This window comes from Micromonospora sp. NPDC049679 (assembly GCF_040659735.1).
Lineage (GTDB): Bacteria > Actinomycetota > Actinomycetes > Mycobacteriales > Micromonosporaceae > Micromonospora_I.
The window spans coordinates 56,930-112,424 of sequence record NZ_JBFANZ010000014.1; the positions used below are offsets into that span (position 1 = coordinate 56,930).

Here is a 55,495-nt window from a genome sequence, read left to right on the forward strand (position 1 = left end):
CCCATCGCACGAAGTCCCCGCCCAGCGGGCTGCCTGACACCAGCACCGTCCAGCGGCCCCGTTGGCGTTCGCCGTCCATCTTGACCATGGCGACCAGGCCACGATCCCCGAGCTGGACCAGCAACTCCGCCAGGCACTCATCCCACCCCATGGCCGGCTATTCGATCACGGACGTGTCAGGGACGCGCAGTCCGCATCTGGTCCGCAAGAGGTCGGCGGATGGCGGGGGAGTGGTGTGAGATGTCGAGAGTTGTTTCCGCTGCTAGACCGCCAGATGCCCAGGCCGGCGGGACGGGCATCTTGATCTCGTAATGCGTAGGTCGACGGTTCGATTCCGTCAGGCGGCTCGGCAAGAAAAAGGCCCGGCGACCTGGGAAAACTCCCAAGGTCGCCGGGCCTCTTCGCATCCCCACCAAGATCAAGGGTGTACGGGAGGGCGTACTACGCCCCAGCTACGCCTCCGTGCGCTTCTTGAACAGCGCCGCGCCCATACCGTCCGTAGCCGCCCGCGCCATCTCCGACGCCACGTGCGAATAGCCGCGAGTCACCCGGATATCGCTGTGCCCGAGGATCTCCTGGACAACCTCCAGTCGCACGCCCTGAGCGAGCAGGTGCGTCGCCGCGGTGTGCCGGCCGTCGTGCACCCGGGCGTTGCGCACCCCGGCCGCCGCGAGCAGCGACTTCCAGTCGTCCGCATCGCCCCGACGGTGGTCATGCCGCGACCGAGGGGAGCAGCCAGGGGTGTTGGTTACTGCCCCACGGCGACGGTGAGGACTGGCGGTCCTTCCCATGGTCCTCTCGCGTTCCCTCGGATACTGCGCGTCGGCAAGCCGATTGCCTCCGGCCACCCCTCGACCCCGACCGGCTGCCAAGTCTTGGCATCCAGGCGGGGGATGGGGCAGAGCGGCACACACTGCTTTACAAAAGCCGTGAAATTGTCAAGTATGTGCACCATGATCAAGGTTGCCGCCGTGCAGCTCGAAGCGGTTCTCGCCGATGTGGACGCGAACCTGGCCGCGTGTGAGCGCCTCGCGACACGTGCGGGCGAAGCGGGCGCGAAGATCATCGCGCTGCCCGAATTCTTCCCCACCGGCATCGGCTTCGACGAGCGTCTCGCCAACACCGCGTTGCCGATCGACGGCGCGGCGACGGCGCTGCTGACCTCTCTGGCCGCGAAGTACGGGGCATTGGTCGGGGGCTCGTTCATGTGCGCGGATACGGACGGGCACGTCCGCAACAAGTATCTGCTCGCGGGCCCGGACGGCGTCATCGGTGCCCACGACAAGGACCTGCCGACGATGTGGGAGAACGCGTTCTACGTCGGGGGAGACGACGACGGCGTGCTCAACGCCGGTACGCACACGGTCGGCGCGGCGATGTGCTGGGAGCTCATGCGGACGCAGACCGCGCATCGCCTGCGCGAGCGGGTCGACGTGGTGATGGCGGGGTCGGGCTGGTGGTCTGTCCCACAATGGGCGCCGCGTTCGCTGTTCCGCCGGTGGGAGAGCGATAACGAGACCACGGCGCGGGCGGCGGCGGCAACCTTCGCGCGCCACGTCGGCGCGCCGGTGGTGCACGCCGCGCATGCCGGCGCCCTGGAATGCGCGATGCCGTGGATGCCAATGCGCTACCGAGGCCATTTCGAAGGCGCGACGCTCATCACCGACGCCGATGGCACGGTGCTCGCGGAGCGGAGTTGGCGTGACGGCGAGGGGGTCGTGTCCGCCGACGTCACCCTGGGACGCAAGCAGCCGGCGCTCGTTCCGCCGCGCGGTTTCTGGCTGCACCGCCGGGGCCCGATGGCGACGACGGCCTGGAACTATCAGCGCTGGCACGGGCGCCGCTGGTACCGGGACAACATTCGAGCCAGCTAACCGCGCTATCCGGGCACCTGCGGCAAGGGCGGAACTCGCCGAGGGTGCAGTCCGTACGCAGGTTCACGAGCCGCGCCAAGCGCAAGCCGGGCAGCCGACGCTAAGCGTCCGGTCCCCGGTCAGACCCGGCCACTCCTCAGACATCAGGTGACGGCAGATCCACCGTGTCCGGATGGCCGGGTTTACCGCAGGGGCAGTGGATCATTGCCGATCGGTGGGCCACCGGGGCTTGCGTTTGCCCCTAGAGTGGCCCCATCGATTCGATCTAGGAGGTTGCGGTGTCTGAGCTGCCACCAACCGCCCGCTCCTCAGCCTCCGAGGCGACGGGCGACGAGGTCCCCGCTACGGCGACGCCCCACCTGCTGGTCATGCCATCCACCGACGGGCTTCCGTCGATCGTATGGCCCGGCACGGAGGGCCAGCCCGCCTGGGCGATCCCGGTGACCGTCCCCAGTGGAACCCAGGGCTATGCGATCTTCCTGCCGATGGTGCCGGCGCAGCCGGCCGCCGACTCCACGCCGGGCCGACCGACCGATCCGCGGCCGACGTTGGCGGTCCGGTCCGATGCGACGGCAGCAGCTCCGGCCGGATCCGGGACGACACCGCCGGCGGAACCCGCCACCGCCACCGCCACCGCCACCGTGACGGCAGCGGCGAAGCCGACCGCGTCCGCGGTGACCGCGGCGACCGAAGCGCCAGCGCCGCAGGCGGCCGGCTCAACGGCCGAGGCGGACAAGTCACCCGCGTCAGACCCGGCCCCGGTGACAGCGCCTGCCGCCGCCGAGGTTCCATCCTCGTCGACGCCGCGGGGAGGGGTCCAGGCCGGGCCGGTGCCGCCGGCGGGATCATTGACGCTTCCCGGGCCACGACCGATGCCGCACCAGAGTGGTATCCCCGGCTTTCCGCCGCCGGGCCCGCCGTACCCCTTCCGACCGGTGCCCAGGCCACCGTCGTTCTTCGAGCGCGCCTGGCCCGGGCCGGCGGCCGTACGGAACTGGACCACTCCGGCGGCGATCCTCGCCGGGGCGCTGGGGCTGGCGTTCTTCGTGCCGCTGGGCCGGACCGGCATCGGCTGGTTCCTCGGCTGGCTGATCATGACCGTCGGTGTCGTCGCCGCCGTGCGACGCAGCGCCGCTGAGCTTCCTCGTGCCGAGCGGTGGGTCCGGGTCGGGTGGGCGGTGGCCGCGCTCGCGCTGCTCGCGGTGCTGGCCTTCCGCAACGCCTGGTGGCTGGTGACGTTCTGCGTCCTCGGGGCGTTGTGCTGTACGGCGTTGGCGATCGTGGGCGGCCGGCTCGTACGCTCAATTCTGTTCAGCCTGGTGGCCGTGCCGATGGCGGCGTTTCGGGGGCTGCCGTGGGTCCGCAAACACAGCCAGGCGCCAGTCAACCCCGGCCTGGTACGCCGCGTCGTGGGCTCAGTGGCCGCCACCGTGGTTGTGCTGGTCGTCTTCGGCGCGTTGCTCTCATCGGCCGACGCCGCCTTCTCGCTGATGCTCGGCGCGCTCGTCCCGGAGATCAGCATCAGCACCACGTTCCAGTGGCTCTTCCTGCTGGCCGTGGGTGGCCTGATCGCCGTCGCGGCCATCTACACGATCACCGCTCCGCCCGACCTGTCCGCAGTGGACAAGCCGGCCACCCGCAGTTTGGGTCTCGTTGAATGGGCACTGCCCATCACCGCCCTGACGGCACTCTTCGGGGGCTTCGTCGCCGTGCAGTTCACCGTGCTCTTCGGCGGGCAGCGGCACGTGCTGCGGAACGCCGGCCTGAGCTATGCGGAGTACGCCCGCAGCGGCTTCTGGCAACTCGTCATGGTCACCATGCTGACGGTGGCAGTGCTGGCCGGGGTGACCCGCTGGGCTCGGCGTGACCGGCCGGTCGAACGGGTGCTGCTGCGTATCCTGCTCGGCCTGCTCAGCGCACTCGGCATCGTCATCGTGGTGTCGGCGCTGTCCCGGATGTACACGTACCAGAAGGTGTACAGCTTCACCGGGGAGCGGATCTTCGTGATGGCGTTCGAGCTGCTGCTCGGTACCGTCTTCCTGATGATCATGGTCGCCGGAATTCGCTGGCGGGGCGGCTGGATCCCGCGCCTGACGGTGGGGCTCGCGGTGGCGATGCTGCTGAGCCTGGCGGTGATCAACCCCGAGGATTACGCGGCCCGCCGCAACATCGCCCGCTACGAGCAGGCCGGCAAGATCGACGCCTGGTACCTGCGGGCGCTCTCCGCCGACGCCACGCCGGCCCTCGCCGACCTGCCGGACCCGGTACGCCGATGCACCCTCAGCTGGACCGCCGACGACCTGGCCGAGTCCGACCCCTGGTACGCCTGGAACCTCGGGCGTGCCCGCGCCCGCGCGGTGCTCAAGCGGCTCGGGCCGGATGCGATCGGCAACCAGCGCGATTGCGTCGCCGCCGACCAGTTCGACCTGCCCAAGACCCGCCGTTAGGCGCGCTCGCGCAGCGGCCCGGTTCCCCTCGGGGACCGGGCCGCTCCGCGTCTGGGCGGAGCGACGCCGGGCGATTGATCGATACGGGAGAAGGTCACAACACCGGGCATCCACTCATCCTTGCCGCGCCGCCAACGTCCTCGCCGCGCTTCCAGCGGATGTTGGTTCGTGACTCCGGCGTAACGCCAATCGATTAGTCCACGTCCGTGCGTGCCGCCCGGTTACCGTGAGTGACACGTTGCGGCGGTGGAGGGCGTGGAGCGGCGAAAGCGGCCCGACTCGGAGGTGGACCGGATGGCCAGGTTCCTGATCAAGGCGAGTTACACGCAGGACGGGCTCAAAGGGCTCCTCAAGGAGGGCGGGACTGCCCGGAGGGACGCTGCCGCGAAGGTGGTCGGGAGCCTCGGGGGCAAGTTGGAGTCGTTCTATTTCAGCCTCGGTGAAGAGGATCTCTACCTCGTGTGCGAGCTGCCCGACGTGAAGGCCGTGATGGCGTTGACGATTCACGTCAACGCGGACGGCGGTAGCATCGCCAACTCGGTTGAGCTGCTGAGCTGCGAGGAGATCGACGCCGTGGTCAAGCAGAAGATCGATTTCGCCGGCCCCGGCAGCTGATCATTCCCGCGGACGCGCCGCCGGGACGTACGTCTCGCCGAACGAATGCGCCCGACGCGGCGTCGCCGGCTCGCCTCGCGAGCGCTCGCCACCGCACGATCGTCGGCTAGCCACGCACGGCGAACGCGGCAGCCGGGCGCCGCCGGGACGCGTCCTCCTCACCCGACACACGCGAGCGCGTCAAACTGGAGGCGCTCGCCGCCCGGCCCGGCGCCGACCTGGACGTCTTCGTGGCGCGGATCGGCGCGCTGCTCGCCGCCGGACGGTCGGTGATCGTCGTCGACCCGGTCATCGTCAACAAGGCGGACCACGAGCTCGTGCTCCGGATGGAGCCGACGCTGGACCTCGCCGCGAGCTTCTGCGCCCCAGCCTGCGGCAGGGACGAGGGCTGCGCCAGGTTTGCTGGCAGGTGACCCGGGTACGCGGCCGTCAGGAGCGCGACACGCTGGCGGGGGTGAGCATGGCGAACCATCTCAAGGTTCTGGCGCACCCGGCGCATCCGATGCTGGTGCGGTTCCGGCTCGGGCTCCGCCGGCTGGGAGGTGTCCGATGAGCGATCCGGGACAGCGGTCGGCGATGGACCGCGCAATCGATGTACTCGGCAACCTGCAGGGGCTTGGCACGCAACTCGGTCGGCTCATCGGCCGGCGCGCCCCGCACGACGTCGACATGGAGCCCAGTGACGGCGGCTGGCGGGTCACCGCGCGACTGCCGGGGGTGGCGCCGGAGGAGGTGGCGGTCGAGGTCGCCGGCGGGGAGCTCAGCATCCGGGCGCGCTCCGAGGCGGAGGTGAACGCCGACAACGGCATGCCCGGAACCGGCTCGGTCCAGCGCGGCTTCGAGTATCAGGTGCGGCTCCCGGCGGACGTCGACGCCGAGCGCGTGGACGCCGTGATGGATCACGGCCTGTTGACCGTGACGTTGCCGCGGGGGCCGGCGAGCCGCCGCTCCATCACGGTGGGCCGCCCGGCGTACGACAGCGCGAGGTCCGCCGCGGGTGTGGCGAACCGCCGCCGTACGACGGTCGACGACCACGACCCCCCGCACGCGACCATGACGCCCGGCCGGATCGACCCCGCAGCCGACCGGGAGATGCACCACCCGCACGCGGGCGAGGCCGACCTCCGCCGGCACGAGGGCGGCTCAACCGCCCGATGACCGGGCCACCGCAGGGGCTGGTGCCCGACGTCAGCCGGATCGCGGTGCTGCGCGCCAACGCGCTGGGCGATTTCCTCTTCGTGCTTCCCGCACTGGAGGCGCTGCGGGCCGCATACCCCTCGGCGGAGATGGTTCTCCTCGGCGCGCCCTGGCATGCCCGATGGCTCACCGGTCGTCCGTCCCCCGTGGACCGGGTGCTGGTCGTGCCCCCCGCGGAAGGCGTCCGTGCGGCAGTGGACGCCGAGCCGCCGGCGACGATGGACGGGTTCGTGTCCGCGGCCCGCGGGGAGGGCTTCGACCTCGCGCTGCAACTGCACGGCGGCGGCCGCCACAGCAACCCGCTGGTGTCGGCGCTCGGCGCGCGGCTCACCGCGGGCCTGCGCGCCACCGACGCGCCGCCGCTCGACCGGTGGATCCGGTACGTCTTCTACCAGCCCGAGGTGATCCGTTACCTGGAGGCAGTGGCGCTGGTCGGCGCGGTTCCGGTGACGTTGACGCCGACGCTCCCGGCGACCGACGGAGACCGGGCGGAGGCCCGTGCGGTGGCGGGTCTCCCGGTCCGTCCCCGCGTGGCGCTGCACCCGGGGGTGACGGATTCCCGGCGGCGCTGGCCGACGCACCGCTTCGCCGCGGTCGCCGACGCGCTCGCCGCGATGGGCTTCGAGGTGGTCCTCACCGGTACGGGGGAGGAGCGTGCCCTGGTCGAGCAGGTGTGTGCGGCGGCACACACCCCCGTCCGGCCGCTCGTCGACGCGCTGTCGCTCGGCGGGCTCGCCGGCCTCTACGCCGACTGCGCCGTGGTGGTCGCCAACGACACCGGCCCGTTGCACCTCGCCGCCGCCGTGGGCACGCCGACCGTGGGCATCTTCTGGATCGGCAACATGATCACGGTGGCGACGCCGCTGCGGGGCCGGCACCGGGCGCTCACCTCGTGGACCATCCACTGTCCCGTCTGCGGCGAGGACTGCACCCGTGACCTCTACGCCTGCCGCGCCGGCGACGGCTGCGCGCACCGCGACTCCTTCGTCGCCGATGTGCCCGTCGCCGAGGTGCTGGAAGCGGTCGAAGACCTAACGCGTTCCGGCGGCGCGCAGCCGTACCGGCTCGGGAAAGAGCCCGCGGATGTCGTCCGGTAGCGGCACCTGCACCTTGTAGAGCACCGCCGCCGGGCAGAGCACGAGCAACCGTTCGAGCGTCGCGGCGACACCGTCGCGTACCTCGTCGTCGGCGGCGCCGCGCAGGCCGGCCCGGGCCCGCACCCGCCGCAGCAACTCGGCCGCGTCGAAGCGTTGCGGTGTGGGGCCGTCGGCCTGCGCGTTCGGGGCCAGCGCCGGGGGCAGGGCGCCCGCGAGCAGCGCGGCCTCGCCGGAGGGCAGCCGTTCGGCGAGGGTACGCAGCACCGCCTGCTCCATCTGCCACACGGTGGTGCGGGGGGCGAACGTCGTGGTCATGGTGTCGCTCCTTCCGTCGCCGGCTCGGCGGCGAGCACCACCTGCCAGCACTCGATGCCGCGGTCGGTCACCGTGGTCGGCGTCTCCAGGTGGTAGGCGCCGCTGGGCACGATGCCGGCGCCGCCGTACCGACGCATGACGGCGAGCTGCGCCGTCGTGTCCTCGCCCTGATGGTTGGCGGGCACCCGGGACCAGAAGTCGAATCCGCCCGTGGCGACCAGCTTCGCCCGGTCGAACAGCACGCAGCCGCCGATCCAGGACACCTTGTACGCCCGCCACTCGCCCGGCGCCAGCCCCAACTTGCGGGTCACGTGCAGCAGGTTCGCCGCGGGGTGGATGCGGGCCCGCTCCCACTCCGGCGTGCCGGGGCGGACGTCCTCGGGCGCCGGCCGCCCCGCCCACTCCTCGTACCCGCCGTGCTGGTCCGGGCGCTCATCATCCAGATAGGACAAGCCGTGTACGGCATTGCCGACGAATCCGCAGCGCAGCTCCCGGATGGCGGTGAGCAACCGCTCGACGGTCCCCGGTTCGAGCCAGACGTCATCGTCGAGGAGGAGCACGAAGCGGGCGCTGGAACGGTCGAGCAGAGCGGCCCGGTGTTCGGCCAGCCCCCGACGCGGCAGATGCCGGGTGAGCAGCACCGGATGCCCGGTGTGCCGCAGCACCCGGGCCAGCGTCGCGGCGGCCGGATCCGCCCAGGCGGGGCCGTCGTCGGACTGGTCGCTGACCACGACGCCGAAACCGGCGGGTCCGCGCTGCGCGGCCAGCCCGGACAGGGTCGTGGCGAGCTCGGTCGGCCGGTTGCGGGTCGGGATGAGCACGTCGAGCAACCGGGGTGCCCGGAACGCCACCGGTTCCCCCGTCTCCAACGGCCGCGTCACGTCGGCCCCCTCGCGTGGTGCGCCGGGTCGCGTCCGGCGCCGTCGGCGCGGATGCGGTCGATGATCGCCGAGGTGGAGCGGTCGGGAACGTATCCGACGCTGCGCACCTCCCCGCCGAGTCGCCGCACCAGCGGCGCTTCCGGTACCAGCTCCGGCGGGTAGTCGCCGCCCTTGACGTAGACGTCGGGACGGATCGCGGTGATGAGGCTGGCCGGCGAGTCGTCCTCGAAGACCACCACTTGGTCGACGCAGGAGAGCGCGGCGAGCACCGCGACCCGGTCCTCGACCGGGTTCACCGGGCGGTCCGGGCCCTTGAGCCGGCGGACGCTCCCGTCCGAGTTGACCGCGACCACCAGCACGTCGCCGAGCGCCGCTGCCTCCTCCAGATAGCGGACGTGTCCCCGGTGCAGCACGTCGAAGCAGCCGTTGGTGAAGACGATCCGGGCTCCCCGCTCGCGCTGCCGGCGTACCCGCTGGGCCAGGCCGACGGCGTCGGTGACCGCCGGGTCGGCGGCCGTCAGCAGCGCGTTCCGGTCGCAGACGCAGGTCCCGGTGTCGGCGAGGGTCGCGGCGGCGGCGAGCTGCGCGACCTCGGCGGTGACCGGCAGCGGCGCCGCCGTGGTGAGTGCCAGGGTGAGCGCCGCCACGTACGCGTCGCCGGCCCCGACCGCGTGACTGGCCGGCGCGGGCACCGCGTGGCTGCGATGCGGCCTTCCCCCGCCGTCGCCGACCACGGCGCCGTCCACGTCGAGGGTCACCGCCACGACCGTCGCCCCACTGCGTTCGCGTAGCTCCTCCAGCGAGGACTCCGCGCTCCGCACCCGGTCCCCGGCCGGCCATGGGCGGTCGAGTAGCAGCGCGGCCTCGCCGAAACTGGGGGTGACGGCGGTCGGCGCCAGCCCACCCCAGCGGCGCAGGTCGTGGCCGTCGAGGGTCACCGTGCCGAAGAGGTCGCGATGCTCGACGAGCCACCGGCGGACCGGCTCGGGGAGGGCGCCCAGCCCGTAGTCGCAGACCACCAACGCCGGCCGGGGCGCAAGCTCCTCGGTTGCGCCCATCAGCGCGCCGAGCAGTCGCCGTACCGTCTCGTCCGGCAGTGGCCCCGCGTCGCCGCCGGAGTCCTCGCGCACCAGGATCTGGTCGGCGGCGAGCAGCCGCCGTTTCACCGGCGTCGCCCGCCCCGGCTGCGTCACCGTCCGGTTTACCACTTCCGCCCGTTCCAGGCAGTCGTGCAACTGGTCGCCCGCCGGGTCCGCGCCGACCGGGGCAACCAGCACGGCGTGGCCGCCGAGCGCGGCCACGTTCACGGCCGTGTTCGCCGCGCCCCCGCCGGCCGCCTGCCGCCGCAGAAGCGTGAGTACGGGGGCCGGCGCCTCCCGGCAGAGCCGTTCCGAGGTGGCGAAGCGCCACTCGTCGAGCATCGCGTCCCCGACGACGAGGACGTGCCGCCCCGACCAGTCGTCCACCATCGCGGCGAGTTGCCGCGGCCCGATTGACCACTGCGCCATGCCCGGCGGGTGCCCGCGTGCGGTCACCTCAAACGCCGCGCGGTTTGCCGCCGCAGCGGGCCGGGGATGAGAACCGGTAGGTATGTCCGGCGCCGCGTCGTCGCGGCGTCAGTGAGGAGATGGTGAAGATGGCAGCACTTGACGGCAAGCGGATCGCTTTTCTGGCCACGGACGGGGTGGAAGAGGTCGAGTACACGAAGCCGCGCGAAGCGGTGGAAAAGGCCGGTGGGCAGGCGGAGCTGATCTCGCTGAAGCCCGGCTCGATCCAGGCGTTCCAGCACCTGGACAAGTCGAACACGTACGAGGTGGACAAGGCGGTCGCCGACGCCGACCCGGCCGACTACGCCGCGCTGGTGCTTCCCGGCGGCGTGGCCAACCCCGATTTCCTGCGGGCGGACGCCGACGCGGTGCGCTTCGTCCGGGCGTTCTTCGACGCCGGTAAGCCGGTGGGCGCGATCTGCCACGGCCCGTGGACCCTGATCGAGGCGGGTGTGGTCGAGGGGCGGACCGTGACCTCCTGGCCCAGTCTGCGTACGGACCTGACCAACGCGGGTGCGACCTGGGTGGACGAGACGTGCCACGTCGACAACGGTCTGGTCACCAGCCGGAACCCGCAGGATCTGCCCGCCTTCTGCGCCACGATCGTGGAAGAGTTCGCGGAGGGCCGGCACTGACGCGTGCCGCCTGGCCGATCAAGGAGTACCGCGTCGATCAAGGGCGTATTCACATGATTGGAGATCAATCTGTGTGAATACGCCCTTGATCGTCGGGGGAGTCGGGCGGTGTGGACGCGATTTCGCATGCTCCGGATCACACCGTATTTCGAGTGTCACGAGTGACTGTCGGTGACAAACTGCTTGTATCAAACAAGTTCTTTCCGATGAGGTGCGCATGGATCGGCAGTCCGGATCAGACGACGAGTACGTCGTCATCGGACAGCTCATCGGCGAGTTCTACCGGCACAGCCACCGGCTCTATCAACGGTTGCCGTTCGACCCGGCGCTGGAGCGCGCCGCGTACACGCTGCTGGCCCGCCTCGTCCGGGCCGGGGCGGCCCGGCTCACCGTGCTCGCCGAGGGCCTCGCACTCGATCTGTCGACGGTGAGCCGGCAGGTCGCAGCCCTGGAGACGGCGGGACTGGTCTCGCGGACCCCCGATCCGGCGGATCGGCGGGCATGCGTCATCGCGGCGACCGAGACTGGACGTGAGGCATTCGCGCGTCACCGCCAGACCTGGGTCGGCGCCCTGCGGGAGCTGCTGGCTGACTGGACACCGGAGGAGCGCCGGGAGTTCACCCGGCTCTTCGCCCGGCTCAACAACTCGATCGCCGTTCCTTACGGGGGATCGGTTCCCGCGGGCAGTCGCCCAGGGGCAGAAGAGGAAGAGGCGAAATGACGACAACCGTGGCGGACGTCCAACCGAAGCTCAGCCATCGGCAGATTCTGGTGCTGATGGTCGGGCTGATGACCGGCATGCTGTTGGCCGCGCTCGACCAGACCATCGTGGGCACCGCGTTGCCGACGATCGTCGGCGAGCTGGGCGGCATCAACCACTACTCGTGGGTGGTGACCGCGTACCTGCTCGCGTCGACCGCGTCGACGCCGCTGTACGGCAAAATGGCCGACCTGTACGGACGCCGTCCGGTGTTCCTCTTCTCGATCGTCACGTTCCTGATCGGCTCACTGTTGGCCGGCATGTCGCAGGACATGCTCCAGTTGATCATCACGCGCGGCATCCAGGGGATCGGCGCCGGCGGTCTGATGACGCTGGCCTTCACGATCATCTCGGACGTCGTCTCGCCCCGCGAGCGCGGCCGCTACCAGGGCCTTTTCGGGGCGGTCTTCGGCCTGTCATCGGTGGCCGGCCCGCTCGTCGGCGGCTACTTCGCCGAGCACAACTGGCGCTGGATCTTCTACATCAACGTGCCGCTCGCGATCCTCGCCATCGTGGTCTGCTACCGGGTCATGCGGCTGATCCCGTTCCAGCGCCGGGAGCACGCGATCGACTGGATCGGCGCCGGGCTGCTGGTGGCCGGGGTGAGCTGCCTGCTGCTCGCGCTGAGCTGGGGCGGCAACGAGTACGCCTGGGGTTCGCCGACGATCATCGGGCTCTTCGTCGCCGGCGCGGTGCTCAGCGTCCTCTTCCTGCTGCAGGAGGGGCGGGTCGCCGAGCCGATCCTGCCGCTCGGTCTCTTCCGCAGCCCGACGTTCGCGTTGGCCAACCTCGCCGGCTTCGTGCTCGGTCTGGTCATGTTCGGGTCGATCATCTTCATCCCGCTCTACCTGCAGATCGTCAAGGGCGCCTCGCCCACCCGCAGCGGCATGCTGATGCTGCCCATGATGGCCGGCATCATCGTCACCTCGATCCTCTCCGGTCGGGCGATGAGCAAGATGGGGCGCTACAAGTGGTTCCCGGTCGCCGGCTCGGTGGTGCTCTTCGTCGGCATGCTGCTCTTCACCCAACTACAGGTGGACACCTCGCTCTGGATCGCGTTCATCTACATGGTGGTGATCGGTGTCGGCCTCGGCCTGTGCATGCAGTCGCTGATCCTCGCCGTGCAGAACGCCGTGTCGGTGAAGGATCTCGGCGCGGGCACCTCGGCGGCGACGTTCTTCCGGTCGCTGGGCGGCTCGTTCGGCGTCGCGATCCTCGGCACGGTGCTCTCGACGCGGCTCACCTCCACGCTCGCGGAGCGGATGCCCGCCGCGATCGCGCAGCTTCCGCCCGCGCAGGCCCAGCAGGTGGCGGCCGAGGGCGGCGCCAACATCTCGATCAACGAGCCGTCGCGCATCCTGGCGCTGCCCGCGCCGGTCCGCGACGCGATCCAGGCCGCCTTCGTGGACTCGCTGCACACGGTCTTCCTGGTCACGGGGCTGGTCGCGATCGTCGCGATCGTCGTCACCGTGGCACTGCCCGACCGTGAGCTGCGCGGCGGCCCCGCCGACCCGTCCGGGAAGTCGCTCGAAGACGAGTCCGGCGACGAGGCGGCCACCGACATGGAGGCCAAGGCGCAGACGATGATCTGACGCCGCCTACCGCGTTGATCATGGGCATACGCGCGACATACCGGGCGGTCGGATGGCGCGTATGCCCATGATCAACGGTTATTTGAGGAGCAGCTGCCCGGTGCTTTCGAAGGTGGCGAGATCGGCGAGGGTCTCCAGCACGGTGGGGGAGACCGGTGTCGGCAGCGCGTCGGGCGCGAAGAACCGCGCGTCCGTGGTCTCGTCGGTGACCCGGGTCAGCTCGCCATCCCAGTCGTCGATCCGGAAGGCGACCACGAAGAGCTGGTAGGTGTCGCCGTACATGTTGGTGACGGTGTAATCGGCGCCGGTGTAGAGCGCGAACGGGGTGACCTTCCCGGCCCGCAGGCCGGTCTCTTCCCGCACCTCCCGCGCGGCGCACTCCGAGATCGACTCGCCGAGCTCCATCGCGCCCGCCGGCATCGCCCAGTGGCCGTTGTCGCTTCGCTCGATCAAGAGCACCCGGCCGGCGTCGTCGCGGAGCACCCCGCGCGCCCCGGTGAACATCAGCGTGCGGTCACCGGCCAGCGCCCGCAGTTGACCGAGGTACGACTCTTCCCAACCGATGCTCGTCACGCCGATCACCTTAAAGCGCCCGCAACGGGACGGCCGCGCTATCGACGGACAACTCCCCGGTGGTCAGCCGCGGCTGCGGGGCGCTATCGGCCGCGTGGCTCTTTCACTCGTGTGACCTGGCCCACTACCTTGTTACCCATGCGTAGCACGATGATGGACGCCCCCCTGCAGGTATCCCGGATCCTTGCGCACGGCAGCACGGTGCACGCCGACGCCGAGGTGGTCACCTGGACCGGCGCGGAACCGCGCCGGATGACGTACGCCGAGGTCGGCGTCGCCGCGGCGCAGCTCGCGCACGCGCTCCGCGACGATCTCGGAGTCACCGGCGACCAGCGGGTCGCCACCTTCATGTGGAACAACGTCGAGCATCTGGTCGCCTACTTCGCGGTGCCGAGCATGGGCGCCGTCCTGCACACGCTCAACATCCGGCTCTTCCCCGACCAGATCGCCTACATCGCCAACCACGCCGAGGACCGCGTGGTGCTGGTCGACGCCACGCTCATCCCGCTGCTGGCCAAGGTGCTGCCCGAGATGACGACGGTGGAACACGTGGTCGTGGTGGGCGGCGGCGACCCGGCCCCGCTGCTGGCCGCCGGCGGCGGGCGGATCGCCGTACACAGTTGGGCCGAGCTGCTCTCCGACAAGCCGGAGCGGTTCGACTGGCCCGAGGTCGACGAGCGTGACGCCGCGGCGCTCTGCTACACCTCCGGGACCACCGGCAACCCCAAGGGCGTGGCCTACTCGCACCGGTCGATCTGGCTGCACTCGTTGCAGGTGTGCATGCCGGAGGGCTTCGGGCTCGGCCCGGCCGATCGCGAGCTGGCGATCGTGCCGATGTTCCACGCGATGTCGTGGGGGCTGCCGTACGCGGCGTTCATCTCCGGCGCGTCGCTGATCATGCCGGACCGCTTTCTCCAGGCCGCGCCCATCGCGGCGATGATGGCGACGGAGCGGCCCACGCTGGCCGCCGCGGTGCCGACGATCTGGAACGATCTCCTCGCCTACCTCGACGCCAACCCCACCGACACCTCGTCCGTCAAGGAGGCGATCGTCGGCGGCGCGGCGTGTCCGCCCGCGCTGATGCACGCCTTCGCCGAACGGCACAACATCCAGGTCATCCACGCCTGGGGGATGACCGAGATGTCGCCGCTCGGGTCGGTCTCCCGGCCGCCGGCCGGGGCGACCGGGGACGAGGCGTGGCGCTACCGCTACACGCAGGGGCGGGTGCCGGCCGGCGTCGGCGCGAGGATCGTCGGGCCGCTCGGCGAGGAGATGCCCGCCGACGGCGAGGCCGTCGGCGAGTTGGAGGTCCGCGGACCGTGGATCACCGGCCGGTACGTCGGTGAGGACGAGCCCGACCCGGAGAAGTTCCGCGACGGTTGGCTGCGTACGGGCGACGTCGGCACCCTCTCGGCCAATGGCTACCTGACCCTCACCGACCGGGCCAAGGACGTCATCAAGTCCGGCGGCGAGTGGATCTCCTCCGTCGAGCTGGAAAACGAGCTGATGGCGCATCCGGCGGTGCTGGAGGCGTGCGTGGTCGGCGTACCCGATGAACGGTGGGATGAGCGGCCACTGGCGACCGTGGTGGTCCGGGAAGGGGCCACGGTCACCGCCGACGAGCTGCGGGACTTCCTCGGGGAACGGGTCGCGAAGTGGCAGCTCCCCGAGCGGTGGGCGTTCATCGAGGCGGTGCCGAAGACGTCGGTCGGCAAGTTCGACAAGAAGCGGCTGCGGGCCAGCTACGCCGAGGGTGGTCTCGACGTCCGGCATTTCGCCGGCTGAACGACCGGACGTCATCGACGTCGGGTGGGCGGCGGGCAGGCATCAGCAACGGCCGATGATCCGCCGCCCGCGACGGCGTCGCCCGGATGGTGGAGCCCGGCAATCCGGGAACATCCGGCAGCGGATCACCGGTAGGTTTTGACCATGGCGATCCTCACCGAAGTGGACCTGGCCCTGCTCCAGGAAGCGCAGCTCGCACACATCGCGACCATCGAGCCGGACGGCACGCCGCACGTCACGCCCGTGTGGGTGGACACCGATGGCGAGAACATCGTGTTCAACACGGTCCGGGGCCGGAAGAAGTACAACAACATGGCGCGCAACCCCGTGGTGGCGCTCTCGGTCGCCGACAAGGCCGACGACATGCGGACCCTCTGGATCAAGGGGACGGTCGAGATGACCGAGGAGGGCGCCGACCAGCACATCAACAAGATGGCGAAGAAGTACCTGGGTCAGGAGACCTACCCGTACGCGCAGCCCGGCGAGGTGCGCGTGATCGTGAAGATCAAGCCCACCCAGAAGCTCGGCCGCGGCTGACCGCTCCCTGCATTTAGCGCGATCCTGCAGTTGTGGTGCCGCGCACGGCCGGTCTGTCCCGACCTGCCGCGCACCACAACTGCAAGATCGGCAAGGATGGTCAGGCGGACTTGCGCGCCGTCTTCTTGGCGGGCTCGGCGGCCTTCTTCGTCGCCTTGCTCGCCGGCTTCTTCTCGGTGGCCTTGGATGCGGCCTTCTTGGCCGGCGCCGCCTTCTTCTCCGCGGTCTTCTTCGGGGTCGCCTTCTTGGCGGGCGCCGCCTTCTCCGGCGCGGCCTTCTTCTCCGGCGCGGCCTTCTTCGCCGACTTCGCCGAGGAGATCGGCGTCGGCTCCTTCGCCCCCTCCGACGGCGCTTCGCCGCGCGCCGCCCGAGCCCGGTCGACCGAGGCGCGCAGCGCGGCCATCAGGTCCACCGCCGCCGCCGGTGCCTCCTCGACCTCCTCGGGCTGGACGATCTCCCGCCCCTCCACCTTGGCGTCGATCACCTCCTGCAGCGCCGTCCGGTAGTTGTCGCTGTACTCGTCCGGCTGGAACTCGCCGGCCATCGAGTCGATCAGCGAGCTCGCCATCGCCAACTCGGGCGGGCGCACCTGGATGTCCTCGTCGAGGAAGCCGAAGTCGGCGGTGCGCACCTCGTCGGGCCAGAGCATCGTGTTGAGCAGCAGCACCCCTTCGCGCACCCGCAGCGTGGCGAGCTGCTCCCGCTGCCGGAGCGCCACCTTGACGATCGCCACCCGGTCCGAGTCGGTGAGCGCGTCGCGCAGCAGCACGTACGGCTTGGTGGCGGCGCCCTCCGGCTCCAGGAAGTAGGCCTTGTTGTAGAGAATCGGGTCGACCTGCTCCGCGGGAACGAACTCCAGAACATCGATCGCGCGCGAGGTGGTCAGCGGCAGCTCGGCGAAGTCCTCGTCGGTCAGGATGACCATCTCGCCGCCGCCGATGTCGTAGCCCTTGGCGATGTCGTCGAAGCTGACCTCCTCGCCGCAGACCGAGCAGGTGCGCTTGTAGCGGATCCGCCCACCGTCCTCGCGGTGCACCTGGTGGAACCTGATGTCCTTCTCCTCCGTCGCGGAGTACAGCCGTACCGCGATGGACACCAGACCGAACGAGACGGCACCCTTCCAGATAGCCCGCATCCCCACTCCTTACCCAACCGGGTGGGGCAGGCCCACCGCGACCATCCGGAACCCCCGCCGAACTTCCTGGTCAGCCCGGTATTGACAGGGTCGCATTGAAACGAACCGGACGCGAGCACTTCGCTGTCGATCTACAGTGAGGGCGTGTCCGGCGTGCCGCTCAAGCCGATGCTCGCCACGACCGGTGAGCTGCCCGTTGGCGCCGGCTGGGGCTACGAGTTCAAGTGGGACGGCGTACGGGCCGTCGCCGACCTGGCCGGGGGCGCCGGCCGCTTCTACGCCCGCTCCGGCACCGAGATCACCGCCGCATATCCCGAGCTGGCGCCGCTCGCGGCGGGCGTGGACGACGCGCTGCTCGACGGCGAGATCGTGGTCCTCACCGACAAGGGGGTGCCGTCGTTCACCGCGCTCGCCGAGCGGATGCACGTCCGGGAACCGGGGCGGGCCGGCCGCCTGGCGGCGACGCTGCCGGTGACGTACATGATCTTTGATCTGCTGCGGCTCCGCGGCGCCGACCTCTCCGCGTGGTCCTACCGCGACCGACGCGCCGCGCTGGAGGAGCTCGGTCTCGCCGGGCCGCGATGGGCCGTGCCGCCGAGCTTCACCGACGGGGCGGCGACCTGGGCGACCGCCGAGGAGCACGGTCTGGAAGGGGTGGTCGCGAAGCGGCTGGATTCGGCCTACCGCGCCGGCCTGCGCACGCCGGACTGGGTGAAGGTCAAGCTGGAGCTGACCCGGGACTTCGTGATCGGCGGATGGCGTCCGGGTGCGCGCAAGATCGGCGGCCTGTTGGTGGGGGTGCCGACACCGGACGGCCGGCTGGTCTTCCGGGGCCGGGTCGGCGGGGGGATCGGGGCGGTGGCCGAACGGGAGCTGCTCGCGATCCTGGAGCCGTTACGCGTGCCCACCGCGCCGTTCGCGGTGCCGGTGCCGCGCGAGGATGCCCGGGGCGCGATCTGGGTAAGACCGGAAACCGTGATAGAGGTGAAGTACAGCCAGCGGACGCCGGACGGGCGACTCCGCTTCCCGCGTTTCCTACGGTTCCGTCCCGACCTGGCCCCCGAGGACGTGGACGATGCCGGCTGACAAGATCCGGGTGGAGGTCGAGGGCCGTGAGCTCGAGCTCTCCAACCTGGACAAGGTGCTCTACCCGGCGGTCGGCTTCACCAAGGGTGAGGTGATCGACTATTACAGCCGGATCGCGCCCGTTCTGCTGCCGCACATCCGCGACCGGGCGCTGACCCGCATCCGCTTCCCCAACGGCGTCGACGGTCAGTCGTTCTTCGAGAAGAACGCGCCGGCCAACACGCCCGACTGGGTGCGCCGGAAACGGCTTCCGGCGCCCGGCTCGACCAAGGATCGCGAGACGGTCGACTACGTCGTCGCCGACGACCTGCCGACGCTCGTCTGGCTCGCCAACCTCGCCGCGCTCGAACTGCACTCTCCGCAGTGGAAAATCGGCGCGGACCCCGACCTGCTCGTGGTCGATCTCGATCCCGGCGCCCCCGCCGGGTTGCCGGAGTGCTGCGCCGTCGCCGTGCTGATGCGTGACCGGCTGGCCGACGACGGGATCACGAGCTATCCGAAGACGTCGGGGAAGAAGGGCATGCAGCTCTGCGCCCCGGTGTCGGGGCGGCAGTCGGCCGAGGTCGTCGCCGGCTATGTGCGGCGGGTCGCCGAGGAGCTGGAGCGGAGCGCGCCCAAGTCGATCACGTCGAAGATGGCGAAGAAGCTGCGCCCCGGCAAGGTCTTCATCGACTGGAGTCAGAACAGCGCGGCGAAGACGACGGTCGCGCCGTACTCGCTGCGGGCGCAGCCGTTGCCCTCGGTGTCGACGCCGCTGACCTGGTCCGAGGTGGAGGCCGTCACGAAGGGGAAGAAGGGCGCGGTGCGCCAGTTCACCGCCGCCGAGGTGCTGGTCAGGGTCGACGAGCAGGGCGACCTGATGGCCGACCTGCTCGCCGGGGGCCCTGAGGTGCCCGCCTGACTCCGGCGGTCAGGCCAGGACGTCGTCCGCGTCCACGATCGTGTACGCGTAGCCCTGCTCCGCGAGGAAGCGCTGGCGGTGCGCCGCGTACTCGGTGTCGATGGTGTCGCGGGAGACGACCGTGTAGAAGTGCGCCTGCCGGCGGTCGGCCTTGGGGCGCAGCACCCGGCCCAGCCGTTGCGCCTCCTCCTGCCGCGATCCGAAGGTGCCGGAGACCTGGATCGCCACCGCCGCTTCGGGCAGGTCGATGGAGAAGTTGCCCACCTTGGAGATGACCAGGGTGGAGACTTCGCCGGAGCGGAACGCGTCGAAGAGACGTTCCCGCTCCTTGTTGGTGGTCGACCCCTGCACGATCGGGGCGTTGAGATATTCGCCGAGTTCGTGCAGCTGGTCGATGTAGCCGCCGATGACCAGCACCTGGTCGTTCTTGTGCTTGTTGACCAGCGACTTCACCACCGGCAGCTTGGTGCGGGCGGTCGCCGCCATCCGGTAGCGCTCCTCCGGCTCGGCGGTCGCGTACGTCATCCGCTCGGCATCGGTCAGCGTGACCCGTACCTCTGTGCACTCGGCGGGGGCGATCCAGCCCTGGGCCTCGATGTCCTTCCAGGGCGCGTCGTAGCGCTTCGGCCCGATCAGGGAGAAGACGTCACCCTCCCGCCCGTCCTCGCGCACGAGCGTCGCGGTCAGCCCGAGCCGGCGGCGCGCCTGCAGGTCGGCGGTGAAGCGGAAGATCGGCGCGGGGAGCAGGTGCACCTCGTCGTAGATGACCAGGCCCCAGTCGCGGGCGCCGAAGAGGTCGAGGTGGGTGAAGGTGCCGCCGCGCCGCGAGGTGAGCACCTGGTACGTGGCGATGGTGACCGGGCGGATCTCCTTGCGCTCGCCCGAGTACTCGCCGATCTCCTCCTCGGTCAGCGACGTGCGCGCGATCAACTCGCGCTTCCACTGCCGTCCCGCGACCGTGTTCGTCACCAGGATCAGCGTCGTGGCCTTGGCCTCGGCCATCGCCGCCGCGCCGACGAGCGTCTTGCCGGCGCCGCAGGGGAGCACCACCACGCCCGACCCGCCGGCCCAGAACTGGTCCACCGCCTCGCGCTGGTACGAGCGGAGTGTCCAGCCCGGTTTGCCGTCCTTGCCGGCTTCGGCCAGGTCGATCTCGTGCGCCTCGCCGTCGACGTAGCCCGCCAGGTCCTCGGCCGGCCAGCCCACCTTGAGCAGGCCCTGCTTGAGCCGGCCCCGCTCGGACGGGTGCACCACGATCGTGTCCTCGTCGACCCGGGCGCCGAACATCCCGGCCAGCTTCTTGCTCTTGGTCACCTCGGTCAGCACGGCACGGTCGAACGCGTGCAGGACCAGCCCGTGGGTGGGGTGGTTGACCAGTTGCAGCCGGCCGTAGCGATCCATCGTCTCGGCGACGTCGACGAGCAGCGCGTGGGGGACCGGGTAGCGGGAGTACTTCAGCAGCGCGTCCACCACGCCCTCGGCGTCGTGGCCGGCCGCCCGGGCGTTCCACAGCCCCAACGGGGTCAGCCGGTAGGTGTGCACGTGCTCCGGCGAGCGTTCCAGCTCGGCGAAGGGGGCGATCGACATCCGGCAGGCGTGCGCGTCCGGGTGGTCGATCTCCAGCAGCAGGGTCTTGTCGGACTGCACGATCAGCGGTCCACCGCTCACGGTCTGTTCCCCTTCTGTGGAAGACCCTCCAGTGTTGCACGGGAAATGACCGACGGCCGCTGCTCAGATCAGCGGGGTGACTGCCGAAAAGCAGGTAACGAACTGGAGAAAATCTCCGGCTCCCGCAACCGTATCGGCAGTTGCATGCGTCTAGGGAGACGATAGCTGCCTTGGGGAGGGCTCAATGGGTCACGGACGTGTCATCATGCGGCTCGCCGCCATCGCAGTCGTCACGCTGGTCGGCGCCGGTGCGTGTGCGTTCGATCCGCAACCTGACGCGACCGGGGCCGACCGGCCGCAGTTGGCGGGGGTTGCGGGCAACGAAACGGGGGCGAGCGGCGCGCCCGGGCCGAACCAGACGGAGACCCCAGCGCCGAGCGTCACCGAGAGCGCCGAGGTCGAAACGCCGAAGCCGACCGCCTCGGCCAGCCCGAGCGCCTCGGCCAGCCCGAGCGCCTCGGGCTCGACCAGGACTGCTGCCAAGACCCGGTCGGGGTGCCCGCAGGGCGAGAAGCAGCGGGACGTGGAAACCCACCTGGACAAACTGGGCGGGTTCGGCCCGGTCACCGTGGACGGCAAGCAGTCCGCAGCCGACTGCGTCGCGATCAAGAAGTTCCAGCAGCGGTACGGCATCCGCCCGGCCGAGGGCCGCGCCGGGGTCACCACGGCCGATGTGGCGCGGCGTCTGGCCGCGACCGACACCGGCAAGTGCAAGGCCGGCAAGGGCACGACGTTCTGCGTCGACCTGACCCTGCAGACCGTCTGGGCGATACGGGACGGCAGGGTGGTCATGCCGCCGACCGTCACCCGCACCGGCATGGCCGGCTTCCAGACGGCGACCGGCACCTACACGGTCAACGCCCGCAACCTGAAGGAATGGTCCCGCCCGTACAAGGTGTGGCTGCCGTACTGGCAGCACTTCACCCAGGGCATGGGCTTCCACGAGACGACGACCTACATCCACGACAAGTCGCTCGGCTCGCACGGCTGCGTCAACCTGCTGCCGCGGGACGTTCGCACGCTCTGGGAGTTGGGCAAGATCGGCACGCGCGTGCACGTCTTCGGCCGGCGCCCGGGCACCTGACCCGGCGGTCCCCCGGGTGGGTCCGCCGTGCCATTCCGGAGCGGAGCCGGGGTGACCCCCCTGTCACATGTGTCGATCTGGTGCGAGTCTGGAACTGTCGGTAGCCATCTGACGGGGAGGGGCTCATGACGGTCGACAGCGAGGCGAAGCACGCACGACCGCCGGTTCCGGCCGACACGGCCGACCCGGTGTCCCGGGCCACCATGATCTGCTACGCGTTCGTCGCCGCGCTGCTGCTCGGCTGGTTCCTCTTCGGCTGGCTGGTGCTCCGCCAGGGCTTCGTGGACTCCGTCGGTGAATCGCTCGGCACCGGGTTCGCGCTGCTGCTCGTCGTCGCGATCGTCGGCACGGTGCGGCGCAGCCGCCGCTGACCCGCGCTATTCATCGAGCACGGCGGCGGTGACCCGGTGCAGCGCGAAGGTGTGCAGCATCTCGGTCCGTTCGTCCTCCGCGCGCAGATAGCCGCCGCCGAGCGAGACGGGGCGGACCAGCCGCGAGATGGTGGCCCCGTGCGTGTCGACGTACCCGACCCAGACCAGGGCGCGGTCACGGACCGCCTGTTGCAGGACGGCGACCGCCTGGGTGTGTGCCTGCGCGACGCTGAGCGCGCCACCGGTCTGCCCGTTGGTGGCGCGCACAGTGACCGGCGCGCGCCGGGCGGCCCGCGCGGCCGCGTCGCCGCGCCGGATCTGCTCGACGACGCCGAGCAGTCGGGGGCCGGTCAACCTCGGTGCGGTCAGCGCGGCGGCCATCCGGGCGACGGCCGGGACCCGCGCCGGAGCCCGCCGCACCTTGGGCCGGGTCAGCATCGCGGCGCCGGTGGCGTCCTCGGCCACCGGGGCGTACCCGGCTTCCCGCAACGCGCCCAACATCCGCCCCACCTGGTACGGCGTGGCGAGCACCGTCGGCGCGAGCCGGCGCAGCGACAGCACCGCCAACCGCCGGTCGGCGAGCACCTCTGCCAGCAGCGCCTCGTCGTCGCTGCGCATGTACGCGCCGGTCGAACCGACCCGCAGCCCGCCGTGCTTGCGGGCCACGTCGTCGATCAGATACGTCAGCGCCTGCGGCACGGCGGTCCGGGACCGGCGACGGAAGAGGGTGTGCAGGTCGTCCGCGCCGTAGCCGGCGTCGAGGGCGCGGCGCACGCTCGCCCCGGTCACCCGGTAGACGCTGGCCCCGCCGGCCGATTCGGGCTCGGCCACGACCTCGAGTTCGGCGGCGAGCTCGGGCTCGGGCGGACCGGGCACCACGACGGTCAGGTCGGCCTGGAGGAGCACGTGATCCACCGGCGCGGGCAGCAGCCCGTCGAGGGTCTGCACCGTCGCCGACGGCTCGCCCGGTGACTGCGCGGCGCCCGGTCGCAGACCCAGCGGATCCTCGTCGGGCACTTCCCGCGCCGCCGCCGCGTCGGCGAGCAGCAGCCTGCCGTACGACGTCAGCGCGCCGAGCCCGGTCACGCCGAGCTGGGCCGCCTCGGTGAGCGCCTCGCGGTGCGCCGGTTCCCGCCCCTTGCCGCGCCGTGGGGCCCGCCACGCGAGCAGTCGCAGGATGTCCTCGGGAGCGGGGGCGGACCCCGGATCCAGCTCGGCGAGGACACCGAGCGGCTCACGTCGTGCCGGCGGCGCCCCGGCCCGCTCCACCTCGCCGGAGAGCACCGTGATCGGCCGGTCCCGCTCGTCGCGCTGGCCGATCAGACCCGGCTGCCGCGTCATCGCCAGCCACGCCCGCGCGAGCTGCTCCCAACGCTGCGCCAGCGAGCCGGCCCGCCACAGGTCGTACCCGCCGGTCGGCAGCACCTGCTGATCGATCGCGCCCCGGCTCCCCGCGCCGGGCAGTTCGTTCTCGCCGATGAGTGCCGCGGCGTACGCCACCTCGAGCAGCAGCGCGGCCGTGGGCTCGTCCACTCCGGTGGTGCGGGAGAGGCGGCGCAGGTCACGCACGCCGAGCCCGCCGGAACGCAGGACCGGGGCCGGCTCCGCGGCGAGCGCCTCCAGCAGCGTCTCGGTGTGCCGTACCGCCTCCATCGCCTGCCCCGCCCCGGCGGAGTCGACGCCCTTCGGCTCCCGGCCGGTGATCGCGACCGGCGGCGGGGTCGGCTGCAGCGGGCCCAGCGGCCCCGTGTCACGTCGGAGCAGCAGCCCGACCTCGCGGGGCAGCTCCACCGCGTCGGCCGGGGCGCCCAGCGGCGAAGCGCCGTCGGTGATCGAGACGAGCAGCCCGTTGTCCACGAGCCAACGCACCGGGGACTCGCCGCCGTCGGTGCCGCTGAGCGCCCCCGCGCTCACCGTGCCGACCGGCGGGCCCGCCGCGAGCCGGTCGAGGACGGCGCGGGCGGCCGGCGGCGCGGAGAGCAGGGTACGGCGCAGCCGCGCCGGGTCCGCGCAGATCGCCGCGGTCCGTTCGTCCAGCTCCGCGGCGGGTCGCCCCAGGCCCGCCGGGTACGGCGAGCAGACCTCGTCCACGCTCGCCACCACGTGCAGGGCGTTCTCCGCGCCGTACACCAGGAAGCGGGCGCGCAGGCGGTCGAGCGCGGCCCGGGCGGCGGCCGGATCGGCGCCCTGCGCGGCGGCGAGCACCGCCTCCACCGACGTCGTGCCCTCCCGGACGTCCCGGGTCAGTCGGGCGCCGTCGAGGATCTGCAGGGTGAACTGGTCCAGCCCGTCCAACGCGCGGGCGACCGAGACGCGCGACTGGGCGCGGATGGCCAGCGCTGAGAGGTCGGCCGGCACGGGCATGACCAGGTCAGGGCGGAGCCGCAGCAGCGCGCCCAGGGCTTCGTCGGGCAGCGACCTCAGGTGGTCGGCGAGTGTGGTGGCCATCGTCGTTCCACGCTATCCGGCCCGACGCCGTTCGCGGGCGCTGGATGCCGCGTCGGGCGTGGCACGATGATCGAGAACACAGCGTGGGCGGAGGAGGTTCGGCATGCGGCGACCCTTGGTGGTCGGATTCGACCTGGACATGACCCTGATCGACTCCCGTCCCGGGATCGCCGCCACCTACCGGGCGCTCACCGCGCAGACCGGCGTCCACGTCGACGCCGCCGCCGCGGTCGCCCGGCTCGGACCGCCGCTCCGCCACGAACTGCGGCGGTGGTTCCCGGCCGACCAGGTCGAGGCCGCGGTCGACGCCTACCGGGCGCTCTACCCGGCGTACGCGATCACGCCAACCGTGCCGCTGCCCGGCGCGGTCGCCGCGCTCGAGCTGATCCGCGCGCGTGGTGGCCGGATCGTGGTCGTCACCTCCAAGCTCGGCCGCCTGGCCCGGCTGCACCTGGACCACCTGGGTCTGGCGGTCGACGAGGTGGTGGGTGACCTCTTCGCCGAGCAGAAGGCGACGGCCCTGATCAGCAACGGCGTGGGGCTGTACGTGGGCGACCACGTCGCGGACATGGTCGCCGCCCGGACCGCGGGGCTGCCCGGCGTGGCCGTTCTCACCGGGCCGTGTTCCGCCGCCGAGCTGCGGTCGGCGGGCGCGGCCGCCGTGATCGATGATCTGACGGGATTCCCGGAGGCGCTTCCGCCACCGCTCCAGTTAGCCTTGTGACGTCATCCGTTTTAGTGAAGTCGAGGTCAGTGGTGCCGACGGGTCGAGTGAAGTGGTACGACGCGGGAAAGGGATACGGGTTCGTCACCAGCGACGAAGGTGGCGACGTATTCCTGCCCAAGGGAGCGCTGCCCGCCGGTGTCGCCGAACTCAAGGGTGGCCAGCGGATCGAGTTCGGCGTGGTGGACAGCCGCAAGGGCGCCCAGGCGCTCGGGGTGAAGCTGCTGGACGCCCCGCCTTCGATGGCGGAGCTGCGCCGCCGTCCGGCCGAGGAGTTGCACGGCCTGGTCGAGGACATGATCAAGGTGCTTGAGCTCAAGGTGCAGCCGGACCTGCGGCGGGGACGGTTCCCCGACAAGAAGACCGCGCAGACCGTGGCTCAGCTGGTCCACGCGGTCGCCCGCGAACTGGAGGTCTGAGGGGTCAGGCCGGCATCCGCGGCGCGGCGCAGCAGTGCGTCGACCGCGGCGAGTCCGTCCTGCCCGAGATCCGCGGTGAAGTCGTTGACGTAGAGCGCGATGTGCCGGTCGACCACGTCCGGCTCCATCTCCTGCGCATGCGCCAGCACGTACTCCCGGGTCGCCTCGGGGTTGGCCCATGCCTGCCGCACCGACGCCCGCACCCACTCCGCGGCGGCGGTGGGATCGACGACGCCGCGGCGGGCCAGGATCGCGCCGAGCGGGATCGGCAGCCCTGTGTCGCTCTCCCACCATTCGCCGAGATCGACCAGGGCGGTCAGTCCGAAGCGCGGATAGGTGAAGCGGGCCTCGTGGATCACGAGGCCGGCGTCGTACCTGCCGGCCGCGACGCCCGGCATGATCTCGTGGAACGGCACCACCTCGATGCGCGCCGGGGGCCGCTCCGCCGACCAGAGCCGGAAGAGCAGGTACGCGGTCGTGCGGTCGCCGGGAACGGCGACCGTCGCGCCGGTCAGGTCGGTGCGCCCGTTGGCGGTGAGCACCAGCGGTCCGCAGCCGCGCCCGAGCGCACCCCCGCAGGGCAGCAGGTGGTAGTCGTCGAGCAGCCACGGCAGAGCTGCGTAGCTCACCTTCACCAGGTCGTACGCGCCACGCTCGGCGGCCGTGTTGGTGATATCGACGTCGGCGTAGGTCACCTCGACGGGTGGGGCGCCCGGCACGAGCCCGTGCACCAGGGCGTGGAAGACGAACGTGTCATTGGGGCAGGGCGAGATCGCCAGCGAGAGCGCCACATCGTCCACCGTAGTCACCTGTCCGGTGCGTCCCCGTCGTCCGGGTCCCCTCGTGTGTCGCCGACCTCCCTGTCGGGGGTCTGCTCGAGCGCGGCGGCGGCGGCCGTCAGGGCCGTGAAGGCGTCGCGGATGCGCCAGGCGCCCCGGTCACGGGGGCCGATCGGGTTGGAGATCGTGCGCAACTCCGCGAACGGCACCCCGGCCCCGGCCGCCGCGCAGCCCACGCCGTACCCCTCCATGGCCTCGGCCACCGCGTCGGCGTGCCGGGTGGCCAGCGCCCGGGCGCTCCCGGCGCTGCCGGTGACCGTGCTGACCGTGAGCACCGTACCCACCGTGACGTGCGGCAGCGCGGCCCGCAGCGTGGCGAAGAGACCCGGATCGACCGGGGTGGAGATCCGACCGAAACCCAGTTCGTCGAGGGTGAGGAATCCGTCGGGAGATTCGGCGCCGAGGTCGGCGGCGATGCTGGCCGTGGCGAGCACGGTCGTCCCGACGGGGGCGCGACCGGCGAATCCGCCGCCGATCCCGGCGCTGACCACCCCGTGGTACGGGCGCCCCGCCGCCTCGGCGAACGCCAGCAGTCGGGCGGTGCCGGCGGCGGCCGCGGCCGGGCCCACCCCGACCGCCGCGACCGTCACCGCGCCGGTGGTGAGGCCGGCGCGGAGCGCTTCGGCCTCGGCCTCGACGGCCGTGACCAGCAGGAGGCCGCTCAACCCTTCGGCTCCGGGGACTCCTGGCGGGGCTCTTCCCCGCCTCCGACCGGTTCGCGCCCGACCGGGTCGGTGTCGACCGCCGACGATGGCCGGTAGATGTGGTAGCCCGGCGGGGCGAGCGGTGAGTCGTCGACCGGCGCTGTCGACTCGGTGGCGGGCGCGGACGGGGTCGGTCCGGCGGGCGGGGCGGTAGGAGACTGCGCGTCGGGGGACGTGCCGGCGTCGGAGGCGGCGCGACCGTTCAGACGTTCCCTGCGCAGCCCTGCCGCCGTTGTCAGGGCCGCCGCCGCGGCGACGAGGGCGAACGCGGCAGCGCCGCCGATCCCGACCCGGCCGTAGAACGGGATGAGCCCCAGCGCGCCCGCGGCGACGAACGCCAGCATGAGGATCGTCTCGGAATGGGCGAAGGCGGTCGCCCGCAGTCGCTCCTGCAGCCGTTCCTGGATGACGGCGTCGACGGCGAGTTTCGCCATGCCGCTGACGATCGCGGTGGTCAGACAGAGGAGCGCGACGGTGAGCAGGGAGTACGTGAACGTGGCGACCGCTGCCGTGGCGGCGACGACCACGAGGCCGGTGGCCTGCAGCGCGACGGGCTGATGGATCCGGAGCCGGGTGCCCGCGGCGGTCGCCAGAAACGTGCCGACCACGAAGGCCCCGCCGATGAGCCCCAGCGCCTTCTCGTCGCCCAACTCCCGGCCGAGGAAGTCCGTGGTGAGGTCGCTGGATTTGATCGCGAACGCCAGGAAGAGCAGAAGGAACCCGTAGAGGCCACGGAGGGTGGCGCTGCCGAGGAGGGTGGCGGTGACCAGCCGGCCGGAGAGGACTCGCTCGCGCTTCCCGCGGCGTACTCCGATGAGCTGGAGCAGCCGTGGCATCGTCTCCGGAGGGTCGGAGTCGGCGCGTGGTGGCAGCCGCAGCGCGATCACCACGCCGAGCAGGAAGATCACCGACGCGATCCGCAGCGGCCACTCCGGGCCCAGCACAAACGCCGCCAGCCCCAGCGGGACGACGAGCGCACCGGCGATCGTCCCGTAGACGCTGGCTCTCGCGCCCGCCTGGGAGAGTCCGAGCCCTTCCGGCAGCAGCCGGGGAACCGCCGCCGAGCGCCCCACGCCGTAGGCGCGGGAGAGCGCGAGCACGCCGAACGCCGCGGGATAGAGCCCGAAACCGTGGACGTAGTCGGAGAGCAGCCAGGCCAGGAACGCCCGGCCGAGCATCGTGGCCGCGAGCGCGTAGCGGCGGCCGTGCCGGAAGTGGTCGAGCAACGGTCCGACCACGGGCGCCAGCAGTGCGAACGGCACCATCGTCACCAGCAGGTACAGCGCGACCTTGCTGCGCGCCTCACCCAGCGGAACGTCGAAGAAGATGGTCCCGGCCAACCCGATCGCGATCAGCGTGTCGCCGGCGCAGGAGGCGGCGTGCAGGTCGAACAGGCGCAGCATGCCGCGCTCGCCGCCCGCGCCGCGCTCGCGCATCCGACCGATCCGCCGGGTCGCCCAGCGCCCGCCGCCCACCGTGCCTCTGCCGAGCAACCGCGTGCCGCGCAGCGCCATGCCGACGACTCGCCCGAGGGAAGGTAACAGGGGCATGTGCACCATCCTCGCCCATCCTGCCCGGGTCCGTCGCATCCAGCACGGGATCGCCATGGGGAGTCGTTGGCAGTCGAGCGTGAATGTAGGGAAGAATGACTGTCGTGACCAGGACCGCCGCCCGTGCCCCCCGCCTCGACCAGGTCTGTGCCAACGCTGTCGACGTGGCGCGTGACGCGCTCACGGAGGTCGTCGACCCGGCGGACGTCGGTGCCCATGTGAGCGCGACCGCCGAGGGCGACCGCATGGTCACCCATCTCTTCGACTGCCATCAGGCCGGCTACCGCGGCTGGCGGTGGGGGGTCACCGTCACGCGCGTGCCGCGCAGCAAGCACGTCACGGTCTGCGAGACGGTGCTTCTGCCCGGCCCGGACGCGATGCTCGCTCCGGGCTGGCTTCCCTGGCAGGAGCGGCTGCAGCCGGGCGACCTCGGCGTCGGTGATCTGCTGCCGAGCCCGCCGGACGACGAACGGCTGGCCCCGGGCTACCTGCTCTCCGACGATCCGGCGGTCGAGGAGGTCTCCTGGGAGTTGGGGCTCGGGCGGTCGCGCGTGATGTCGCGGGAAGGACGGGCGGAGACCGCACAGCGGTGGTACGACGGCGACCACGGGCCGGACGCCCCGATCTCGGCCGGCGCGCCCCGCGCGGCGCGCTGCGGCACGTGCGGGTTCTACCTGCCGCTGGCCGGGGCGTTGCGTCGGGCGTTCGGGGTCTGCGGCAACGTCTACGCGCCGGACGACGGGCGGGCGGTCAGCGTCGATCACGGATGCGGCGCGCACTCGGAGGCGCTGAAGGGGTCCGCCGAGCCGCCCGTCGAGGAGCTGCCGACGTTCTACGACGACAGTGAGGTCGAGGCGGTCGCGGTGAGCAGGGCGCCCGGGTCGGTCGAGGCCGGTGAGCCTGCCGAGCCGTACGGGCACGGCTGAGGCTCACCCGCACCGCTGCGCCGGCCCGGGCTCACCGGCCGGCGCGTCGGCGACGGCGGTTGGCGTCGTGCCGGATCATCACCGCGAGGCCGGGCAGGCCGACGAGGAAACCGGCGAGGCAGATCCACAGCCAGTTGGTGTGCCCGTGTTCGGTCAGCCAGTCTCGGAAGAGCAACAGCACCAGGCCGGCCACGGCCCACAGCGCCAGACCGGCGAGGGCGAACGGGACCATCGGCGGATCCAGCGGCTCCGGCCGGGGCGGTGGCCCCGCGGGCGGCTGGGACGGCGGGCGCGGCTGGGACACCTGGCAAGGGTACGACGAGGCCGATCGCCTGCGGCGATGCCGGTACGCGGGCGAGTCTGTTAACCGGGACGAAACTTCCTGGTAACGCGCGATCTGCGACGATGCGCGAGTCAACCCAAGATCGGCCTGCGAGGATCTGATGACTGCTGCCACGGGCGACACGGGCACGTCCCCGTCCGAGAACCCGCCCCCCCGTAGCGGGTTCGACCGCTTCTTTGAAATCACCGCCCGCGGCTCCACCCTCGGCCAGGAGGTCCGGGGCGGGCTCGCGACCTTCTTCACGATGGCCTACATCGTGGTGCTCAATCCCCTGATCATCGGCAACGCCGTCGACGGGGACGGCAAGAAGCTCGCCATTCCGGCGCTCGCCGCGGCCACCGCCCTGGTCGCCGGTGTGATGACGATCCTGATGGGCGTGGTGGCCCGCTTCCCGCTGGCGCTCGCCGCCGGCCTCGGCGTCAACGCCCTGGTCGCGTACGAGATCGCACCCCAGATGACCTGGGCGGACGCGATGGGCCTCGTGGTGATCGAGGGTGTGATCATCGCGATCCTGGTCCTCACCGGCCTGCGTACCGCGGTCTTCCTCGCCGTGCCCACGCAGCTCAAGACGGCGATCGGTGTCGGCATCGGCCTGTTCCTGGCGCTGATCGGGTTCGTCGACGCGGGCTTCGTCCGTGGCGGGACCAGCTCCCCGCCGCTCGGTCTCGGCATGAACGGCCGACTGGTGACCTGGCCGGCGCTGGTCTTCGTCATCGGCCTGCTCTTCACGCTGGTGCTGGTCGTGCGCAAGGTCAAGGGCGCGATCCTGATCGGCATCCTGGGCTCGACCGTGCTGGCCATCATCGTCGAGGCGATCGCGAATGTCGGGCCGGCGGGTGGCCCGGCGGGTAAGCCGAACGGGTGGTCCTTGAACGTCCCGGCCCTGCCGGAGAAGATCGTCGCCACGCCGGACCTGTCGCTGCTCGGCAACTTCAACGTGTTCGGCTCGTGGGAGCGGGCGGGCTGGGTCGTCGTGCTGATGTTCGTCTTCACGCTGTTGATCACGGACTTCTTCGACACGATGGGCACGATGGTCGCGGTGGGGCAGGAGGGGAACCTGCTCGACAAGTCGGGGATGCCGCCGCGGACGCGGGAGATCCTGCTGGTCGACTCGATCGCCGCGGCCGCCGGTGGTGCGGCGAGCACCTCCAGCAACACGTCGTACCTGGAGAGCGCCGCCGGCGTCGCGGAGGGCGCCCGTACCGGTGCCGCCAACCTGGTGACCGGCGTGCTCTTCCTGCTCGCGATGTTCCTGGCTCCGCTGGTGGTCGTGGTCCCCTTCGAGGCCGCGTCGACCGCGCTGGTGGTGGTCGGTTTCCTGATGATGACCGCGGTGCGCACGATCGACTGGACCGACTACGAGATCGCGATCCCGGCGTTCCTCGCGATCGTGCTGATGCCGTTCACGTACTCGATCTCGAACGGCATCGGCGCCGGCGTGATCAGCTACGTCGTGCTCAAGGCCGCGCGGGGCAAGTTCCGCGAGGTCCGGCCCCTGCTGTACGTCGTGGCCCTGCTGTTCATCCTCTACTTCGCGCGGGGACCTCTCGAAGCCGCGATCCAGTAGCGGCCGGCCGCGCCGGAACCCGGGGTGCCCGTACTGGGCGCCCCGGGTTTTTCCTCGCACTGTGTAGCCTGCCGGTCAGAAGGGCAGTCGGGTGACTGCGGTCATAAAGCATGGTCGTTAGCCGCGCTCATTAGTTAGGCTAACGATCGTGACGGAGCGGACGGTGATGACGAAACGCGGTTCGGCGGCGCAGTTGGCGACGCTGCTGCGCGACGCGATCACCCGGCTCAACCGACGGGTACGGCAGACCCGCCCGGTCGGCGACCTCACGGTGACCCAGCTCTCCGCCCTGACCAGCCTCGAGCTGGCGGGCGCGCTGACTCCCCGCGAGTTGGCCGACACCGAGCGGGTGCAGCCTCCGACGATGACCAGGATCGTCGCGAAGTTGGAGGAGCGCGGCCTCGTGCAGCGCACCCCCCATCCGACCGACGGTCGACAGGTCATCCTCGCGGCCACCGAGTCCGGGCGGGCGGTCCTCGCCCGGTTCGAGCGGGCCCGCGACGAGTGGCTGGCGCAACGGCTCGCCGAGCTGTCCGCGGAGGAACGCGACACGCTGCGGCGCGCCGCGGAGATCCTGCAGAAGATCGCTCGCGGCTGACCGGAGCAGCTGCCGGTTTCCGGGTCCGCTTCGTCCGCGGTGGATGACGCGTACGACCCGAGGAGGCGCACTCCGAGTGCGGGCAAAGCTGAGCACGACGTTCCAGTCCCTGCAGGTCCGAAACTACCGGCTCTTCGCGACCGGTCAGCTGATCAAGCTGATCGGCGTCTGGATGATGTTCATCGCGCAGGACTGGCTGGTCCTGGAGCTGTCGAACGACTCCGCGACGGCGCTCGGCGTGGTCACCGCGCTGCAGTTCACCCCGGTACTCCTGCTCACCCTGCTCTCCGGGCGGCTCGCCGACCGCTACGACAAGCGGCTGCTGCTCTTCGTCGCCAACGCGGCGTGGAGCGCGCTCGCCCTGCTGATGAGCCTGCTCGTCCTCACCGGCGTCGTCGTGCTGTGGCACATCTTCGTTTTCGCGATCCTGCTCGGGGTCGCCAACGCCGTCGAGACCCCGGTGCGCCAGTCGTTCGTCTCCGAACTGGTCGGCATGTCGCTGCTGCCCAACGCCCTGTCGCTCTCCGCGGCGACCTTCAATTCGGCCCGGATCATCGGCCCGGCGCTGGCCGGCGTCGCGATCGCGACCCTGGATGTCGGCCCGGTCTTCCTGATCAGCGCGGTGAGCTCCCTTGCGCCGCTGGTGCTGCTGGTCCGCATGCGCGCCGAGGAACTGCACCGGGAGGCGTTGCTTCCGCGCGGTGAGCGTGACTCGGCCCGTGTGGTCGACGGGTTACGTTACGTCTGGAAGCGGCCGGACCTGCTGCTGCCGATGGCGCTGATGTCGGTGATGGGCATGGTCCTGTTCAACTTCCAGCTCACCCTCGCCGCGCTGGCGAAGACGGTCTTCCAGACCGGCGCCGCGTCCTTCGGTCTTTTCACCACCGCGTTGGCCGTCGGCGCGCTCGGCGGCGCGCTGGCCGGCAGCGGACGGCGTGAGCGCCCCTCCGTCTACTGCGTGATCGGCGCCGCGCTGGCGTTCGCCGCGCTCGGCACCCTGGTCGGGCTCGCCCCGACGTACTGGCTGGTCGTGGTCCTGCTCGTGCCGACCGGGTTCTTCATGGTCTTCTTCGCCCAGGCCTCCAACCAGCGGGTGCAGCTCGGCGTCGACGCCGCGTTCCGCGGCCGGGTGATGGCGCTCTGGGTGCTGGTCTTCCTCGGCACCAACCCGGTGGGCGCGCCGCTGGTCGGCTGGGTCGCCGAGACGTACGGGGCCGGCGCGAGCATCTGGCTCGGCGGGCTGATCTCGCTCGCCGCGGCCGGACTGGCGCTCGCCTGGCAGCTGCGTCGCACCGGGGGGCGGCTCCGGATGCGGCTGCGTCCGCTGCCCCGCTTCTACGTGGTCCAGACGTAAGGGTGGTCCAGACGTAAGGAAGGGTCTTCCCGGCCCGGTCGTCCTGTCTCCCGCGCCGCGTTGCCGCCAGATGAGCGCAAAGCGGTGGCGACCGGTGCTGGCGCCGCTTAGCGTCGGAAGACGTGGCCGTCGTGCACACTCTGGTGCTGGCACTCGCGCTGCTCGCGCTCTTGTGCCTACCGGTTTTCCTGGCCTTGATCATCGGTGCTGACGAGATCGTCGACCGGTTGGCCTGTGCCGTTGCCGAGTGGCGGGACGCGCGCCGGGAGCGGCGCACGATCAAGCAGCTGAACGACGCGGTTGATGCGGCCACCCTCACCCGGGATATCGACCTGGCCGCATTCGACCGAGACACCCGCCCGTCGATCCAGGAGATCGCCGCCGACCTGCGCCGGCTCGGCGGACACCGGCTCGGGATCGCGAGCCGGTCGCGGGTGTGGCAGTGCGCGGTGCTCCAGGCGTACGACGACCGGCTCCGCCTCGCCAGCCAGCGGCTGGGCGTGGTGGAGCATCTCGCCGAGCTCGACGGCATGGACCTGGAGATCGAGCGGGTACGGGTGGAGGGAGAGCTGACCGCGGCCGGGCTGTCGCTCCCCGCCGCACCCTCGGGGCTGCGGCGGAAGCAGCGCGGCGGGTGAGGCTCTTCGTCGCCGCCTATCCGCCGCCGGAGGTCGTGGAGGATGCCGTCGCACAGGTCGCCGGCCTACGGGTCGGGAAGGCCGCCGAGGCGGGGATCACCATGCGGCTGACCCGTCCCGAGACCTACCACGTGACCCTCGTCTTCCTGGGTGAGGTCGATCCCGTTCGGCTCCCGGACGTGCAGGCCGCGATCACCCGCGCGGCGGGGAGCCGACGCCCCCTGCAGCCGCCGGACCTGCAGCCGGATCCGCTGGCCGGGGCAGACCGGGCGCCGCCGGTCCCGCAGGTCCGCTTCGCCGGCGGCGGCCGGTTTGGACGGGGCCGCTTCACCGTGCTCTGGCTCGGTCTCGACGGCGACGTCGACGCGCTGTCGGAGCTGGGACGGTCGCTGCGCCGCGAACTCAAGACGGACGGGCTCCCGTACGACCGCCGACCGTTCCGGCCGCACCTGACGATCGCCCGGCCGGGGGAGCGGGCGACGCCGGAGGAGGTCGACGTGGACCGGGCAACGCTCGCCGGCTATGCCGGGCCGCCCTGGCCGGTGACCGAGATGGTGCTGGTCCGCAGCCACCTCGGCCCCCGACCGACGTACGACCGTCTCGCCGCATGGGCGTTGTAGCCGTTACCAGGCCCACGCCTCCGGACCGGGCCCACCGTTGCCGATCGGCGGGAAGAGCTCGTCGAGGCGGGTGAGGGTCTCGTCGGAGAGCGTCACCTCCAGGGCGCCGAGGGTGGCGTCGAGCTGCTCGACGGTCCGCGGGCCGATGATCGGCGCGGTCACGCCCGGGCGGGAGAGCAGCCAGGCGAGCGCGACATCGGCCGGATCGTGGCCGAGATCGGCGCAGAGCTTCTCGTACGCCTCGATGGTCTGCCGGTGCTCGGCCAGCGCGTCCGCCGCGCGCCCGGTCTTGGCCCGCCCGGCGCCGCCTTCGGCCAGCTTACGGATCGCGCCGCCGAGCAGCCCGCCGTGCAGCGGCGACCAGGGGATGATGCCCAGGCCGTGCTGCTGCGCGGAGGGGATCACCTCCAGCTCGACGTGCCGGGTCAGCAGGTTGTAGATGCTCTGCTCGGAGACGAGCCCGAGGAAGTTGCGTTTGGCGGCCGCGGCCTGGGCGGCGGCGATGTGCCAGCCGGCGAAGTTGGACGAGCCGACGTAGAGCACCTTGCCCTGGGTGACCAGGGTCTCCATCGCCTGCCAGATCTCCTCCCACGGGGTGGCCCGGGAGACGTGGTGCATCTGGTAGAGGTCGATCCAGTCGGTCTGCAGTCGGCGCAGTGAGTCCTCGCAGGCGCGGATGATGTGGCGTGCGGAGAGGCCCTGTTCGTTGGGCCATTCGCCCATCTTGCCGTACACCTTTGTGGCGAGGACGACCTTGTCCCGGCGTCCGCCACCCTGCGCGAACCAGCGCCCGATGATCTGCTCGGTGATCCCCTCGCCGACCTGCCAGCCGTACACGTTGGCGGTGTCGTAGAAGTTGATGCCGTGCTCCAGAGCACGGTCCATGATCGCGAAGCTGTCCGGCTCGCTGGTCTGGGGGCCGAAGTTCATGGTGCCGAGGCATAGGCGGCTCACCGATAGCCCGGTGCGGCCAAGGTTCGTGTACTCCATGGATTTCACCCTGCCACGAACCGACTTCGAGTGCCGATCAGGAAAAACCCGTCGATCAAGGCGTTATTCACACGGTTGAAGATCAAACCACGTGAATAAGGCCTTGATCGACGGGCAGGGAGCGCGACGGTCAGGAGGTCTCGCGGGCGGCCGGGCCGCCGCCGAAGAGGACGTCGTCCCAGCTCGGCAGCCGCTTGCGCGGCTTACCCGACTGATCGCCCGACTCGCCCGCCGCTGCCGCCGCTCCGGTCGTGCGCCGGGGGCGCAGCACGGCCAGCGACGGCACCGCCGGGACCTCCTTGGGGAGATCCACGTCGTCGTCGAAGGCGGATCCCTGGCCGCCGCCGATGAGGGCGGCCGCGCCACCGGAGACCGGCCGCTGACGGGTGCTGTCCTGGCCGGCGCCCGAGGCGGCCGGGTCCAGACCACGGCCGGCGTTCGAGCCGAGCGGCCGCTCCAGCGAGGCGAGCAGCGCGTCGCGACCGGCGCGGATCGGGTCGCGACCGGGACGGGCGAGATCGCTCGCCGCAGCCGGGAGGCCGTGACCGCCCCGACCGGGCTCGGCGCGCGACGGGCCGGGCAGGCCGTGGCCACCCCGTTCCGGCGCCGGCTCCTGGCCGAGGATCGGTATCGGACGCTCGGCGCAGAGATACTGCGCCATGTCGTCGTGGGGCGTCACCATCTGGCGGCTCTTGTCGAGATCCCAGACGGCCTGCGCGGTCGCCTTGCCCGACGGCCAGGTGGCGATGATGCGCCACGTGCCGTCCTCGCGCCGGTAGGCGTCCCAGGAGATCTTCTCGGTGTCGATGCCGTGCTGGCCGAGCCGGGCGTCGACCACCTCGGCGAGCGGGGCGCCCTTCTCGGACGTCTTCAGCCGCGTGCGGCGCGCGTGCTGCGCCAGCATCGCGCGCTCCTGCAACACCGGGCCGGCGTAGCGGAGCACGCGGTCAACCGGCACCCCGGCGACGCGGGCCACCTCGTCGGCGGATTCGCCGGCGCGGATGCGGGCCTGGATGTCGCGCGGCGACAGCGATGGCAGCAGATCACCGGTCGGCACGGCCACGCTGAGCGTGGCGGTGCCGGTGCCTGGTTCGTTGTGCAGGGCCGTGGCAACCCGGTCGTCGAGGGGCAGCGCGAGTAGGCGACCCACCTCGTCGGCCAGGACCAGGGCCTGTCCGTCCTCGGAGAGGGCGACGAAGCGTACTGGTCGCATCGCGTTGCCTCCGTCCCGCTGAGCTCCCCCTCGCCGCGGGCGGGCCACGCCCGGGCGTCCTCGGGACACCGTACGCCCATACCTCACCCGTGGGGAGTAGGCCACGCCGGGGGATATCGCGTGAGCTGCGGTGACTACGGCCCGGTGAGTGGGGGGTCACATCGCGGTGGACCATGTGGCCGGCAGTGCGGTGGGGGCCGGTTGGCCGACCCCCACCGCGCTGGTCAGAGCCGGTCGATCACGTAGTCGATGCAGGTGGTGAGCGCCTCGATGTCGGCGGGCTCGACCGCCGGGAAGAGCGCGACCCGCAACTGGTTGCGACCCAGCTTCCGGTACGGCTCGGTGTCGACGATGCCGTTCGCCCGGAGCGCCTTCGCGATCGCGGTCGCGTCGATGTTCTCCGCGAAGTCGACCGTGGCGACCACGTTGGAGCGCAGCGCCGGGTCGGTCACGAACGGCGTCGCCACCGGGGAGCGCTCCGCCCAGCCGTACACGATGCCGGCGCTCTCGGCGGTGCGCTTGGCGGCCCAGCCCAGCCCGCCCTGCCCGTTCATCCAGTCGGTCTGCTCGGCGGCCAGGAAGATCGTGGCCAGTGCCGGGGTGTTGTAGGTCTGCTCCAGCCGCGAGTTGTCGATCGCGGTGACCAGGTCGAGGAAGGCCGGGATGTAGCGGCCGGATTCCTTGATCTCGGTGGCGCGGGCGAGCGCGGCGGGCGACATCAGCGCGATCCAGAGCCCGCCGTCGGAGCCGAAGCACTTCTGCGGGGCGAAGTAGTAGACGTCGGTCTCCCGCACATCCACGTCGAGGCCGCCCGCGCCCGAGGTGGCGTCGACGAGCATCAGCGCGTCGTCGTCGGCGCCGGCCACCCGCCTGATCGGTACGGCCACGCCGGTGGAGGTCTCGTTGTGCGGAGTGCCGTACGCGTCGACGCCGGCCTCCGCGACGAGCGACGGCGCCGAACCCGCCTCCGACTTGCGGACGGTCGGCTCACCCAGGAACGGCGCGTCCTTGACGGACTTGGCGAACTTCGCGCCGAACTCACCGAAGTTGGCGAACTGCGCCCGGTCGCGGATCAGCCCGAAGGTCGCGACCTCCCAGAAGGCCGTGGTGCCGCCGTTACCGAGAATGACCTCGTACCCCTCGGGGAGGGAGAAGAACTCGGCGATGCCGGAACGCAGGCGCGCGACCTGGTCCCGCACGGTCTTCTGCCGGTGCGAGGTGCCGAGGTAGGTCGTCGCCACCTCGGCCAGCGCGGATACGGCCGCCGGGCGGACCTTGGACGGTCCGCAGCCGAACCGGCCGTCCGCGGGCTTGATCTCGTCGGGGATCCGAATGGTCGAAACGTCAGCCACGGTTATCGAAGATCCTTCCGGGTGGGCTGGTCTGCCCTTGAGCTGGCACTACATGCCCGGCGACGCTGCCGAAGGTCCATCCTCGCACTCCGTGCCGGTCGCGGATCGGGGTGTCCCATGCCAGGCGGTGAGGCGTGCCCCACACGAAAGGGGCTCCCCGCGACAACCGCGGCGAGCCCCTTTTCGTCGACCGGCGCTCAGACGCCGTGCGGGATGGCGCTCCAGCCCTCGACGTCCGCGGGCTTGCGGGGCGCGGGGCCGACGTACTCGGCGGAGGGGCGCACCAGGCGCTGCAGCCGCTTCTGCTCGAGAATGTGCGCGCTCCACCCGCCCATCCGGGCGCAGGTGAACATCGAGGTGAACATGTGCGACGGGACCTCGGCGAAGTCGAGCACCACGGCCGACCAGAACTCGACGTTGGTGGCGAGCACCCGGTCGGGCTTGCGCGCGTGCAGCTCCTCCAGTGCGGCCTTCTCCAGCGCCTCGGCGATTTCGAACCGCGGGGCGCCGAGCTCCTTGGCGGTGCGGCGCAGCACGCGGGCGCGCGGGTCCTCCGCGCGGTAGACGCGGTGCCCGAAGCCCATCAGTCGCTCGCCCCGGTCGAGGACGCCCTTGACGTAGCCCTCGGCGTCGCCGCTGCGCTCGACGGCCTCGATCATGTGCAGCACGCGGGAGGGGGCGCCGCCGTGCAGCGGGCCGGAGAGGGCGCCGATGCCGGAGGAGATGCAGGCGGCGGCGTCGGCGCCGGTGGAGGCGACGACCCGCGTGGTGAAGGTGGAGGCGTTCATGCCGTGCTCGGCGGCGGAGATGAAGTACGCGTCGACGGCCTTGACGTGGCGCGGGTCGGGCTCGCCCCGCCAGCGCTTCATGAACCGCTCGACGATCGTCTGGGCCTTGTCGATCTCCTTCTGCGGCACGGCCGGCAGCCCGAGGCCGCGCGCGGACTGCGCGACGAAGGAGAGTGCGGTGACCGAGACGCGGGCGAGGTCTTCGCGCACCTGCTCATCGTTGATGTCGAGCAGCTGGGAGAGTCCCCAGTACGGCGCGAGCATCGCGACGGCGGACTGCACGTCGACCCGGATGTCCCCGGAGTGCACCGGCACCGGGAACGGCTCCGCCGGGGGCAGGCCGGGGCCGAACCGGCCGTCGACCAGCAGGGCCCAGACGTTGCCGAACGACACCTGCCCGATCAGGTCCTCGATATCGACGCCTCGGTAGCGCAGCGCACCGCCTTCCCGGTCGGGTTCGGCGATCTCGGTCTCGAAGGCGATCACGCCCTCCAGCCCCGGCTTGAAGTCGGACATTTCGCTCTCCTGGATCTGGTTAGTCTCGCCTGGCCCGCGCGCCCGGTGGAGCCAAAATGGCGACCCTCAGCGATGTATTGCGTGTCATCTTGCCTGGTGGGTATCGAAGTTACGACCCACGCGGGCCGATGCCGCGGGGTGACATCGCCACGGCGGCCGTCCGCACGGGAGCGGCACGTCGATGGATGCCCTGGCCAACGTAGGTTCGCACAGGTCGGCCTTCATGTACGAAGATGTCGACGTGACGGGTGACACACCACAGCCGGCCCAGATGCGGCGGGAATACCGGCAGGAGAAAGGCCTTTCCCAAGAGGATCTTGCCGACGACTGGCAGACCCAGTTCGGGCGGTGGTTCGCCGACGCGCTCGCCGCCGGGCTGCCCGAACCCAACGCGATGATCGTCGCTACGGCGGACGAGCGCGGACGGCCGAGCAGCCGCACCGTCCTGCTGAAGGGCTATGACGGGCGGGGGTTCACCTTCTACACCAACTACAGGTCCCGCAAGGGCACCGAGGCGCTCGCCAACCCGTACGCCAGCCTGCTCTTTCCGTGGTTCGCGATGCACCGCCAGGTCGCGGTCTGCGGCGCCGTGGTGCCGGTGGACCGGGCGGAGACCGACGCCTACTTCGCCAGTCGGCCGCGCGGATCGCAGCTCGGCGCGTGGGCCAGCCCGCAGTCGCAGGTGCTCCCCGACCGGGCGGCGCTGGACGTGGGCTTCGAGACGGTCGCCGAACGCTTCCCCGACGGCGTGCCGGTGCCGGCCCCGCCGCACTGGGGCGGGCTGCGGGTGGTGCCGGAGACGGTGGAGTTCTGGCAGGGGCGACCGAGCCGGCTGCATGACCGGCTGCGCTACCGCCGGGGCGCGCAGGGCGAGTGGTTGATCGAGCGTCTGGCGCCCTGACCAGCGCCAGCCAGGGCTTCGTCGACGAGACCGGGCCCCGCGTCCCGTGCTGGGCGTGTCCGTGCCCGAACCGTTATGGTCCCGGGATGGAGAACGTCGTGCCGGGTCCGCGCCCGCCCTCCGGTGCACAGTGGAGCATCTCGGCGGAGGGCCATGAGGCCGTCGTGGTCGAGGTGGGCGGAGGGCTGCGGGCCTACCGCGCCGGGGACGTGGACTACCTCGACGGATACGCCGAGGAGGAGCTCTGCGTCGGCGGAGCCGGTCAGGTGCTCGCACCCTGGCCCAACCGCATCCGCGACGGCCGGTACACCTTCGACGGTGTCGAGCGGCAGCTGTCACTGAGCGAGGCGGTCCGGCACAACGCTATGCACGGCCTGGTCAACTGGGCGCCGTGGCGGCTCGTCGCGCAGGCGGCGGACCACGTGATCGTGGAGTACGTGCTCCCCGCCCAGCCCGGTTACCCCTGGTCGCTTCTGCTGCGTACGGAGTGGCGGGTCGGCGCGGACGGGCTGCGGGCGACGCACGAGGCGGTCAACGTCGGGCGCGGCCCCGCCCCGTTCGGGCTCGCCGTCCATCCCTATCTGCGGATTCCGGGCGTCCCCGTCGACGCGCTGTCGCTCCGGCTGCCCGCGGGCAAGCGGCTCCTGATGGACAACCGGATGCTGCCGATCGGGGCGACCCAGGTGGCCGGCGGGGAGTACGACTTCACCGAGCCGCGCCGGATCGGGTCGCTGGTGCTGGACACCGCCTTCGGCGACCTGCGCCGCACCGCCGACGGCGGGTCGGCCGCCACGCTGACGACCGCCGACGGGGCGGCGGCCGTGACGGTGTGGGCGGACCGCGCGTTCGGCTGGTGGCAGGTGTTCACCGGGGACACGTTGGCCGGAGAGCGCCGCCGGCGTTCGGTCGCGCTGGAGCCGATGACCTGTCCGCCCGACGCGTTCCGGTCCGGACGTGACCTGCTCGTGCTGGAGCCGGGGGAGCCGTGGCGCGCGAGCTGGGGCATCCGCCCCGGTTCTCGTTGATCGAAGTCAGAAGGGTTCGGCGTGGAGTTCTCCGAGGTCGTCCGGCGACGGCGGATGGTGCGCAACTACGACCCGGACCGGCCGGTGCCCGCCGAGGTGGTGGAGCGGTTGCTCGACCACGCCGTCCGCGCGCCGTCGGCCGGTTTCTCCCAGGGCTGGGGCTTCCTCGTGCTGGAGAGCGCGGAGGACCGGGAGCGGTTCTGGGCCGCCACCACGCCGGAAGGCTGGGGACAGGGCCGCTGGCTGACCGGGATGAAGCGGGCGCCGCTCATCGTCGTGCCGCACGCCAACCGGTCGGCATACCTTGATCGTTATGCGGAGCCCGACAAGGGCTGGACCGATCGTGACGAGAGTCGGTGGCCCGTGCCGTACTGGCACATCGACACCGGCTTCGCGGCGCTGCTGATGCTGCTCACCGCCGTCGACGAGGGGCTCGGCGCCTGTTTCTTCGGCATTCCGCCCCAGCGCACCGGGGCCTACCGGGACGCGTTCGGCGTGCCCGCCGAGTTCACCCCGATCGGCGCGATGACCGTCGGCTACCGCGCTCCCGACCAGCGGTCACCCTCGCTGAAGCGGGGGCGCCGCCCGGTCGGGCAGGTCGTGCACCGTGGGCGGTGGGGCCGGCAGGAAACTGACATCGAGTAACAAACCGCAGTGTCGGCGGCGGTCGCTAGGCTGACACAACGCCGGGCGCACGAGGTGCCGCCCGCGCGGAGGACTCATCGGGTACGGCGATATGGGAGGGGAGCGTACCGTCGTGATCTTCAAAGCGGTTCGGGACGGGCGTCCGTACCCCGACCACGGGTTCACGCTGAAGCAGTGGGCGGAGATCCCGCCGCGGCCGCTCCGTCTCGACCAGCTGATCACGACGAAGCGGGAGTTGGCGCTCGACAAACTGCTCGCGGAGGACTCCACCTTCTACGGCGATCTCTTCCCCCACGTCGTGCAGTGGAGTGGCGGGCTCTACCTGGAAGACGGGCTGCACCGCGCGCTGCGCGCGGCCCTGCAACAGCGCAACCAGATCCACGCCCGCGTGCTGGTGCTGTCCGTCTGACAAATCGTTAAGGTGGCCGGCATGACTGGTGTCGCGCCCCTCGATCTGCTCGACCTGGACAGTCTCCTCTCCGAGGAGGAACGGCAGATCCGCGGCGTCGTCCGCCAGATGGTCGACGAGCGGGTCCGACCGCACGTCGCCGGCTGGTACGAGGAGGGCCGCGTGCCGGCCCGCGAACTGGCCGGCGAGTTCGGCAAGCTCGGCCTGCTCGGCATGCACCTCGAGGGTTACGGCTGTGCCGGCGCGTCGGCGGTGGCGTACGGCCTGGCCTGCCTGGAGTTGGAGGCCGGCGACTCCGGTCTGCGGTCCCTGGTGTCGGTGCAGGGTTCGCTGGCGATGTACGCGATCTGGCGGTACGGCAGCGAGGAGCAGAAGCAGCGCTGGCTGCCGCCGATGGCCACCGGCGAGGCGATCGGGTGTTTCGGCCTGACCGAGCCCGATCACGGTTCGGATCCGGCGTCGATGAGCACCCGTGCCCGGCGTGACGGCAGCGACTGGGTGCTCACCGGCGGAAAGATGTGGATCACGAACGCGCCCGTCGCCGACGTCGCGGTGGTCTGGGCGGGCACCGATGACGGCGTCCGGGGCTTCGCCGTGCCGATGGAGACGCCGGGCGTGACCGCGCGCGAGATCCGGCGCAAGATGTCGCTGCGCGCCTCCTCGACCGGCGAGATCGTCTTCGACGACGTGCGACTTCCCGCGGATGCTCGGTTGCCGGACGCGGTCGGGTTGAAGGCGCCGCTCTCCTGCCTGACCGAGGCCCGACACGGCATCGTCTGGGGCGCGCTCGGCGCGGCGCGGGACTGTCTGCACGCGACGCTCGACTACGCGGGCAGTCGCGAGCAGTTTGGTCGGCCGATCGCCGGTTTCCAGCTCACCCAGGCGAAGCTGGCGGACATGACCGTGGAGTTGCAGAAGGGATACCTGCTCGCGCTCCACCTGAGCCGGCTGGCGGACCACGGGCGGCTCCGGCCGGAGCAGGTCAGCGTCGGCAAGCTCAACAACGTGCGGGAGGCGCTGGCGATCGCGCGGCAGTGCCGCACCATCCTCGGCGCCAACGGCATCAGCGGCGAATACCCGATCATGCGGCACGCCAACAACCTGGAGAGCGTCCTGACGTACGAGGGCACGTCCGAGATCCACCAACTGGTGATCGGGCAGAAGCTGACCGGCCTCGCCGCCTTCGCCTAGCTGACCCCCGTCGCCGCAGGTCGCTCCGCCACTGTCACGTCGCCGGCCACCGTCGTGGGGCCGGCGGTCGACGATGGGGCCTGGTCCTCGCGGCGGGAGCGGTTGTCAACCTCTGCCAGCCCCGTGCGTGCCTCCAACACCGCCGCACGCAGGTGCGTGCGTAGCCACCGCGTCCCGGGTCGCTCGATCAGCCGGTGTACCAGCCAGGAGGCGAGCAGCAGCGCGGCGACGAGCACGGATACCAGCAAGAGAGCGGGGATGTCCCCCTCGAACACCCCGATCACCTCCCAGCCGATGTTCTCGTGCAGCAGGTACAGCGGGTAGGTGAGGGCGCCGGCGACCACGAGCCATTTTCCGCGGATCCAGGACAGCCGGCCGGTGGCGATCAGCGCCATGACGATGAAGAACGCCGCGACCAACATGGTCGTCGGCCACTCCGGGATCTGAGTGCCCAGGTACTTCTCCGCCGTGCCTTGGCGGCGCAGCGTGGATTGATGCGCGGCGAGGAAGCTGCCGACCACCATGAGGGTCAGCAGCAGCGTGGGTCGGAAGCGGTACATGAGATAAAAGCCGATGCCCGCGATGAAGTACCAGCAGTAGTCCGGCATCACCAGGTGCTTGAGCGGTCCGTTGTCGGCCTGGCTCATCAGCACCGCCGCGGCCGCCCACACGAAGCAGAACGCGACCGCTCGGCGGTACGTGAGACCACGCCACACCACCACGGAGAACAGCAGGTAGAAGCGGAGTTCAACCCAGAGCGTCCAGTACACGCCGTCCACGTGCCGGGCGCCGAGCGGTTCCTGGAGCATCGTGAGATTCATCAGAATGTCCTTGATGCTCAGGCGTTCGAGCCCGTCGGCGACGAGTACGAGCACCCCGGTGGTGGCGAGTATCCCGAAGAGGTATGCGGGGTAGAGGCGCGCGACGCGGGAGACGAAGAAGTCCCCCAGCGACCTGCCCCACGAACTCATGCAGATGACGAATCCGCTGACGAGAAAGAACAGCTCGACCCCGAGCCAGCCGTACGCCGCAGGTAGCCGCAGTACCGGGAAGAGTTCCTCGGGCGGCGCGTTCCAGGCCTTCGGCAATGCGATGAGGTGAAATGTGACGACCATCAGGGCGGCGAGGAACCGTAGCCCGTCAACCACCTCGATGCGGCCCGCGATCCGCGCGGAAGTGGGCCGTCCCGACGCGGTGCGATCGACAGGACCGTCCGTATTGCGCGTCATGACTGGCCGCGCGGAACTTACAGCAGACTTCTCGACCATCGAGCTTCTCCGGGGCAGTTCGAGGGGACACGTGGCGAGGGGAGGTGGCCGAGCGCCTGATGAAGACGCGGCGGGGCCGAGGGCCCGAGGGCCGCTCACGTTAACACAGAGCGATGTATACGTTGCGGAACGTGTCACCCGGTAGTGGAAGGACCGCGGCGCGCAGCTCGGAAGGTGGCGGAACCCCGCATGCCGCCGGGCGGGACCCGCCCCGGTCGCGAGTGTCGTACCGGGGCCGTACCGTTCTCCTTAGGCATCTGATGAGGACGGTGAATGGACATGGCCGCCAGCGGTGATGTCAGTCAGCCCACCAGCGAGTTTCCGGAATACGTCAAGGGCCAGGCGAGTGCGGTCGATCCCGATGGGCAACCGCGGTGGACGAATGGCGACGACAGCCACGAGGAGCGGCCGCGCGGCGGCCTGGCGGGACTGGCCGGCCTCGCCGGCCGGGGGGCCCGGGGCGGGTTGCTGTGGCTCGTCGGCGCCATCGGGTTGGTCATCGTGTTGGTGCTGGGGGCGCAGGCCGCCGGCGTCTGGCCGAACTGGCGCAACCCTTTCGCGCAGCAGCAGGCCGACCGCACGCAGCCGCCGCTGCTGCAGTCGATTCAGGATCTGAGCCGTTATGTCGCGGCGGAGGGCAACTTCCAGGTCGTGGTCGATCTGCAGCAGGACCGGAAGTACGTGCCTGAGTTCCTGATCAACCAGCGCACCCTGTTCATCGGTGCGGGGAGCGTCGAGGCCTACGTCGACTTCACCAGGATCTCGGAAGGGGCGATCGTGGAGTCGGCCGACGGGAAGTCGGTGGAGATCAAGCTGCCCGCGCCGCAGCTTGGCAAGGCCAACCTCGATCTGGAGAAGAGCTATGTCTTCGCCGAGCAGCGCGGCCTGCTCAACCGGCTCGGCGAGGTCTTCGGTGGCGATCCCAACCGGCAGCAGCAGGTCTATCAGCTCGCTCAGGAGCGGATCACCGCGGCCGCGCGGGACAGCGGTCTGAGCGCCCGGGCGGAGGAGAACACCCGCAAGATGCTGGTGGGGCTGCTCCGCTCGCTGGGCTACCAAACAGTAACGGTCACCTATAAGGCCGCCTGACCACGGCGGGGTGAATTTCGCGCGGCGTGCCTGTTCAAGCACGCCCCGCAATCGCCTGCGCGGGCCGCGCGACGGTCATTGGTGGGGGCGGTCCCGGTTAGAGTGCGGCTGTAGACTCAACCGCCGGCCACGCGCCGCGCGCGGCTGCCGCCTTACCGGTGGCCACCCCCTTCCCGCACATCCGAACTCCGGGAGAAACCTGTGGCGCACCCTGTTGCCGGGGACGAGATAGAGGTCACCGTCCTGATGCCCTGCCTCAACGAGGCGGAGACGCTTGAGGTGTGCATCCGCAAGGCGCGGCGGGCGCTGGATGAGCTGGGCGTTGTCGGCGAGGTGCTGGTCAGCGACAACGGCTCGACCGACGGCTCCCAGGAGATCGCGACGAAGGCGGGGGCGCGCGTCGCGCACGCTCCGATCCGCGGTTACGGCGGGGCGCTGCTCAACGGCATCGACCAGGCGCGTGGTCGCTACGTGATCATGGCGGACGCGGACGACTCGTACGATCTGTCGAACCTTGAGCCGTTCATCCGCGAGCTGCGGGCCGGCCATGACGTGGTCATGGGTAACCGCTTCCGCGGCGGTATCGCACCCGGCGCCATGCCCTTCCTCCACCGCTACCTGGGCAACCCCGTCCTCTCCTGGCTGGGCCGCGCGCTCTTCGGCCTCAAGGTGGGCGATTTCCACTGCGGCATCCGTGGCTTCAACCGGGACCGCATCCGCGACCTGCAGCTCTGCATGCCGGGCATGGAGTTCGCCTCGGAGCTCGTCGTGCGCGCCGCGCTCAACGACTACGACATCGTCGAGGTGCCGACCACGCTGCAGCCGGACGGGCGCAGCCGCCCGCCGCACCTGCGGACCTGGCGCGACGGCTGGCGTCACCTGCGGTTCCTGCTGGTGCTGGCGCCGCGCAAGACGCTGATCTGGCCCGGCGCCGTCATGTTCGTTCTCGGCCTGCTCGGCACCGCCGCGCTGGTGGTCGGCCCGCTGCGCGTCGCCGGCATCGGATTCGACATCAGCACCCTCGTCTACACGTGCCTGGCGATGATGGTCGGTGCGCAGATCCTGCTCTTCGGTGTCTTCTCCTTGATCTATGGCCAGACCGAGGGGATCACCAATCAACGCCAAGCCGACCGGTGGACACGGTTGATCAGGTTCGAGACCTGCACCGCTGCCGGCGTCGTGCTGATCCTGATCGGTCTCGCCGGCACCATCGTGGCGGTCTCGGCGTGGGGCTCCAAGGGCTTCGGCCAGCAGGATCTCGGCGAGACGCTTCGCGTGGTCCTGCCCTCGTCGACGGCGATCGGGCTGGGCGCGACCGTGCTCTTCGCCGGCCTCTTCTCCAGCCTGCTCACCCTGCGGCGGGTCAGCCAGCCCGTGACGGGGGTAACCGCGGCCAGCGACGGCGAGCTCGCCGCCAGCCACAGCTGACGGCGGAGTTCGGTGTCAATCCAGACGCATTCCTCCGATTCGAACGGGCGACCGCGTCCCCGCGCCGTTGATGGTGACACCGCCCCGGAGGCGGCGACGGATCATCGAGACGACATCGAGGTGGAGGCCGGCTCGCGGAGCCGGACCTCCCCGTCGTCGCCGCGGACCTGGGTACGCAGTCCCAGCGTCGTGGCGGTTGTGGTGTGGCTGCTCGCCACGCCCGTCGGATTCGTGCTGCCCGGCCTCGTCGGCAGGGACCCGTTCTCGCCCGGGGGCCCGGTCCTGCCGCTGCTGGCCGCCGTGGCACTGACCGGTGCGGTTCTTCTCGCCGCACTCCGCTGGCGCGTCCAGGCGCTCGCCGGCGCCGCGGCCGGGCTAGCCGCCGCCTGGCTCGCGCTGATGCTGCGCACCGCGCTGCACGGCACACCGTTCGGGTTCGGTGGCCTGGCCGGCGACATGATGCGGATGGCTGCCTCCGTCACCCGCTACAGCGTCACCGCGACCACCTCGGACACCACCATCCTGGGGCTCCCCTCGGAATACCCGCCGCTCTACGCGTGGAGCATCGGGCGCGCTTCGGCTCTCCTCGACATCCCCGCGTGGCGACTGCTCGCGGACGCCGAGGTGCTCACCATGTCCGCCGCGCTGATCGCGGCCTTCGTGCTGTGGTCCCGGCAGTTCAACGCCTGGGTGGCATTCGCCGTCTCGTCGCTGTCGCTGGCCGCCTGGTCCGACCCGCGCAAGGCCTTCGAGGTGCTGGCGCTGGCTGTCTTCGTGCCCTGGGCGCTCGAGACCTTCGCCCGTCCGACCGGACGCCGGCTGCACTGGCTCCCGGCCGGTCTGTTGGGCGGCTTCCTCGTGGTGACCTATCAGGCGTGGATGGTCTACGCGGCGTTCGCGATCATCACCTTGATGGTGCTGACCTGGCGTGCCGAGCCCAACCGGGGCGCCTACCTCCGGCACCTCGGCCTGGTCGTACTGGTCTCGTTCATCGCCTCGTCCTGGTACGTCGTGCCCTACCTGTGGTCCTCGTTCGGCGAGGGCGGCGAGATGGTCTCCGACCTTTACATCTCCGATAGCTACACGAGCGGGATGCTGCCGTTCTTCGAGATCAATCCGCTCGGCATCCTCGAGTTCGTCGGCCTCGTCGGACTGGTGTGGCTCTGGCGCTCCACGTGGTGGGCGCGCCCGCTGCTACTGATCGCCCTGAGCGCCTTCGTCTACCGCATGTTGGCGATGGCCCGGTTCCTGCTCTCCGGTCACACCATGTTCGGCCACTACACCGTGCGGCTCTACGAGGTCGTGCTCGCGATCGCCGGGGTGCTCGTGGTGGCTCACGTCGCCCCGATCGTGCTACGGCGGATGCGACTGACCCCGCCGCGGGCGGTCGGCGCGGCCGCGCTGGCCGTCGTCCTCGCCTGGGCCGGCGTCTCCTTCACCAAGGGCTGGATGCCGGACGGTTCGGCATACAGCGTCTCCGCCCACGCCGAGCCCCTGCCGGGCGGGGGATACCCCCCGTACGCGCCGCGGACAGGGAAGCGGACATGGTTCCCGGTGGAGCCGGTGCGGCGCGAGGTCGAGAAGATCACCGGCCCCGACCCGCAACTGGTCACTCTCGCGGTGGACGAGCGCCTCTTCTCGTATCTGCCGTGGCCGGGCTACATCTCCAACGACCGCACCGCCGGGTCGACCATGTCCCGCTGGGACGAACGGATGAGCGAGCTGCGGCGGCTGACCCGGACGACCGACCCGGCGGCGTTCGCGGCCGAGTCGGCGACGACCAAGTTCGGTGGGATCGACATCTTCGTGCTGCGGCGGAAGCCCGACGGGTGGGCCTGGAACGATCTGCGGTTCGCCCCGGCGCAGTTCGACAAGGCGCACTGGACGGTGATCGACGGACTGCCGCAGGACGTCGTGGTGGCCGTCCGGAAGTGACCGTGCGTTCGGGGTGGCGTCCGTCGACGCCACCCCGAACGCACGGTGGCGGTCAGCGGTGGGCCGCCGTCAGGTGACGGTCCTCGTTCGGCATGATGATCCACAGGGCGACGTAGATGACGGCCTGAGGGCCGGGCAGCAGCAGCGAGAGCACGAACAGCAGCCGTACCAGGTTGGCCGACATGCCGAAGCGCTCGGCCAGGCCCGCGCAGACGCCGGCGATCATTCGGTTGTGACGGGGTCGGGTCAGCTTGCCTTTCATGTTCTCCACTCCTTCGGGCCGGATCCGGGTTCTCCGCCGGCCTTCTTCCACGCTACGGCCGGTCTGCCAGGCCGCCGTCGGTCTGCGGGCGGATTCCGCACCGCCCGGCCCGTAGGGTGTATACCCCGGGTCGGCCAGGTCAGCAGCCCATGGTCCGACTCCGGGTAGGCTCGCCGGTGCCTCCGCAACGCTGCCGGCCTGCTTCCGTGCGCCCATCCGGGCGCCCCGCCGCGCGCGCCGCGGCAGGGAGGGGTGAACTCCGGTGATCAGTGTCTTCGACCTCTTCAGCGTGGGCATCGGTCCGTCCAGTTCGCACACCGTCGGGCCGATGCGCGCGGCGCGCACCTTCGCCCTCGGGCTGAAGGCCGACGGGCTGCTCGCGCACACGGTGCGCGTACGGGGGGAGCTGTTCGGTTCGCTCGGGGCCACCGGTCACGGCCACGGCAGCGACCGTGCCGTGCTGCTCGGGTTGACCGGCGACCTGCCGGAGGCGGTCGACACGGACGCGATCGACGGCCGGGTCGGGGAGATCCGGCGGACCGGTCGGCTCGCGTTGCTGGGCGTCCATGACATCGACTTTGACGCCGACCGTGATCTGGTGCTGCACCGGCGTCGGGCGCTGCCGTACCACCCGAACGGCATGACCTTCACCGCGTACGGCGAGGCGGGCGAGGTGGTGCGGGCCCGCACCTACTACTCGGTCGGTGGCGGGTTCGTGGTGGATGAGGAGGCGGCCGGCGCCGACCGGATCGTGCCGGACAGCACCCCCGTGCCGTATCCGTTCAGCACCGGCGCGGACCTGCTCGCGCTGACGCGTGGGCAGCACCGGTCGATCAGCGCGGTGATGCTCGCCAACGAACAGGCGTGGCGGAGCGAGGCGGAGATCCGGACCGGGTTGCTCGACCTGTGGCGGGTGATGCAGGAGTGCGTCGAGCGCGGCTGTACCCGGGACGGTGTGTTGCCGGGTGGGCTGCGGGTCCGCCGCCGGGCGGCGGAGCTGCGGCGCAAGCTCGAGTCGGAGCATTTCGGCACCGATCCGCTGCGGGTGATGGACTGGATCACTCTCTTCGCGCTCGCCGTCAACGAGGAGAACGCCTCCGGCGGGCGGGTGGTGACCGCGCCGACCAACGGCGCCGCGGGCATTATTCCGGCCGTTCTCCACTACTACACCCGCTTCGTGCCGGCTGCCGATGACGACGGGGTCGTCCGATTCCTCCTCACCGCCGGCGCGATCGGCGTGCTGTTCAAGGAGAACGCCTCGATCTCCGGGGCCGAGGTGGGCTGCCAGGGCGAGGTCGGCTCGGCCTGCTCGATGGCGGCGGCCGGACTGGCCGAGGTCCTCGGCGGCACCCCCGAACAGGTCGAGAACGCCGCGGAGATCGCCATGGAGCACAACCTGGGGCTGACCTGTGATCCGGTCGGCGGGTTGGTGCAGATCCCGTGCATCGAACGGAACGCGGTGGCCAGCATCAAAGCGATCACCGCCGCCCGGTTAGCTCTGCGTGGTGACGGTGTGCACACGGTGTCCCTGGACAAGGTCATCAAGACCATGCGCGAAACGGGCGCCGACATGAAGGTCAAATACAAGGAGACGGCCCGCGGTGGGCTGGCAGTCAACGTGATCGAGTGTTGACCAGGTGACCTTCCCTGGTCAGTTCCGTAGGCCCTGCCGATCGATCCCTGCCGTGGAAGGCGAGCCGCCGCCGCTTACCCGGCGTGTCGGCAGACTGCTAACCTATGGCGCGCAACGGCCCGCGTCGGCGGCCCCCGTGGCGACGTGTGGATGCGCCGCGTCCGACGGGGCCCGGCTCCCGGACATGCGGGCACAATGGTTTCCAGGACGGCTGCGCGCGGCGGCCGGGAAAGGTCGGCACGTGATCCGGTCAGAGCACGTCGGTCGATCGTGCCAACGCATCCGGCTCCGGCCGTCTCCCGCGGATGGGAGGCGGCGGTGACGTCGACTGTCACGGATGTCTGGTCCCACCGTAACGCGCTGCGGTTGCTCGTTCGTCGGGATCTCGCGGTCAAGTATCAGCAGTCTGTGCTGGGCTACTTCTGGTCGCTGATCGAGCCGCTCGCGATGGGCGCGATCTACTGGTTCGTCTTCGGTGTGCTCTACAGCACCGGCGAGCACCTGGGCGCGGCCAAGGCCTCCTACCCGCTCTTCCTGATCACCGGCATTTTCGCCTGGATGTGGACCAACTCGGCGATCAGCGAGGCAACCGGCGCCCTCACCGGCCAGGCCCGGCTGATCACGACGATGAAGGTGCCGCGCGAGGTATTCCCGCTCGGCCGGGTGATCGGTCGGTTCGCCGAATACGTCGCCGGCCTGCCCGTGCTGGTCGTGCTCGCGGCCTACTTCGGTGAGCTGCATTTCGGCCTGACGCTGCTGGCGCTGCCGCTCGCGATCCTCCTGCAGTTCACGTTCCTGACCGGCGTCGCGCTGCTCCTCTCGTCGCTCAACGTGCTGCTGCGCGACGTCGACCGGCTGATGCGCCTGATCACGCGGGTGCTCTTCTACGCCACCCCGATCATCTACCCGCTCTCCCTCGTGCAGAATTCACAGATGCCGGGATGGCTGAAGGTGGCGTACGAGTTCAACCCGCTCGTGGGCATCTTCCAGCTGCACCGCGCCATCTGGTACCCCTCCGAATTCCCCTCCGCCGGCCCGCTCACCGCTTCCGTAGTCGGCAGCCTCGTGCTGTTCCTCGGTGGCTTGTGGGTGTTCCGCCGCCTCGAGCCCGCCGTGCTCAAGGAGCTGTAGTGAGTAAGCCGATCATCGAAGCCGACAACCTCGGCATCCGCTTCGTCCGCAACCGCCGACGTCAGCTCCGGCTCCGGGAGATGTTCATCCACCGGGGCGGACGGCAGCCCAGCGCGAGTGAGTTCTGGCCGCTGCGCAACGTCTCGTTCCAGATTCAGCCGGGTGAGGCGGTCGGTGTCATCGGCAAGAACGGCACCGGTAAGAGCACCACGCTCCGGCTGGTCGCGGGGGTGCTGATTCCGGACGAGGGCTCGATCACCGTGCGCGGCGAGGTGGCTCCGCTGCTGGAGCTCTCCGCTGGCTTCTCCAACGACCTGACGGGGCGGGAAAACGTCCACCTCGTCGGCTCGCTGCACGGGCTCAGCCCGTCGTACCTGAAGGCGAAGTTCGACGAGATCGTCGATTTCGCCGGCGAGCAGGTGCAGAAGGCGATCGACACCCCGGTGCGGCACTACTCGTCCGGCATGAAGGTGCGCCTGGGCTTCTCCGTGATCGCCCAGCTGCAGCACCCGATCCTGCTCGTCGACGAGGTCATGGCGGTCGGTGACGCCGAGTTCCGTAAGAAGTGCTACGAGACCATCGAGCGGCTGCTCGCCGAGGGGCGCACCCTCGTGCTCGTCTCGCACAACGAGAACGACCTCACCCGCTTCTGCACCCGCGGTCTCTACATGGACGCCGGGCGGTTGAAGGTTGACGGCACGGTGCGGGAAGCGCTCGACGCGTACAACAACGTGGTCCGGACGTGACGCTGGCGGTCCTGCTCACCGCCGCCGCTCCGGCGGCACAACTCCGCACGGGTGACGGCGTCCCGCTCCGCGAGCGGCTCACCACACAGCTCCGCGCCGCCGGCGCCCGCGAGGTCGTGGTCACCACCGAGCTCGACGAGGTGGCCCGGCTGGCGCAGAGCGGCGAAACCCTGCTGCTCTGCACCGAGGACCTGGTCGCGCACACCGCCGTGCTGCGCCATCTCGTTACCAGCCCGGTCGGACCGACGATCGCCCTGGTCCTCACGGACGGGGTGGTCGGGGCCGCGGCGCTGCAGGAGGAGCGGGGCCAGGTCACGGCGGTCGGCGCCGGGTTGTCCGGCGAACCGACCGGTGTCTTCGGCGGCGCGCTCCGCGTCGGCCCGGAAGACCTGCCGACGCTGGCGAACGCGGCCCGCGCCGTCGAGGCGCCCGGTGACGCCTCCGCACTGGACCGGTTGCTGACGCGGTTCGTCCAGGCCGACACCACGATCTTCGCCCACCGGATACGGCTGCTGGTGGCGCATCGGGTCACCGATCAGCCCGGGGTCGTTGCGGCCGAAGCCGCGGTCGCCGCCGTCGACTCCGACGCCGCCGAGCTGAAGCTCTCGGTCAAAGAGAAGGACGACTTCTTCACCACGTACTTCGTCAGCACCTGGTCCCCGTACGTGACCCGGCTGGCCGCCCGGATCGGCCTCGGTCCGTCGGGTGTGACCGCCTTCTCGGTGCTCTTCGCGATCGCCGCCGCGGTCCTCTTCGCGGTGGGGGACCGGCCGGCGCTGGTGCTGGGCGGGGTCCTGCTCTATCTCGGGTTCGTCCTCGACTGCGTCGACGGGCAGGTCGCCCGCTACACCCGCAGGTTCAGCGTCTTCGGCGGCTGGCTGGACACGATGGCGGACCGGGCCAAGGAATACCTGGTCTACGCGGGCCTGGCGATCGGCGTGGAACGGGCGGGCCTGGGCAACGGATGGGCGCTCGCGATCGCCGCCATGGTGCTGCAGACCGTGCGGCACATGACCGACACCTGGTACGGCGCGCTGCATGACGAGGCGCCCCGCCGTCCCCGCGCGGCTGGGACGGCCGGCGGACTGGGGGAGCGGCTCAGCCGGGCGTCCACCCGCGTGCAGGCCGACACCGGCTCGCTGTCGTACTGGCTCAAGCGCACCGTGGTCTTCCCGATCGGCGAGCGGTGGGCCTTGATCGCGCTCACCGTGGCGCTGTTCAATCCCCTGGTCAGCCTCGTCGCCGTGCTTGCGTGGGGTGTCCTGGCATTCGCTTACACGTTCGCGTTGCGTACTCTGCGGGCCCGCGCGATGCGGGTGCCGGTGATGTCGACCGTCGACACCCCGATGCACCGCGACGACGGGTTCCTGGCCCGGCTGATCGGCCGCGCCGCTGTGCGGCGGCCCGGCCCGTTGCCGCTCGCCCTGGTCGCCGTGCTGGCCGCGGCCGGCCTGCTCGCGGCAGCGCTCGCGCAGGCCAGCGGCGTCGAGCTGCCGTGGCTCGCGGTGCTCGCCGTCGGGGCGGTGCTGCTGCTTCTCGCCGGCGGTCTCGGCTCGGGTGCGCCGCACGCCGGGGCGTTGGACTGGCTCGTGCCGGCGGCGCTGCGGGCTGCCGAATACCTCTTCGTCATCGCGGTCGCGGTGGCTGCCGGCGTTCCGGGGCCGTTCACATTCGCCCTGCTGTTCGTGTTGACCCTGCACCACTACGACCTGACCGCCCGGCTGGAGAAGCGGGCGGCGCCCCGCCCGCTGCTCGCGTCCGCGCTCGGCTGGGACGGGCGGGTGTTGCTCCTGTCGGCCGCCGCAGTGGCGGGGGTCACCGGTATCGCCGTAGCCGCGCTCGCCGCGTATCTTTTCCTGATGTCCGCCGTGGGTTCGATCGCTGGTTGGGCGACGGCCACGCCCGGCGCCCGGCGCGCGCCGGGGAGTACTGACAGCGCGCACGCCCTGGCCATCACCGCGGACGGGGCCGTCGAGGGACGGAACGGATGACACTGATCAGCTTCGTTGTGCCCGTCTACGATGTGCAGGGCTACCTGCGGGAGTGCCTGGACTCGATCCTCGAACAGTCGTTCCGCGACATCGAGGTGATCGCGATCGACGACTGCTCGCCGGACAGCAGCGGCGAGATCCTCGCGGAGTAC

General features: G+C 71.0%; 57 protein-coding genes and 1 tRNA gene (2 of these 58 cut by a window edge). 38 read left to right on the forward strand and 20 right to left on the reverse strand.

All coding sequences use genetic code 11. The features are described 5' to 3' along the window. Nucleotides 1-151, reverse strand: the 5' portion of a protein-coding gene (locus tag AB0J06_RS11805) for a hypothetical protein (RefSeq protein WP_357427398.1). The gene continues 77 nt to the left of window position 1, outside the view; the window shows 151 of its 228 coding nt (coding positions 1-151); it begins with the start codon at nt 149-151; the stop codon falls past the left edge of the window. Nucleotides 152-268: 117 nt separating this feature from the next. Between AB0J06_RS11805 and AB0J06_RS11810 the strand changes: the two genes are divergently transcribed. After that, nucleotides 269-345: transfer RNA gene (locus AB0J06_RS11810), tRNA-OTHER, on the forward strand. Between the two features lie 107 nt (nt 346-452). On the opposite strand, the gene AB0J06_RS11815 is transcribed toward AB0J06_RS11810, so the two are convergent. After that, nucleotides 453-791: a tyrosine-type recombinase/integrase gene (locus AB0J06_RS11815; protein WP_357427400.1), complete on the reverse strand. Its 339-nt coding sequence runs from the start codon at nt 789-791 to the stop codon at nt 453-455. A 180-nt stretch (nt 792-971) separates the two neighbouring features. Here AB0J06_RS11815 and AB0J06_RS11820 point away from each other — a divergent pair, with 180 nt between their 5' ends. Next, the gene (locus tag AB0J06_RS11820) at nt 972-1,874 is read left to right on the forward strand and encodes a carbon-nitrogen hydrolase family protein (protein WP_357427402.1); all 903 of its coding nucleotides are present in this window, start codon (nt 972-974) and stop codon (nt 1,872-1,874) included. Between the two features lie 466 nt (nt 1,875-2,340). Here the strand turns inward: AB0J06_RS11820 and AB0J06_RS11825 are convergent, their stop codons facing one another. Continuing rightward, nucleotides 2,341-2,610, reverse strand: coding sequence for a hypothetical protein (locus AB0J06_RS11825; RefSeq protein WP_357427404.1), 270 nt, complete (start codon nt 2,608-2,610; stop codon nt 2,341-2,343). Nucleotides 2,611-2,809: 199 nt separating this feature from the next. Between AB0J06_RS11825 and AB0J06_RS11830 the strand changes: the two genes are divergently transcribed. The 6 genes from AB0J06_RS11830 to AB0J06_RS11855 all read left to right on the forward strand — a co-directional run bounded on the left by AB0J06_RS11830 (nt 2,810) and on the right by AB0J06_RS11855 (nt 7,230). Then, entirely contained in the window at nt 2,810-4,321 is a 1,512-nt protein-coding gene (locus tag AB0J06_RS11830; RefSeq protein WP_357427406.1) for a DUF4173 domain-containing protein, read from the forward strand. Nucleotides 4,322-4,615: 294 nt separating this feature from the next. Beyond that, a complete protein-coding gene (locus tag AB0J06_RS11835; protein WP_357427408.1) occupies nt 4,616-4,936 on the forward strand; it encodes a GYD domain-containing protein in 321 nt (106 codons plus the stop codon). Nucleotides 4,937-5,166: 230 nt separating this feature from the next. Beyond that, nucleotides 5,167-5,349: a hypothetical protein gene (locus AB0J06_RS11840; RefSeq protein WP_357427410.1), complete on the forward strand. Its 183-nt coding sequence runs from the start codon at nt 5,167-5,169 to the stop codon at nt 5,347-5,349. Then, nucleotides 5,346-5,489, forward strand: a complete 144-nt coding sequence (locus AB0J06_RS11845) for a hypothetical protein (RefSeq protein ID WP_357427412.1) — start codon at nt 5,346-5,348, stop codon at nt 5,487-5,489. Before AB0J06_RS11840 ends, AB0J06_RS11845 begins: the two co-directional genes overlap by 4 nt. Further along, entirely contained in the window at nt 5,486-6,094 is a 609-nt protein-coding gene (locus tag AB0J06_RS11850; protein ID WP_357427414.1) for an Hsp20/alpha crystallin family protein, read from the forward strand. Before AB0J06_RS11845 ends, AB0J06_RS11850 begins: the two co-directional genes overlap by 4 nt. Continuing rightward, nucleotides 6,091-7,230: a glycosyltransferase family 9 protein gene (locus AB0J06_RS11855; RefSeq protein WP_357427416.1), complete on the forward strand. Its 1,140-nt coding sequence runs from the start codon at nt 6,091-6,093 to the stop codon at nt 7,228-7,230. Before AB0J06_RS11850 ends, AB0J06_RS11855 begins: the two co-directional genes overlap by 4 nt. On the opposite strand, the gene AB0J06_RS11860 is transcribed toward AB0J06_RS11855, so the two are convergent. The 3 genes from AB0J06_RS11860 to rfaE2 are packed head-to-tail and all read right to left on the reverse strand — an operon-like array spanning nt 7,165 to nt 9,934. Then, entirely contained in the window at nt 7,165-7,545 is a 381-nt protein-coding gene (locus AB0J06_RS11860) for a DUF2267 domain-containing protein (protein ID WP_357427418.1), read from the reverse strand. The genes AB0J06_RS11855 and AB0J06_RS11860 overlap by 66 nt on opposite strands. Beyond that, the gene (locus AB0J06_RS11865; RefSeq protein WP_357427420.1) at nt 7,542-8,426 is read right to left on the reverse strand and encodes a glycosyltransferase family A protein; all 885 of its coding nucleotides are present in this window, start codon (nt 8,424-8,426) and stop codon (nt 7,542-7,544) included. Before AB0J06_RS11865 ends, AB0J06_RS11860 begins: the two co-directional genes overlap by 4 nt. Then, the gene (gene rfaE2 / locus AB0J06_RS11870; protein ID WP_357427422.1) at nt 8,423-9,934 is read right to left on the reverse strand and encodes a D-glycero-beta-D-manno-heptose 1-phosphate adenylyltransferase; all 1,512 of its coding nucleotides are present in this window, start codon (nt 9,932-9,934) and stop codon (nt 8,423-8,425) included. Before rfaE2 ends, AB0J06_RS11865 begins: the two co-directional genes overlap by 4 nt. Before the next feature lie 128 nt (nt 9,935-10,062). Here rfaE2 and AB0J06_RS11875 point away from each other — a divergent pair, with 128 nt between their 5' ends. The 3 genes from AB0J06_RS11875 to AB0J06_RS11885 all read left to right on the forward strand — a co-directional run bounded on the left by AB0J06_RS11875 (nt 10,063) and on the right by AB0J06_RS11885 (nt 12,960). Next, nucleotides 10,063-10,608: a type 1 glutamine amidotransferase domain-containing protein gene (locus tag AB0J06_RS11875; RefSeq protein ID WP_357427424.1), complete on the forward strand. Its 546-nt coding sequence runs from the start codon at nt 10,063-10,065 to the stop codon at nt 10,606-10,608. A 217-nt stretch (nt 10,609-10,825) separates the two neighbouring features. Then, nucleotides 10,826-11,329 carry a MarR family winged helix-turn-helix transcriptional regulator gene (locus AB0J06_RS11880; protein WP_357427426.1) on the forward strand — a complete coding sequence of 168 codons (504 nt, stop codon included), beginning with the start codon at nt 10,826-10,828 and terminating at the stop codon, nt 11,327-11,329. After that, on the forward strand, nt 11,326-12,960 hold the full coding sequence (locus AB0J06_RS11885; protein WP_357427428.1) for an MDR family MFS transporter: 1,635 nt from the start codon (nt 11,326-11,328) through the stop codon (nt 12,958-12,960). The genes AB0J06_RS11880 and AB0J06_RS11885 overlap by 4 nt, the downstream gene beginning before the upstream one ends. A 78-nt stretch (nt 12,961-13,038) precedes the next feature. Here the strand turns inward: AB0J06_RS11885 and AB0J06_RS11890 are convergent, their stop codons facing one another. After that, nucleotides 13,039-13,464, reverse strand: coding sequence for an NUDIX domain-containing protein (locus AB0J06_RS11890; protein ID WP_357427532.1), 426 nt, complete (start codon nt 13,462-13,464; stop codon nt 13,039-13,041). Between the two features lie 207 nt (nt 13,465-13,671). On the opposite strand from AB0J06_RS11890, the gene AB0J06_RS11895 reads away from it, so the two are divergent. Together AB0J06_RS11895 and AB0J06_RS11900 are read left to right on the forward strand one after the other, a co-directional pair. Further along, the gene (locus tag AB0J06_RS11895; protein WP_357427430.1) at nt 13,672-15,318 is read left to right on the forward strand and encodes a long-chain fatty acid--CoA ligase; all 1,647 of its coding nucleotides are present in this window, start codon (nt 13,672-13,674) and stop codon (nt 15,316-15,318) included. A 144-nt stretch (nt 15,319-15,462) separates the two neighbouring features. Further along, entirely contained in the window at nt 15,463-15,855 is a 393-nt protein-coding gene (locus tag AB0J06_RS11900; protein ID WP_357427432.1) for a PPOX class F420-dependent oxidoreductase, read from the forward strand. A gap of 100 nt (nt 15,856-15,955) precedes the next feature. Here AB0J06_RS11900 and AB0J06_RS11905 read toward each other — a convergent pair whose 3' ends face one another. Continuing rightward, nucleotides 15,956-16,990 carry a Ku protein gene (locus AB0J06_RS11905; protein WP_357427434.1) on the reverse strand — a complete coding sequence of 345 codons (1,035 nt, stop codon included), beginning with the start codon at nt 16,988-16,990 and terminating at the stop codon, nt 15,956-15,958. Between the two features lie 144 nt (nt 16,991-17,134). Between AB0J06_RS11905 and ligD (AB0J06_RS11910) the strand changes: the two genes are divergently transcribed. Both ligD (AB0J06_RS11910) and ligD (AB0J06_RS11915) read left to right on the forward strand, forming a co-directional pair. Next, the gene (gene ligD / locus AB0J06_RS11910; protein WP_357427436.1) at nt 17,135-18,076 is read left to right on the forward strand and encodes a non-homologous end-joining DNA ligase; all 942 of its coding nucleotides are present in this window, start codon (nt 17,135-17,137) and stop codon (nt 18,074-18,076) included. Continuing rightward, the gene (ligD, locus tag AB0J06_RS11915) at nt 18,066-18,977 is read left to right on the forward strand and encodes a non-homologous end-joining DNA ligase (RefSeq protein ID WP_357427438.1); all 912 of its coding nucleotides are present in this window, start codon (nt 18,066-18,068) and stop codon (nt 18,975-18,977) included. Before ligD (AB0J06_RS11910) ends, ligD (AB0J06_RS11915) begins: the two co-directional genes overlap by 11 nt. A gap of 9 nt (nt 18,978-18,986) precedes the next feature. On the opposite strand, the gene AB0J06_RS11920 is transcribed toward ligD (AB0J06_RS11915), so the two are convergent. Then, nucleotides 18,987-20,645 (reverse strand): DNA repair helicase XPB, encoded by a 1,659-nt coding sequence (locus tag AB0J06_RS11920; RefSeq protein WP_357427440.1) that lies wholly within the window; start codon nt 20,643-20,645, stop codon nt 18,987-18,989. A gap of 184 nt (nt 20,646-20,829) precedes the next feature. On the opposite strand from AB0J06_RS11920, the gene AB0J06_RS11925 reads away from it, so the two are divergent. Beyond that, nucleotides 20,830-21,729 (forward strand): L,D-transpeptidase, encoded by a 900-nt coding sequence (locus AB0J06_RS11925; protein WP_357427442.1) that lies wholly within the window; start codon nt 20,830-20,832, stop codon nt 21,727-21,729. Nucleotides 21,730-21,854: 125 nt separating this feature from the next. Next, nucleotides 21,855-22,100, forward strand: a complete 246-nt coding sequence (locus AB0J06_RS11930; RefSeq protein ID WP_357427542.1) for a hypothetical protein — start codon at nt 21,855-21,857, stop codon at nt 22,098-22,100. 6 nt (nt 22,101-22,106) lie between these two features. Here the strand turns inward: AB0J06_RS11930 and AB0J06_RS11935 are convergent, their stop codons facing one another. Then, on the reverse strand, nt 22,107-24,548 hold the full coding sequence (locus AB0J06_RS11935) for a helicase-associated domain-containing protein (protein WP_357427444.1): 2,442 nt from the start codon (nt 24,546-24,548) through the stop codon (nt 22,107-22,109). 103 nt (nt 24,549-24,651) lie between these two features. Here AB0J06_RS11935 and AB0J06_RS11940 point away from each other — a divergent pair, with 103 nt between their 5' ends. Then, nucleotides 24,652-25,272, forward strand: a complete 621-nt coding sequence (locus AB0J06_RS11940) for an HAD family hydrolase (protein ID WP_357427446.1) — start codon at nt 24,652-24,654, stop codon at nt 25,270-25,272. 32 nt (nt 25,273-25,304) lie between these two features. Beyond that, complete coding sequence (locus AB0J06_RS11945) at nt 25,305-25,691, forward strand: cold shock domain-containing protein (protein WP_357427448.1); 387 nt, start codon at nt 25,305-25,307, stop codon at nt 25,689-25,691. Here AB0J06_RS11945 and AB0J06_RS11950 read toward each other — a convergent pair. Genes AB0J06_RS11950 through AB0J06_RS11960 form a run of 3 tightly spaced genes read right to left on the reverse strand, consistent with a single transcriptional unit; the run spans nt 25,652 to nt 28,793 of the window. After that, nucleotides 25,652-26,482 (reverse strand): 1,4-dihydroxy-6-naphthoate synthase, encoded by an 831-nt coding sequence (locus AB0J06_RS11950; RefSeq protein ID WP_357427534.1) that lies wholly within the window; start codon nt 26,480-26,482, stop codon nt 25,652-25,654. The two genes, AB0J06_RS11945 and AB0J06_RS11950, sit on opposite strands and share 40 nt — an antisense overlap. 14 nt (nt 26,483-26,496) lie before the next feature. Next, nucleotides 26,497-27,195: a futalosine hydrolase gene (locus tag AB0J06_RS11955; RefSeq protein WP_357427450.1), complete on the reverse strand. Its 699-nt coding sequence runs from the start codon at nt 27,193-27,195 to the stop codon at nt 26,497-26,499. After that, nucleotides 27,192-28,793, reverse strand: a complete 1,602-nt coding sequence (locus tag AB0J06_RS11960; RefSeq protein WP_357427452.1) for an MFS transporter — start codon at nt 28,791-28,793, stop codon at nt 27,192-27,194. The genes AB0J06_RS11955 and AB0J06_RS11960 overlap by 4 nt, the downstream gene beginning before the upstream one ends. Before the next feature lie 86 nt (nt 28,794-28,879). Here AB0J06_RS11960 and AB0J06_RS11965 point away from each other — a divergent pair, with 86 nt between their 5' ends. Beyond that, nucleotides 28,880-29,710, forward strand: a complete 831-nt coding sequence (locus AB0J06_RS11965; protein ID WP_357427454.1) for a DUF3027 domain-containing protein — start codon at nt 28,880-28,882, stop codon at nt 29,708-29,710. A gap of 31 nt (nt 29,711-29,741) precedes the next feature. Here the strand turns inward: AB0J06_RS11965 and AB0J06_RS11970 are convergent, their stop codons facing one another. After that, complete coding sequence (locus tag AB0J06_RS11970) at nt 29,742-30,014, reverse strand: DUF2530 domain-containing protein (RefSeq protein WP_357427456.1); 273 nt, start codon at nt 30,012-30,014, stop codon at nt 29,742-29,744. A 139-nt stretch (nt 30,015-30,153) separates the two neighbouring features. Between AB0J06_RS11970 and AB0J06_RS11975 the strand changes: the two genes are divergently transcribed. From AB0J06_RS11975 to AB0J06_RS11995, 5 genes are all read left to right on the forward strand, one after another. Next, nucleotides 30,154-31,620, forward strand: a complete 1,467-nt coding sequence (locus tag AB0J06_RS11975) for an NCS2 family permease (protein ID WP_357427458.1) — start codon at nt 30,154-30,156, stop codon at nt 31,618-31,620. A 166-nt stretch (nt 31,621-31,786) separates the two neighbouring features. Next, nucleotides 31,787-32,218, forward strand: coding sequence for a MarR family transcriptional regulator (locus AB0J06_RS11980; protein ID WP_357427536.1), 432 nt, complete (start codon nt 31,787-31,789; stop codon nt 32,216-32,218). A 76-nt stretch (nt 32,219-32,294) separates the two neighbouring features. After that, the gene (locus AB0J06_RS11985) at nt 32,295-33,572 is read left to right on the forward strand and encodes an MFS transporter (protein ID WP_357427460.1); all 1,278 of its coding nucleotides are present in this window, start codon (nt 32,295-32,297) and stop codon (nt 33,570-33,572) included. A gap of 122 nt (nt 33,573-33,694) precedes the next feature. Continuing rightward, the gene (locus AB0J06_RS11990) at nt 33,695-34,210 is read left to right on the forward strand and encodes a hypothetical protein (RefSeq protein ID WP_357427462.1); all 516 of its coding nucleotides are present in this window, start codon (nt 33,695-33,697) and stop codon (nt 34,208-34,210) included. Beyond that, nucleotides 34,207-34,830, forward strand: coding sequence for a 2'-5' RNA ligase family protein (locus AB0J06_RS11995; RefSeq protein ID WP_357427464.1), 624 nt, complete (start codon nt 34,207-34,209; stop codon nt 34,828-34,830). The genes AB0J06_RS11990 and AB0J06_RS11995 overlap by 4 nt, the downstream gene beginning before the upstream one ends. A 3-nt stretch (nt 34,831-34,833) precedes the next feature. Here AB0J06_RS11995 and AB0J06_RS12000 read toward each other — a convergent pair whose 3' ends face one another. From AB0J06_RS12000 to AB0J06_RS12015, 4 genes are all read right to left on the reverse strand, one after another. Next, nucleotides 34,834-35,820: an aldo/keto reductase gene (locus AB0J06_RS12000; RefSeq protein WP_357427466.1), complete on the reverse strand. Its 987-nt coding sequence runs from the start codon at nt 35,818-35,820 to the stop codon at nt 34,834-34,836. Between the two features lie 130 nt (nt 35,821-35,950). Further along, on the reverse strand, nt 35,951-37,033 hold the full coding sequence (gene sepH / locus AB0J06_RS12005) for a septation protein SepH (RefSeq protein WP_357427468.1): 1,083 nt from the start codon (nt 37,031-37,033) through the stop codon (nt 35,951-35,953). A 224-nt stretch (nt 37,034-37,257) separates the two neighbouring features. Continuing rightward, the gene (gene serC, locus AB0J06_RS12010; RefSeq protein ID WP_357427470.1) at nt 37,258-38,385 is read right to left on the reverse strand and encodes a phosphoserine transaminase; all 1,128 of its coding nucleotides are present in this window, start codon (nt 38,383-38,385) and stop codon (nt 37,258-37,260) included. Between the two features lie 197 nt (nt 38,386-38,582). Continuing rightward, entirely contained in the window at nt 38,583-39,689 is a 1,107-nt protein-coding gene (locus AB0J06_RS12015) for a citrate synthase 2 (protein WP_357427472.1), read from the reverse strand. Nucleotides 39,690-39,912: 223 nt separating this feature from the next. Between AB0J06_RS12015 and pdxH the strand changes: the two genes are divergently transcribed. The 5 genes from pdxH (at nt 39,913) to AB0J06_RS12040 (ending at nt 43,860) form a co-directional block, all read left to right on the forward strand. After that, nucleotides 39,913-40,590: a pyridoxamine 5'-phosphate oxidase gene (gene pdxH, locus AB0J06_RS12020; RefSeq protein WP_357427474.1), complete on the forward strand. Its 678-nt coding sequence runs from the start codon at nt 39,913-39,915 to the stop codon at nt 40,588-40,590. A gap of 86 nt (nt 40,591-40,676) precedes the next feature. Continuing rightward, nucleotides 40,677-41,615: an aldose 1-epimerase family protein gene (locus tag AB0J06_RS12025; protein WP_357427476.1), complete on the forward strand. Its 939-nt coding sequence runs from the start codon at nt 40,677-40,679 to the stop codon at nt 41,613-41,615. Between the two features lie 21 nt (nt 41,616-41,636). Next, a complete protein-coding gene (locus tag AB0J06_RS12030) occupies nt 41,637-42,260 on the forward strand; it encodes a nitroreductase family protein (protein ID WP_357427478.1) in 624 nt (207 codons plus the stop codon). Between the two features lie 112 nt (nt 42,261-42,372). Continuing rightward, nucleotides 42,373-42,669 (forward strand): type II toxin-antitoxin system VapB family antitoxin, encoded by a 297-nt coding sequence (locus tag AB0J06_RS12035; protein WP_357427480.1) that lies wholly within the window; start codon nt 42,373-42,375, stop codon nt 42,667-42,669. 21 nt (nt 42,670-42,690) lie between these two features. Beyond that, nucleotides 42,691-43,860, forward strand: a complete 1,170-nt coding sequence (locus AB0J06_RS12040; RefSeq protein WP_357427482.1) for an acyl-CoA dehydrogenase family protein — start codon at nt 42,691-42,693, stop codon at nt 43,858-43,860. Here AB0J06_RS12040 and AB0J06_RS12045 read toward each other — a convergent pair. Next, nucleotides 43,857-45,128, reverse strand: coding sequence for an acyltransferase (locus tag AB0J06_RS12045; protein WP_357427484.1), 1,272 nt, complete (start codon nt 45,126-45,128; stop codon nt 43,857-43,859). The genes AB0J06_RS12040 and AB0J06_RS12045 overlap by 4 nt on opposite strands. 279 nt (nt 45,129-45,407) lie before the next feature. On the opposite strand from AB0J06_RS12045, the gene AB0J06_RS12050 reads away from it, so the two are divergent. The 3 genes from AB0J06_RS12050 (at nt 45,408) to AB0J06_RS12060 (ending at nt 49,580) form a co-directional block, all read left to right on the forward strand. After that, nucleotides 45,408-46,217, forward strand: coding sequence for a DUF4230 domain-containing protein (locus AB0J06_RS12050; protein WP_357427486.1), 810 nt, complete (start codon nt 45,408-45,410; stop codon nt 46,215-46,217). Between the two features lie 201 nt (nt 46,218-46,418). Then, on the forward strand, nt 46,419-47,645 hold the full coding sequence (locus AB0J06_RS12055) for a glycosyltransferase family 2 protein (protein WP_357427488.1): 1,227 nt from the start codon (nt 46,419-46,421) through the stop codon (nt 47,643-47,645). Nucleotides 47,646-47,834: 189 nt separating this feature from the next. Next, entirely contained in the window at nt 47,835-49,580 is a 1,746-nt protein-coding gene (locus AB0J06_RS12060) for an arabinofuranosyltransferase (protein ID WP_357427490.1), read from the forward strand. Nucleotides 49,581-49,632: 52 nt separating this feature from the next. Here the strand turns inward: AB0J06_RS12060 and AB0J06_RS12065 are convergent, their stop codons facing one another. Next, nucleotides 49,633-49,842, reverse strand: a complete 210-nt coding sequence (locus tag AB0J06_RS12065) for a PspC domain-containing protein (RefSeq protein WP_357427492.1) — start codon at nt 49,840-49,842, stop codon at nt 49,633-49,635. Nucleotides 49,843-50,104: 262 nt separating this feature from the next. Between AB0J06_RS12065 and AB0J06_RS12070 the strand changes: the two genes are divergently transcribed. The 5 genes from AB0J06_RS12070 to AB0J06_RS12090 form a co-directional block, all read left to right on the forward strand. Beyond that, nucleotides 50,105-51,475 carry an L-serine ammonia-lyase gene (locus AB0J06_RS12070; protein ID WP_357427494.1) on the forward strand — a complete coding sequence of 457 codons (1,371 nt, stop codon included), beginning with the start codon at nt 50,105-50,107 and terminating at the stop codon, nt 51,473-51,475. Between the two features lie 318 nt (nt 51,476-51,793). Then, on the forward strand, nt 51,794-52,606 hold the full coding sequence (locus AB0J06_RS12075) for an ABC transporter permease (RefSeq protein ID WP_357427496.1): 813 nt from the start codon (nt 51,794-51,796) through the stop codon (nt 52,604-52,606). Then, nucleotides 52,606-53,352 carry an ABC transporter ATP-binding protein gene (locus tag AB0J06_RS12080; protein WP_357427499.1) on the forward strand — a complete coding sequence of 249 codons (747 nt, stop codon included), beginning with the start codon at nt 52,606-52,608 and terminating at the stop codon, nt 53,350-53,352. The genes AB0J06_RS12075 and AB0J06_RS12080 overlap by 1 nt, the downstream gene beginning before the upstream one ends. 11 nt (nt 53,353-53,363) lie before the next feature. Continuing rightward, nucleotides 53,364-55,343 (forward strand): DUF5941 domain-containing protein, encoded by a 1,980-nt coding sequence (locus AB0J06_RS12085; protein ID WP_357427538.1) that lies wholly within the window; start codon nt 53,364-53,366, stop codon nt 55,341-55,343. Beyond that, nucleotides 55,340-55,495, forward strand: the start of a protein-coding gene (locus tag AB0J06_RS12090) for a bifunctional glycosyltransferase family 2 protein/CDP-glycerol:glycerophosphate glycerophosphotransferase (RefSeq protein ID WP_357427500.1). The gene runs 2,031 nt beyond the window's last position; 156 of the gene's 2,187 nt are visible here — the first part of the coding sequence; the start codon lies at nt 55,340-55,342; its stop codon lies beyond the right edge, outside the window. Before AB0J06_RS12085 ends, AB0J06_RS12090 begins: the two co-directional genes overlap by 4 nt.

Coding starts and splice junctions, on each gene's coding strand:
- AB0J06_RS11895 (WP_357427430.1), top strand. CDS start 13,672: ATGCGTAGCACGATGATGGACGCCCCCCTGCAGGTATCCCGGATCCTT.
- AB0J06_RS11885 (WP_357427428.1), top strand. CDS start 11,326: ATGACGACAACCGTGGCGGACGTCCAACCGAAGCTCAGCCATCGGCAG.
- AB0J06_RS11850 (WP_357427414.1), top strand. CDS start 5,486: ATGAGCGATCCGGGACAGCGGTCGGCGATGGACCGCGCAATCGATGTA.
- AB0J06_RS11975 (WP_357427458.1), top strand. CDS start 30,154: ATGACTGCTGCCACGGGCGACACGGGCACGTCCCCGTCCGAGAACCCG.
- rfaE2 (WP_357427422.1), bottom strand. CDS start 9,934: ATGGCGCAGTGGTCAATCGGGCCGCGGCAACTCGCCGCGATGGTGGAC.
- AB0J06_RS12040 (WP_357427482.1), top strand. CDS start 42,691: ATGACTGGTGTCGCGCCCCTCGATCTGCTCGACCTGGACAGTCTCCTC.
- pdxH (WP_357427474.1), top strand. CDS start 39,913: ATGTACGAAGATGTCGACGTGACGGGTGACACACCACAGCCGGCCCAG.
- AB0J06_RS11960 (WP_357427452.1), bottom strand. CDS start 28,793: ATGGTGCACATGCCCCTGTTACCTTCCCTCGGGCGAGTCGTCGGCATG.
- AB0J06_RS11905 (WP_357427434.1), bottom strand. CDS start 16,990: ATGCGGGCTATCTGGAAGGGTGCCGTCTCGTTCGGTCTGGTGTCCATC.
- AB0J06_RS11965 (WP_357427454.1), top strand. CDS start 28,880: ATGACTGTCGTGACCAGGACCGCCGCCCGTGCCCCCCGCCTCGACCAG.
- AB0J06_RS11900 (WP_357427432.1), top strand. CDS start 15,463: ATGGCGATCCTCACCGAAGTGGACCTGGCCCTGCTCCAGGAAGCGCAG.
- AB0J06_RS11890 (WP_357427532.1), bottom strand. CDS start 13,464: ATGTTCACCGGGGCGCGCGGGGTGCTCCGCGACGACGCCGGCCGGGTG.
- AB0J06_RS12065 (WP_357427492.1), bottom strand. CDS start 49,842: ATGAAAGGCAAGCTGACCCGACCCCGTCACAACCGAATGATCGCCGGC.
- AB0J06_RS11940 (WP_357427446.1), top strand. CDS start 24,652: ATGCGGCGACCCTTGGTGGTCGGATTCGACCTGGACATGACCCTGATC.
- AB0J06_RS12015 (WP_357427472.1), bottom strand. CDS start 39,689: ATGTCCGACTTCAAGCCGGGGCTGGAGGGCGTGATCGCCTTCGAGACC.
- AB0J06_RS11980 (WP_357427536.1), top strand. CDS start 31,787: ATGACGAAACGCGGTTCGGCGGCGCAGTTGGCGACGCTGCTGCGCGAC.
- AB0J06_RS12025 (WP_357427476.1), top strand. CDS start 40,677: ATGGAGAACGTCGTGCCGGGTCCGCGCCCGCCCTCCGGTGCACAGTGG.
- AB0J06_RS11875 (WP_357427424.1), top strand. CDS start 10,063: ATGGCAGCACTTGACGGCAAGCGGATCGCTTTTCTGGCCACGGACGGG.
- AB0J06_RS12045 (WP_357427484.1), bottom strand. CDS start 45,128: ATGGTCGAGAAGTCTGCTGTAAGTTCCGCGCGGCCAGTCATGACGCGC.
- sepH (WP_357427468.1), bottom strand. CDS start 37,033: ATGCGACCAGTACGCTTCGTCGCCCTCTCCGAGGACGGACAGGCCCTG.
- AB0J06_RS11935 (WP_357427444.1), bottom strand. CDS start 24,548: ATGGCCACCACACTCGCCGACCACCTGAGGTCGCTGCCCGACGAAGCC.
- AB0J06_RS11815 (WP_357427400.1), bottom strand. CDS start 791: ATGGGAAGGACCGCCAGTCCTCACCGTCGCCGTGGGGCAGTAACCAAC.
- AB0J06_RS12000 (WP_357427466.1), bottom strand. CDS start 35,820: ATGGAGTACACGAACCTTGGCCGCACCGGGCTATCGGTGAGCCGCCTA.
- AB0J06_RS12050 (WP_357427486.1), top strand. CDS start 45,408: ATGGCCGCCAGCGGTGATGTCAGTCAGCCCACCAGCGAGTTTCCGGAA.
- AB0J06_RS11855 (WP_357427416.1), top strand. CDS start 6,091: ATGACCGGGCCACCGCAGGGGCTGGTGCCCGACGTCAGCCGGATCGCG.
- AB0J06_RS11930 (WP_357427542.1), top strand. CDS start 21,855: ATGACGGTCGACAGCGAGGCGAAGCACGCACGACCGCCGGTTCCGGCC.
- AB0J06_RS11925 (WP_357427442.1), top strand. CDS start 20,830: ATGGGTCACGGACGTGTCATCATGCGGCTCGCCGCCATCGCAGTCGTC.
- AB0J06_RS11880 (WP_357427426.1), top strand. CDS start 10,826: ATGGATCGGCAGTCCGGATCAGACGACGAGTACGTCGTCATCGGACAG.
- AB0J06_RS11860 (WP_357427418.1), bottom strand. CDS start 7,545: ATGACCACGACGTTCGCCCCCCGCACCACCGTGTGGCAGATGGAGCAG.
- ligD (WP_357427438.1), top strand. CDS start 18,066: ATGCCGGCTGACAAGATCCGGGTGGAGGTCGAGGGCCGTGAGCTCGAG.
- AB0J06_RS11835 (WP_357427408.1), top strand. CDS start 4,616: ATGGCCAGGTTCCTGATCAAGGCGAGTTACACGCAGGACGGGCTCAAA.